The organism is Leisingera sp. SA215, from assembly GCF_055902035.1.
The window spans coordinates 111809-165450 of sequence record NZ_JBVVXU010000009.1 but is presented as its reverse complement, the minus strand read 5'-3'; the positions used below and the strand labels follow the sequence as shown (position 1 = coordinate 165450).

Here is a 53642-nt window from a genome sequence, read left to right as displayed (position 1 = left end):
GCCCTCCGGCAGCAGCTCGGTTGGAAACGCCAAATCCACCGCCCAGAAAAAGCGGTCGCACCAGTCCAGATAGCCCTCCCACTTGCTGTCGGACTGGAAATCAGCGCGGCTGGACTTGCACTCGATCACCCACAGCTCCCCCTTGGGGCCCAGCGCCATCACATCGACACGCAAGCCCCGGACCGGCACAAATTCTTCCAGCGGCGCATAGCCCAGCGAGCGCAGGTAGCGCGCGACCCCGCGGGCGAGTTTCTGTCCGGGCTGAAGATCCTCCATCATGCGGGAGAATGTGAACAATCAGGGAACAAATTGCAATCCTGCGGATTTACCCGGAATTCGCCTGCCGTCGCTGCGTTCCCCTTGTAACAGCAGTCCGGGAAGACTATTTACGGCCTTGGCGGGTTCTGCCCTTCTTGTGACAGGCAGCATTCCAGTGGCCTTAAGCAATTCCACGGGAGCTGGCTCTGTTCGGACCCTGGTCCGTTTACCTGGCGCCCACCTGTACATACAGGTCCCCGGGAATCAAAGCCGCACGGTTGTTTGGTGGTCCCGCCGCATTTTCCCTAATCCCACAACCAAAAACCGCGCCTTCCGGATGGAAAGCGCGGGCTGCAATAACAGCTTGCTCCAGGTTCAGCGGCCGCTGCGCAACTGGTGCTGGCGCTGAGAAGGCTGATCAGCCGGCACCCGCACCGGCTGGAATTCCTTTACCACCGGCGTGCCGCGGCCGGGGCCGCCATCCTTTTCGGCCATGGCCATCACCGCCCAGCCGAACTGCACGCCGGCAAAAACGATTCCATGCATGAACCACAACAGGAAAACCGCCAGCAGGCCCGCGTCAGACCCGGAGACCAGCGCCCAGAGGTTCATCACATCGAACCACAGCAGCAGCGCCACAAAGACAGCCGCGATTCCAAAGCCGATCACGACGTTGCGGATATACATCTTCACCAGTTCAGGCATCTCGGTCCTCCAGAATTGCAACAAGAGGTTATCAGTCTTTGCAACGCCGTCCAGCGCTTCCGGAGGAATGAGCGGAATTTGCCGCACCCCTTGCGGGCCGTTAGCCAGCAAACAAAAAGGGGCGCACTCTGCAGCGCGCCCTTTTTTTTAACCGATACCCGAAATTACCGCCTCAGAAGGCTTCCGGTTTGGCTTCGCGCGCCATGTGGTCCAGCACCGCGTTGACGAATTTCGGCTCCTTGCCTTCGGGAAAGAAGGCGCGGGCGATGTCGACAAACTCGTTGATCACCACTTTGGGCGGGGTGTCGGATTGCGTCAGCTCTGAACCCGCGGCGCGGAACAGCGCGCGCAAGGTGGGATCGATCCGGGCAATCGGCCATTTCGCCACCAGCGCCCGGTCAGTCATCTGGTCGATCTGCGCCTGATGGTTCACGGCTTCGCGTATCAGCTTGCGGAAGACTTTGTTGTCCCCCTCCGCCATTTCGTCCCCCTCATAGACAGCGCCAAAACGGTGGTCCTCAAACTCGACGATCACCTTGTCGAAGGTAAGGCCGCTATGCTCCATCTGGAACAGCGCCTGCACGGCATATAGCCGGGCTGCCGATCTCATCTGATTCTTGCCGTTGCCCTTGGGGCGGCTGTCCTGGGTGCTCATGCGCTGGTGGATCCGTTGTCTGTTCCGGCGACCTGGTACGCCCCGGTGGGCGCCTTGAAACCGATGCCTTTGGTCTGGGCGCCCCACTTACGCGTGAGTGCGATCAGATGCAAGGCCGCAGCTGCCGCGCCGCCGCCTTTGTTCTGATCCGCGGTATCGGCGCGCACTTCGGCCTGTTTGCGGTTTTCCACGGTTAGAATGCCATTGCCGATGCACAGGCCCTGCAGGCCCATCAGCTGGATCGCGCGGCTGCTGTCGTTGCAGACGGTTTCATAATGGGTGGTTTCGCCGCGGATCACGCAGCCCAGCGCCACGTAGCCGTCATAATTCGAGGTGCGGTCGGCGATTGCAATCGCGGTGGGCACTTCCAGCGCACCGGGCACTTCGACGATTTCAAAGGTTCCGCCCGCAGCCTCGATTTCAGCCACGGCACCGGTCACCAGATTGTCGGCAATATCCTTGTAGTAGGGCGCCACAACAATCAGAATTTTTACCGGCTTGTCAAACTCGGCGCGCGGCAGGGTGTAGTGGGTTTCATGTCCAGCCATTTCATGCGTCCTTCAGAATGGGGCGGCTGCCGGTGATGGACAGCCCATAAGCATCCAGCCCGACATATTTGGTCGAGGGCGAGTCGGTCAGCAGGACCAATTCGTTCAAGCCCAGGCTTGACAGGATCTGCGCACCGATGCCGGTCTGTTTGATGGTCACTGTCCGCGCGCCGTCTTCCTCATTGGCATAAAGCGCATTGCGCGGCTGCCGGAACAGGGTCACCACGCCGCGGCCTTCCTCGGCAATGATCTCCATCGCGCGGGGCAGCTGGCGGGCTGATTTCGGGCCAAGGCCCAGGATGTCCGTTGCCTCATGCAGTGCATGGGTGCGCACCAGAACCGGCTCCGGCGTGGTTATGTCGCCCTTGATCATCACCACATGCTCGATGCCGTGGGTCTGGTCGGTGAACAGGCGCATCTCCCAGTCGCCGCCGATTTCCGAGGTCACGGTCTCGCGCGAGGTTTCCGTCACCAGATTGTCGTTGCGGGCCCGGTAGGTGATCAAGTCGGAAATCGTGCCAATTTTCAGCCCGTGCGTCGCGGCGTATTCCACCAGATCGGGCAGCCGCGCCATGGTGCCGTCTTCCTTCATGATCTCGCAGATCACCGAAGACGGGTAATGGCCAGCCAGGCGGGCCACGTCGCAGCCGGCCTCGGTATGGCCGGCACGGACCAGAACCCCGCCCCTTCGAGCGCGAAGGGGAAACACATGGCCGGGAGTGGCGATGTCAGCGGCGGTGTTTTCCGGGTCGATGGCAGTGGCCACGGTCAGTGCGCGATCCGCGGCAGAGATGCCGGTGGACACGCCCTCACGCGCCTCGATCGAGACGGTAAAGGCGGTCTCGTGGCGCGACGAATTATGCAGTGCCATCATCGGCAGACCCAGCTCTTCGATCCGCTCGGCCGGCAGGGTCAGGCAGATCAGGCCGCGGCCATGGGTGGCCATGAAGTTGATCGCAGCGGCATCCGCAGCTTGCGCCGGGATCACCAGGTCGCCTTCGTTCTCGCGGTCCTCATGATCGACAAGAATGAACATGCGGCCCTGGCGGGCCTCTTCGATGATGTCTTCAATCGGGCTGATGGCATCGCGCAATTGCGCCTCAACCGGCCCCGGTGTTTCAAAGCTCATATGGCAGCCTTTCAATGCGCATGGGCAGCACGCCTGGCACTGCGGGTTCTTTCCCTGCCAGATAGCCCACAGACGGAGCAAATGCCAGTCCCGCAAGCGGCAACACGGGATCCGGACGCGGCCTGTGCGCGGATGCACAGCCCGCACTGGCAATGACCCGCCCCTTATCGGCAGCTCAGGCGGCTGACAGCAGGGGGGTTCGCACACCCGCGCCAGCGATGCGCCCGGCCCAACGCCTCCGGCGGCGTTTCAATGCAGCCCGAGGAAACGGGAGGATCCTGGATGCTGACAAGGGGCAGTGCCCCTCGGCCTGACCGTTTCACCCTGGAGTATTTCCCCCAGAAAGAAGCTGGTCAGCCGGCCTCGTTAAGCCGGGCAACATAGCGCGCCAGCGTGTCGATCTCCAGATTCACCAGATCACCCAGCTTCACATCGCCCCATGTGGTGACTTCTTTGGTGTGCGGGATAAAATTGATGCCGAAGTCGCAGCCGTCCACATCATTTACTGTCAGCGAGGTGCCGTTCAACGCGACCGAGCCCTTGGGGGCGATGAAGCGTGCGAGGTCCTTCGGAGCGCGCAGGGTGACGCGGGTGCTATCCCCCTCATCGTGCAACTCCACCACCTCGGCAACGCCATCCACATGGCCGGAGACGATATGACCTCCCAGCTCATCTCCCACCTTCAGCGCGCGTTCCAGATTGACCCGTTTCCCGACAAACCAGCCCTTGTGGTTGCCCGAGGTATCAATATTCGTCTTGGAGATCGTCTCTGCAGAAATCTGCACATCGTACCAATCAATGCCCAGCGCGACCACCGTGAGGCAGACCCCATCAGAGGCAATGGAAGCCCCCATATCGATGGTTCCCGTGTCATAGCTGGTCGTGATGCGGGCGCGCAGGTCGCCCTGCTGCTCCAGTTCGGCAATGATGCCTACATCAGTGATGATGCCAGTAAACATGGGTCCGCTCCCCGCAGGTGTATGTCATTCCTGCCGCAGAGGTAGCCAAGCTGCGCGCGCTCCACAAGCCCTGGCTTGCCCTACCGTCCCCGGCGGCCATAGTTTCGCCCCAGTCACTTGTTAATCAATTCTTGAGATCGCCACTGCCCATCTGACACTGAGGTGCCAAGCCCCCCGATGAATCACCGCAGCTTTCTGTTTCTGCAGGGCCCGCACGGTCCGTTTTTTGCCGCGCTCGGCCGGATGCTGCGGACGGCGGGCTGCGATGTGGCCCGGGTAGGGTTCAATGCGGGCGATCAGGCATTCTGGCGCGGCAAGGACAGCTATATTCCCTTCACCGGCAGCCTGCAGGACTGGCCGGATGTTCTGGCCGGACTGCTGGATAGCCGCGGCATCACTGATATTGTGCTGTATGGCGACACCCGCCCGCTTCACGCCAGCGCGGTCGAGGCCGCGCAACAGCGCGGCCTCACCGTGCATGTCTTTGAAGAAGGCTATCTGCGCCCCTACTGGGTGACTTACGAGCGCGGCGGCGCAAATGGCCATTCGCGGCTGATGGAGATGGGCGTTGCGGAAATGCAGCAAGCCCTGGCGCTGTCCGACATGGAGACGCCGCTGCCGCCGGCCCATTGGGGCGATATGCGCCAGCACGTGTTCTACGGTGCGCTGTACCACTGGTTCGTGATGTTCCGAAACCGCAAATACCGCAATTTCCGCCCCCACCGGTCGCTGACGGTAACCAAGGAATTCCGGCTTTACCTCAAGCGGTTGCTGCTGATGCCAGCCCAGGCGCTGGAGCGGCGGATGGCGGAACGGCGTATCCGCAACGGCGGGTTCCCCTATCATCTGGCGTTGCTGCAGCTTGAGCATGACAGCTCCTTTCAGATGCATTCGCCGTTCTCCAGCATCGGCGAATTTCTGCAGGAGGTGATCCGCGGCTTTGCCGAAGGCGCCCCGCGCCACCATCACCTGGTGATCAAGGCGCATCCGCTGGAGGACGGCCGCGCCCAGGTGCGCCGCACCCTGCGCCGTCTGGCGCGCGACCACGGCATCGAAGACCGGGTTCATTATGTGCGCGGCGGCAAGCTGGCGCGGCTGCTGAACGAAGCGCGCACTGCGGTGACCGTCAATTCCACCGCCGGCCAGCAGGTGCTGTGGCGCGGCATTCCTCTGCGGGTGTTCGGGCGCGCGGTTTACGGCAAGCCGGAGTTTGTCTCCGAGCAGCCCCTGGCGGACTTCTTTGCCGCCGCCAGCCGCCCGGACAGCCGCGCCTACAAGGATTACCGCCGTTTCCTGCTAGAAACCTCGCAAGTGCCCGGCGGCTACTACTCCCGCGAGGGGCGCCGCCAGCTGCTGCGCCAAGTCGCCGACATGATGCTGGCCGACGAGGACCCCTATGATGCGCTGCGCCTGGGCACAGCGGCACCGCGGCAACAGTTGCGTCTGGTGACCTGAACCAACCGGGCCCTGAGGCTGGCTTTTTCCCTGCCGGCAGGTTAGGTTGCCGCTAAAACTTGAGGCAAACAATAATTGGTCGAGGAGACCGAGCAGTGAAATCCGTTCCCCTTCGCTGGGCGCGTCCGGTGGCAATGCTTGCGGCATTTGCCCTTGCGGTCTCTTGCGGGTTGCCCAAGGTCGGCCCTAACAAGCGCCAGATCTTTGCCGGATCCGTGCAGCGGGAAGGCGATGCCTTCATCGTATCCGTCAACGACCGCGTCGCCCGTGCCACAGCCGTTGTTCCGGCCCTTGGCTTTTCTTCCGGCTTCACCTCTGCGGGCCGGCTCACCTCGGACACCATCCGTCCCGGAGACGTGCTAGGGCTGACGGTCTGGGAGAATGTGGATGACGGGCTGCTGGCGGCCGAGGCCACCAACTCCACCGTGCTGGAGGAGGTTCAAGTCGACAGCGCCGGCTATATCTTCGTGCCTTACGCAGGCCGCTTGCGCGCTTCCGGCAATACCCCCGACCAGCTGCGCGAGACCATCACCAGAAAGCTAGAAGACCAGACCCCCGACCCGCAGGTTCAGGTGCGCCGCCTGGCCGGTGACGGTGCCACGGTCAGTCTGACGGGCGCTGTCGGCGGCCAGGGCGTCTATCCGATCGAACGCCCGACCCGGACCCTGTCCTCCATGCTGGCCAAGGCAGGCGGCGTGACAATCTCGCCGGAAATCGCCCAGGTCACCGTGATCCGGGGTCAGGAAAAGGGCAAGATCTGGTTCCAGGATCTGTTCGACCATCCGGAGCTGGACGTGGCCCTGCGCGGCGGCGACCGTATCCTGGTGGAAGAAGACACCCGCTCCTTCACCGCCTTGGGCGCGACCTCAGCCCAAGCGCGGGTGCCGTTCGAAAGCCAGGACCTCTCGGCGCTGGAAGCCATCGCCCAGGTCGGCGGGCTGATTTCCACCGCCTCCGATCCGACCGGTGTGTTTGTGCTGCGCAATGAGCCGGCCGAGATCGCCAACCAGGTGCTGGGCCGCGACGACCTGATCGGCGCGCAGCGGTTGGTCTATGTGCTGAACCTGACCCAGCCGAACGGGCTGTTTGTCGCCCGCGATTTCGTGATCCGCGACAACGACACCCTTTATGTCACCGAAGCACCCTACGCCCAGTGGACCAAGACCATCTCGCTGCTTGTGACGCCGGTGGGGTCGCTGTCGAGCGTGTCGGCCGCCCTGGGCGATTAATCAGCCAATGCGCCTGATGCCAGGCCGGACAAAAGCCGGGAGCACGTCTTCCCGGCTTTTTGTTTTCAACGGCGGTTTTCTGACCCAGCGCCGGGTGCGGCGGATTCTGCAGCATTGCGGTTATGGCATCCGGCTGGGGCTGCCGCAGGCCGAGGATCTGGTTGGTATCTGGGGCGCCTCGCCCACTGCGCACCGGGGCATTGCAGTCGCCGAACAGCGCGGCTGCGGGCTGGTCAGGGTCGAGGATGCCTTTCTGCGTTCACTCTACCCCGGCCGTGCAGGCGAGCCGCCTTTGGGGCTGCTACTGGATCAGGCAGGGGTGCATTTCGACGCAGAACAGCCGTCGGAGCTGGAACAGATGCTGACCGGCCACCCGCTGGATGACGCGCATCTGATGCGCCGGGCACGCGATGCGATTGCCCGGCTCAAGCACGCCAATCTCAGCAAATACAACGCCTTTGATCCCGCGACCCCGGTGCCGGAACCGGGCTATGTTCTGGTTGCGGATCAGGCGCGCGACGACGCCTCGGTCACTGCATCACGCGCTGATCGGGCGCGGTTTCTGGAAATGCTTGCCTTTGCCCAGGAAGAGCACCCTGGCGCGCGGGTGCTGATCAAGACTCACCCTGAGACATTGCGCGGTTACCGGGCGGGTTATTACGATGCCAAGGACGCGCAGGGGCGGGTGGAACTGTTCACCGCCAGTGTATCGCCCTGGGCGCTGCTGGAGGGGGCCGTCGGAGTTTATACTGTCTCCTCGCAGCTGGGATTTGAAGCAATCCTGGCAGGCCACAAGCCGCGTGTCTTCGGACAGCCGTTCTACGCGGGTTGGGGGCTGAGCATTGACGACGCCCCGCCCCCCCGCAGGCAGCGGCGGCTGACGCGGGCTCAACTGTTTGCAGCCGCGATGATTCTCTATCCGAAGTGGTACAACCCTTTCCGGGATGAGTTGTGTGATCTGGAGACAGTTCTTGATAACTTGGAGGCACGGGTGCGGGCCTGGCGGGACGATCACCGCGGCTGGACCGCATCGGGCATGCGGATGTGGAAGCGCAAGCCCCTGCAGAGGTTCTTTGGCGCCGAGACGCGGGTGCTGTTCACAGAAGACCCGGCCAGGGCGCAGGCAAGCGGGCGCATGCGGATGGTCTGGGCCGGCAAGACGAACGCGGCGCATGACGGCGCTGTGCGGGTAGAGGACGGCTTTCTGCGGTCCCGCGGGCTGGGCGCGGAACTGGTGCCGCCTCTGTCGCTGGTGACTGACCGCCAGGGGATCTACTACGACCCGCGCCAGCCGTCGGATCTGGACACGCTGATTGCCCGCCGGGTTGAGATGACCCAGGCAGAGGAGCTGCGGGCCGAACATCTGGTGCGGTCTCTGGTCCAGGGCGGCGTGTCGAAATACAATCTCGGCGGAACCGCCCCGGCCCTGCCCGAGGGCCACCGGATCCTGGTGCCTGGCCAAGTGGAGGATGACGCCTCGATCCTTTGCGGCGCCGGTGCGGTGAGAACCAACCTGGATCTGTTGCGCGCGGTGCGTCAGGCCAACCCGGAGGCGGTGATTATATACAAGCCGCATCCGGATGTGGAGGCGGGCCTGCGCAAGGGCCAGGTTGCGGCAGAGGGGCTGGCCGATGCGGTTGCCTCCCGTGCGGACCCCATGGCCCTGCTGGGCGCGGTGCAGGAGGTCTGGACGATGACCTCTCTTCTGGGGTTTGAGGCGCTGCTGCGCGGGGTGCCGGTCACCACGCTGGGAGCACCGTTTTACGGAGGCTGGGGCCTGACTGCCGATCTGGCTCCAGTGCCGCCGTGGCGGCAAGCCCGCGTCACGCTCCTGGGCCTCGTCCATGCGGCGCTGATCGACTACCCGCGCTATTTCGACCCGGTGACCGCCCAGCCCTGCCCTGTGGAAGTGGCGGTGATGCGCCTGCGCGAAGGGCACTTGCCGCACCCGGGGGTTGGCAACCGTCTGCTCTCCAAACTTCAAGGACTATTCGCCACCTACGCCCATCTGTGGCGCTGACCACCCTGGCAAGCTTAAAACGGAAGGCTCCCGCGCCCGCAGCGCACCCTGACTGACGCCAGCCCGCCCTTGGCGGCCTTGGGCGTAGAGCATGACACATGCTCCGCCGACGGACGGGAAAGGCTGCCTTGTCGGAATAAGGGATGATCAGCGCAGTGCGCGGGTCCAGCGGTGCAGGATGTCTTTGCCGAGGGGGCGGGTTTCAACCAGCTCAAACCGCGGCGCTTCCTCCAGCCGGCCGATGCCGAGCGCACCGATCGATGGCAGCCCCTCGGCACCGATACCCAGTCCGGCGGTAAATCCGATCAGCTCATCGACCAGATCAAACGCCAGAAGCGACGCCGCCAGCGCACTGCCACCTTCGCAGAACACCCGCGTGAGCCCCGACTGACCCAACTGCTGCAGCACATCCGCAGCGTCCAATTGCACCCCGTGCGAGGCACAGGGGATCAGCTTTGCGCCCAGCCCTTCCCAGGCCTGGATCCGCTCATGATCAGCGCCGTGACCGTGGCACAGCCAGACCGGCACATCCCTAGCGGTACGGGCCAGTTGTCCCATCAGCGGCAAGTCCAGATGGCGTGAGATCACCACCCGCACCGGCTGGTGGTCCACACCCAAGTCCCGCACCGTCAGCGAAGGATCATCCGCCCGCGCAGTCCCGCCGCCGACCATCACCGCGTCATGGCGCGCGCGCATTGCGTGCACGGCACGGCGCGCCTCCGGTCCGGTGATCCATTTGCTTTGGCCCGATCCGGTGGCAATGCGCCCGTCAAAACTGCTTGCCAGCTTCAGCGTCACCAGCGGGCGGCCCTGTTCGGTCTTCAGAAAGAACCCGGCATGATCCCGCGCCGCCTGTGCCGCCCAAATCCCGGTGGCCACCGCGATGCCCGCATCGCGCAGCATCTGAAAACCGTGCCCGGACACCCGCGGATCGCTGTCCTCGATCGCCGCAACAACCCGCGCCAGCCCGGCATCGATCAGCGCCTGCGCGCACGGCGGAGTTTTGCCGTGATGGGCGCAAGGTTCGAGCGTCACATAAGCGGTGGCGCCGCGTGCGGCCTCACCGGCCTGCGCCAGCGCTTCGGTTTCGGCATGAGGGCGGCCGCCCGGCCGGGTCCAGCCGCGGCCCACAACGCGGCCGCCCTGCACGATCACACAGCCGACCGCCGGGTTCGGCCAGCAGTTGCCCTGCCCGCGCCGCCCCAGGGACAGCGCCAACGCCATGAAACGGTGATCGGAATCCATCAGTCTTCCGGCGCGGTGCCGGGGCGGAGTTCGTGCACAAAATCCTCGAAATCATCCGCCGCCTGAAAGTTTTTGTAAACGCTGGCAAAGCGCACGTAAGCCACGGTGTCGATCCGGGCCAGCGCCTCCATCACGATCTCTCCGATTTTCTTAGAGCCGATATCCGTCTCGCCCATGCTTTCCAGCCGCCGCACAATGCCCGAGATCATCTGGTCAATGCGCTCCGGCTCAATCGGGCGTTTCTGCATTGATATGCGGATTGAGCGTTCCAGCTTGTCGCGGTCGAAATCCTCGCGTTTGCCGCTGGTCTTAATCACTACCAAATCGCGCAGCTGAACCCGTTCATAGGTGGTGAAACGGCCGCCGCAAGCCGGGCAGAACCGCCGCCGCCGGATCGAAACATGATCTTCGGCGGGACGTGAATCCTTGACCTGAGTGTCGATATTTCCGCAAAATGGGCAGCGCATCCGCCTGCTCCCTCAATCCTGTCAGCCTATTCTTTGTGCCGGTGTTTGCCCGGTTATCCACAACTATAGGCTACCCTCCATAATTTGGGTAGAGGTGATTTATGGCCGCTAGATAAAGAGGTTCAGGCCAGATGCGCGGCCACACGCCGCTGTTGCGGTCTATCGCGGTGTTCAAACAGGTAGATCCCCTGCCAGGTGCCCAGCACCGGGGCGCCGCGGCTGACAGGGACAGACAGGCTCACCGGCAGCATCGCTGCCTTGATATGGGCAGGCATATCATCCGGGCCTTCATAAGTGTGCTGCAGATAGCCCATCGACGGATCGGAGGACGGCGGCACCAGCCGGGCAAAGAAGGCGCCAAGGTCGGTCTGCACCTCGGGGTCGGCATTTTCCTGGATCAGCAAGGAACAGGATGTATGGCGGACAAACAGGGTTAGCAGCCCCTCCTGCAGGCCGGACCCGAAGACCCAGGCCCGTATTTCGCGGGTAAACTCATAAAGGCCTTGCCCACGCGTCGGAATGGTAAACTCATGCTGCATAGTGCTTTTGTGGCGGAACCCGGCCCGGCTGGCAACCGCTATGCCCGGTGACAGCGCAAGCTAAGGCAGCCAGCGGTCCCGCCCCGGCAGCCGGTCGTAGCAATAAGTCTGCGCAGCTGTCACCCGGAGGTTGTCCCCTGCCTCGCGCACATTCAGCGACAGGCTGGAAGACCGGTCAGGAACACCAGGCGGCAGGCCGAAGGCAAATTGCACTGCCTTGCGCCCGGGGCGGTTCACGGAAGGCCCCTCGCCGCGCCAGACATAGATCCGCTGGTTCACCGGCGCCCGCAGCTGGCGGATGGCAAAATCGGCGATGCTGCACCAGTAATCCTGTGCGCCGGACCGGCTTCGGGCGATCACCTCCCAGACACCTTCGGAGACCGGCAACACCTCGTTCCGGTTAATCGCGCGCCAAGCGGATGCAGGCAATGGGACAGCCAGAGCAAACGCCAGCATCCCTGACAGCCACAATCTTTTACAGGTCATCTCACCCTCCCTTTCCACCGTCGCGCAACGGCAGCGGATCATTCTGATCTCACGGCCGCCCGAACGGAATAAAGCAATATCCCAATGCCGCCTGAACACTCATTGTATCACCAGATTGCAGGCTGTTGACAGAGCCGTATCCGCCAGCCGGCCCCGCTGCGGCCAAATCCGGATCCAGCGTGAACTGGACTGCTGAACGGCGCCCGGTTGTTTCGCTGCGGCCCAGCCCGCGGGTGATATGCAACTTGCTGTTCCGGGGAACCCGCAGACTGCGCTGCGCATAATCCGCTGCCCCGCACCAGAAGAGATACCCGTTGCCTGTGTTCGGGATGACCTCGAATACACCATCAGATACCGGGTTGACGCGAATGCTGTGGCGGCTGGCGCCGGCGGCTGAACTGTCTGGGAACGCCACCAGCAAAAACGAGGCACAGAGGGCGGCGGCAGCAAGTTTCATCTCATTTCCCTTTCGTTCAGCGGGGCCCATGCCTGTTCAGGCTGCACCTCTCCAAGGGTAGGGAAAATTCGAACACAGGCCAGTCACACTGCCGTGCAATGGCTGACAAGTATCAGCGGTTAACCCTGCCGGGCCGAAATCAGCGCCGCTCCCAGCAGAGCAGAACCGGATTTTACGGAACCTTGGCCTCAGTCCGGCAGGGGCGGCGGATGTGCCGGAAATCCTCCTGGCTCCCGCCGCCTTGCCTGCGGCCCGGACCATCAAAGGGCTGCGGCTTCGACGCAATATCCGTATCCCTGCTGTACCGACATGCTTTCACCCGGACGAAAGCCCAGCGACAGCCAGCCCGTTTTGGGTTCGACACCGCTCCGCTCCGGGTAAAGCGTGAATTGCACCGAGGACCGGCGCCCGGTGGTGACGCTGACATCCCGGCCGCGCACCACATAAAACCGGTCTGTCCAGCCAGCGTCCAGCTCGCGGCGGGCGTATTCGGCAGCGGCGCACCAGTAATCCCAGGTGCCGCCGGATCCGCGCGGCACCACTTCATAGACCGTGTCGTTGACAGGCAGCACCCGTACGCCGCGGTTGGTGGTAAAGGCATCCGCAGTTGCGGCAATGGAAGAAAGGCAAGCTAGGCCTGCTGCGCAAAGGAGGTTTTTCATTCGGCACTATCCCTATGTTCGCTTCAACATAGGGTTTGGCGGCAGCGGCTCCAACAGACAGATGCCGTCTTTGCCGCGGCCTCTCGCAGATGTGTGACAGCGGGTCTCAGGTGCGGGCCGGAAAAGGAATGATCTCTGCACTGTCCCGCTGATGGCTCAGCACGCCTTCGAGGATGGCCAGCGCTGCGGCGTTTGGGACCGTGCCTGTGCAAGGATGGAACTTTTCCCGTGCCTGGCTGCGCAGCATATCCTTGGTCTGCACCCCGTCCATTTGCTTTAGCGCGTCACCCTGATCCGCCAGCGCATCGACCATGAACCGGTTCGCGGTTGCCAGATCATTCAGCGATTGGAGCTTTTCGGTCAGCACCAGCAGCGCCGTGTTCAGATTGGAATGTGCAGACATTCTCTTCCTCCGGAAGGCCAATAAGCGACAGCGCCAATTTTAGAGCCTGCCACGGTGCCGGACAATGTCGAGGTTAGCAAATGGTTAACGCCTCAGATCCAACTCCGGCAGCACCAGATACCCGCTGTAACGCACCAGAAGGCCGATGCGCGGCAGGCTGGCAGAAATGTCAAAGCCCAGATGCCCCTCCGGCGTCTCAAATTCGGTTGAGACGCTATTCGGGCAAAGGGCTTGGGGCAGCGGCACCCCGAACAGCCGTGCCTTGTCCACCGCGACCACCAGTGCCCCCTGCTGCACCGAGACGGACAGCTCCAGCTCAACCACTCCGAAGCGTTCCACCGCCCGGCCTGATTGCGGGTCGTAGCGCAGGTGCGAACGGGTCAGGAATTTTCCGAAACCGCGCCGCCAGACATGGCCCGGGCCCTGCGGCGTGACATCCAGCCGGAACCGGGTTTCGGCCATTGGCGGCGGAAAGCCTGCAAGCCCTGCCAGCAGCCGCGCCCAGCGGGTGCCGCCCTCGACCTTGACCCTGCCGTGGCTGCATTCCGGCGGCTGCGCATGAAACCGCAACAGGGCCGGCGGCACCTCCAGGTTTTGCGCGGCGATGATGTCGCCGAATGCATCCCTCATTCGGCAAAGCCCCCTTTGGCAAAACGGGCGCGGATTTCCGGGCTGGGGATCATGCAGCTGTCAGACCGGCTGAACAGCCTGTACCAGTTGCGGGCGATGCTCAAGTAGAGCGCATCCTTCAGTCGCCCCGGCAGAAGCCGGCTGACCGACACTAGAAGCCAAGGCCAAGGCAGCATCCGCACCGCAGCGGCAAAGGCATCGAGCCGCTGATAAGTGCGGCCATCGACGATCACCAGATTGGTCTCGAAGTTGTCCACGGGCAGGCCATGCCGACGGTAGAGCTGCTGGTCCAGAGACGACTGCGCGGTGGCAAAGGAGAACCGCCCCAGTCACAGGCCGGCAAAAGCGGTTTCCCCCTCGTACCCATTGAGCATGATGCACTTCCTCTAACAAAAAAGGCGCCCCGCGAGGCGCCTTTTGAGTTTACTGGTCCAGGAAGCTGCGCAGTTTGCGGCTGCGGCTGGGGTGCTTCAGCTTGCGCAGCGCCTTGGCCTCGATCTGGCGGATCCGTTCGCGGGTCACGCTGAACTGCTGGCCAACCTCTTCCAGAGTGTGATCGGTGTTCATGCCGATGCCGAAGCGCATCCGCAGAACCCGCTCCTCACGCGGGGTAAGCGACGCCAGGACCCGGGTGGTGGTTTCCTTGAGGTTTTCCTGAATGGCGCTGTCCAAGGGCAGCACCGCGTTCTTGTCCTCGATGAAATCACCCAGCTGGCTGTCTTCTTCGTCCCCGATCGGAGTCTCGAGGCTGATCGGCTCCTTGGCGATCTTCATCACCTTGCGGACCTTCTCCAGCGGCATCTGCAGCTTTTCGGCCAGCTCTTCCGGCGTCGGTTCGCGGCCGATCTCATGCAGCATCTGACGGCCAGTGCGGACCAGCTTGTTGATCGTCTCGATCATATGCACCGGAATACGGATGGTGCGCGCCTGATCCGCGATCGAGCGGGTGATCGCCTGGCGGATCCACCAGGTCGCATAGGTCGAGAACTTGTAGCCGCGGCGGTATTCGAACTTGTCCACCGCCTTCATCAGGCCGATGTTGCCCTCCTGGATGAGATCCAGGAACTGCAACCCGCGGTTGGTGTATTTCTTGGCAATCGAGATCACCAGGCGCAGGTTGGCTTCCACCATTTCCTTCTTGGCCTGGCGGGCTTCTTTCTCCCCCTTTTGAACCTGCTGCACGATGCGGCGGAATTCGGAGATGTCGAGGCCGACATACTGGCCGACCTGGGCCATGTCGGCGCGCAGTTCCTCGACCTTGTCGGTAGAGCGTTCGATGAACATCTGCCAGCCGCGGCCGGGCTTTTCGCCCATGTCGGCAAGCCAGTTCGGGTCCAGCTCGCGGCCGCGGTAGGCGTCAATGAATTCGCGGCGGTTGATACGGGCCTGGTCGGCCAGCTTGACCATCGCGCTGTCAATTTGCATTACCCGGCGGTTGATGCCGTAGAGCTGGTCAATCAGCGCCTCGATCCGGTTGTTGTGCAGATGCAGCCCATTTACCAGTTCGACGATTTCCGAACGCAGCGCCTGATAGGTCGCCTCGTCCTGCGTGCTGAAGGAGCCGTCCTCGTTCAGGGTTGCCGAGATCCGGCTGTCCTGCATCTCGGACAGCTGGGCAAAGTCGGTCGAGATCCGCTCAAGCGTGACCAGTACCCGGTCCTTGAGCGCGGCCTCCATCGCGGCCAGAGACATGTTGGCCTGTTCATCTTCGTCATCATCGTCATCGCTGGCGATCGGATTGCCGTCGGCGTCCAGTTCCGGACCGTCATCCTTGGCCGGCTTGGCTGCTGCAACAGCCGCGGTATCGACAACCGGCGCCTCCTCCTCGCCGTCCTCGTCCAGCTGGTTGCCGAAGGTGGCCTCCAGGTCGATGACGTCGCGCAGGAGGATGTCCTCGGACAAAAGTTCGTCGTGCCAGATGGTGATCGCCTGGAAGGTCAGCGGGCTTTCGCACAGCCCTAGGATCATCGTATTGCGGCCGGCTTCGATCCGCTTGGCGATGGCAATCTCGCCTTCCCGGCTCAACAGTTCAACCGACCCCATCTCGCGCAGGTACATGCGCACCGGATCGTCGGTGCGGTCCAGCTTTTCAGCCTGGGCGCCGGCCAGCGCAACTTCGCGCGGGCCTTCGGTGGTCACAAGGTCGGTGGTGCCCTTGTTCTCTTCTTCCTCGGCTTCTTCGTCCTCGATGATGTTGATGCCCATTTCGCTGAGCATCGACATCACGTCTTCGATCTGTTCCGAGCTGACCTGATCCGGCGGCAGAACCTGATTGAGCTGATCGTAGGTGATGTAGCCTTTCTCGCGGGCCTCCGCGATCATCTTCTTGACCTGAGTCTGGCTCATGTCGAGTGAGATTTCGGCATCCTGATCGTCAGGTTTGCGATCGTCGGTGTCTTTGGCGGCCATTCAATGCTCCTACTCAGGGGCTGCGGGGCGATTCGGGTCGCGCGAATCATTAGCGCGATTCTCTGATTCGTCACCCCGTTTACCCAATTTTCCTGTGCTCTTCCTTAGCAAAACGCAGAATCATCCGATCTGCGTCATTTACCGGAAAAGCCGATCCGGTCCAAAAGGGCGCCGAATGCGTCGCGCTCATCGCGGTTGAGCCGCGCGCCGTTCTCGCCCACATCATACTGCGCCTGGTCCTCATTCTCGCTGCGCACCGCCTTGTTCTTGGCCTCGGCTGCCTGCCGCAACCGCCAGGTCAGCGCCTCGTCCGCAAGGCCGTCCAGATCCTCTTCGGCCTCCGCCAGCTCCGCGTCCAGCCCGCGCCGCGCTTCCAGCTTTGCAAGCTCCTCGGCCAGGGTCATGCTGGCCAGCTCGGTGTCGCCGGGTTTGCGCAGGCAGGGGGTAATTCCGACATGGCGAAGGCCAAAGAGGTTTTCAAGGGCATGGGGTCCCAAAGACCAGTCGATTTCCTCACGCAGACGCTCCGGAGCGCTGATACCGTGGCGCAGCACCATGTCGCGCAGCGCCGCCAGATCCGGATCGGCACACTGCAGGCGCTCCAGGCTGGTCTCAAATTCGGGGATCACAGCCGGGGTGGTGATCGCCGTGGCCAGGATCACCGCTTCGCGCATTGCAGCAAAATATTCGTCCTCGGCACCTGCCACCAGCGAGGCGCGGGTGGTTGCCCGCGGCTGCGGGATCGGGCCAAAGCCCTTGCCGGGTTTCCAAGGCGCGCGGGCGCCGTCACGGAAACCGCCGCCCTTCCCGCCCCGCTGCTGGTAGCCGCCGCTGTCACGGCTGCCGCGAAACAGCTGCCAGCGCATCTCCTTGACGTCTTCGCCGTAGTGTTTGCGGATCGAAGGGTCGCGGATCAGCTTGATCTTTTCCCGCAAAGCCTTGTCCAGCGCTGCCTTGCGCTCGGGGCTGTCAAACACTTTGCCCTCGGTCTCGCGCTGCCACAGCAGCTTGACCATCGGCATCGCCTGATCCAGCACCGCCTGCACCGCCTCCGGGCCTTCGCTGCGGATCATGTCGTCAGGGTCCTTGCCTTCGGGCATGATGGCAAAGCGAAGGGATTTGCCGGCCTCCAGCAAGGGCAGCGCCAGGTCGATCAGCCGCATTGCAGCCCGGATGCCCGCCTTGTCACCGTCCAGCGCGATGATCGGCTCATTCGACATCCGCCACAGCATCTGCAGCTGGTTTTCGGTGATCGCCGTGCCCAATGGCGAGACAGACGACTGAAAGCCGCCTTCGGCCAGCGCAATCACATCCATATAACCTTCGGCCACCACAAGCGTGGATCCCCTTCCCGAAGCTGCGCGCGCTGGCCCGTGATTGTAGAGGCTGCGCCCCTTGTCGAACAATTCGGTCTCGGGAGAGTTCAGGTATTTGGCGTTGTCGTTTGGATCCATCGCCCGGCCGCCAAAGGCAACGGCGCGGCCTCGGGCGTCACGGATCGGGAACATGATCCGGTTGCGGAAGGTGTCATAAGGTTTGCCGCCCTTGTTCGAAGGCTTGGCCAGCCCCGCGCCGATGATCAGGTCTTCGGGCACGTTCTTGCCGCGCAAGCCATCCCACAGGTTCTGCCAGCCATCGGGGGCAAAGCCGATCTCCCAGCGGTCCAGCGTTTGCGCCGTCAGCCCGCGGCGCTGCAAGTATGCGCGGGCGTCATGGGCAGCGCTGGTTTTCAGCTGCAGGCGGAAGAACTGCACCGCCTGCTCCATCACCTCAGCCAGCAGGGTCCGGCGGTCCTGCTTTTCCTGCGCGCGCGGATCGCGTTTGGGCATTTCCATGCCCGCTTCCTGCGCCAGGATCTCAACCGCCTCCATGAATCCGACGTTCTCGGTCTCCTGCACAAACTTCAGCGCGTCGCCCTTGGCGTGGCAGCCAAAGCAGTAATAGAACCCCTTGCGGTCCTCGACATGAAAAGATGCGGTCTTTTCGTGGTGGAAGGGGCACGGGCTCCAATAGTCGCCCTTGCCCGGCTGCGACTTGCGCTGGTCCCACATGACCTTGCGCCCGACAACATCAGAAATGCTGATGCGGGTGCGCAGTTCATCCAGAAAGCCGGGCGGCAGGGACATATCAGTTCGACTTCAGCTGTTTCTGCATCGCCTGGATCTGATCCCAGTTCTGCAGACACTGCTCTTCGAACAGCGCGCCGAGGTCGGCGTCCTTAAGGTCGCGCCGCTTCATTGCGTAGACATGGCTCGTCAGCTGCGGGATCGCATTGGAATAGGTCTCAGGCCATTCCGGTTCGCTGTCCAGAATCACCTGCTCCACCTCTTCCTGCTTCACCCGGTCCAGCCGCGCCTGCTGCACGGCAGCCATGACCTGCCCTTGGTACTTACAGCTTTGTTCTTTTGTTTCAGAAGCATAGGCCGGAGCCGCCAGCAAGGCGGCTGCAAGGGCAATGCGGATCATAGATGCGCTCCGGGAATCAGTTGGTGATCCCCAGAGATTACCCCCGTGCCGCGACAGCTTCCATCGCTGTTTTCAAATCATGCACAAGCGTTGTTGCCATCGATCGGAACACCATAATCTGAAACGACTGCGGACCGGTGCGCGTCACTGACGCCATCATGTGCTTCAGCTCGGTCCGCACGGTATGGCCGCGTTTGAACACCGCCCCGCGCAGATCGACCGGAACCAGGCGCGCCAGCACGTCCTCGGCACCCGCGCCCTCCAGCCGCACCACGGCCCAGGCGTCGCTTTGATCCGTCAGCGCGGCGTGCGCGGCCAGCTTATCCTCCGGCGCAGGCCCCATCAGCAGTGCTGCGTCCTGCCCGAACCAGACCGCGCGGTTGCCCGCCTTGCCGGTCGCACGGTTCGGGGCCGGAAAGGCCATGCCATGAGCGGTCTCCAGCGCCTTGCTCAGCGCCTCCTGCTGGCCTTTGAAGGGCGCCACGGACCAGATATTACCGGGATGTTCCTCGGTCAGGCTCATGCCGCTGATGGTTACCGGAAGCAGCCCGTCACAAGGGCTTTTCGCAATCAGTTCAGCCACGGGCTCGCTCTCCTTCGGGGTCAAAGAACACAGGCGAAACAACCTCGCACAGGGTATCAACGCCGCGCATATGGTCGACCAGGCGCACGGTCTCACCAATCCGTTCCGGCCCTTCTTTCAGAAAGGCAAGGCCGATCGGATGCCCCAAAGTCGGTGAATAGCCGGCCGAGGTCACATAGCCCTGATCATAGATCCGCTCCACCGGGTCACCCGGCGTGAACAGATGCGCACCGGCGGTGATCTCCTTGGCAGCCCCCACAGGCTTCAGGCCCACCAGGCGCATCCGGTCTTCAGCCATCAGGCCCTCGCGAGAGGACATCGGCTTCCCGAGAAAATCTTTCTTTTTGGACATCATCCCCTGCAGACCAAGGTCAAAGGCGGTCACGGTGCCGTTGATCTCGGCATGGGTGATCAGGCCCTTCTCAATCCGCAGCACGTTCAGCGCTTCCATGCCATATGCTCCGCCGCCCATCGCCTCGGCCCGCTTCAGCAGCTCGCGGAACAGGCTCTCGCCATAGCGTGCAGGCACCGCAACCTCATAAGCCTGCTCGCCCGAAAAGGAGATCCGGAACAGCCGCCCCTTGACGCCCAGCACGGTCGCCTCGCCGCATCCCATAAAGGGCCAGGTCCCGCCGTTCACATCCTCATCCAGGAGCCCGTTCAGAAGCGCCTGCGATTTCGGACCGGCCACGGCAAACTGCGCCCATTGCTCGGTCACCGAGGTAAAGCGCACATCCCATTCCGGGTAGAGCGCCTGGGAGACAAACTCCATATGCGCCATCACCTGGCCGGCGGCAGCAGTGGTCGTGGTCATCACATAGTGGTTTTCCCCCAGCCGCGCGGTGGTGCCGTCATCCATGACAAAACCATCCTCGCGCAGCATCAGCCCATAGCGGACCTTACCCACCTTCAACGTGCTGAAGGTGTTGGTGTAGAGGTGATCCAGGAACTTGCCCGCATCGGCCCCCTGAATGTCGATCTTGCCCAAAGTGGAGACATCGCAGATGCCCACAGCCTTGCGGACCAGTGTGACTTCCCGGTCGCAGGTCTGACGCCAGCTGGTTTCCCCCGGCTTCGGGTAGTAGGCCGCGCGATACCACAAGCCCACTTCCAGCTGATGTGCGCCGCGCGCGTCGCTTTCGTTGTGCGAGGTGAGGAAGCGCTGCGGCTTGAAGCCCTCACCCGTGGCCCCTGCCCCCATAGCACCTAGCGACACCGGTACAAACGGCGGGCGGAAGGTGGTGGTGCCGGTCTCGGGGATCGTCCGGCCCGTGGCGTCCGCCAGCACCGCCAATGCCGCAACGTTGGAGTTCTTGCCCTGATCGGTCGCCATGCCTTGGGTGGTGTAGCGCTTCATATGCTCGACCGAGCAGAAGTTCTCGACCGCTGCCTGTTTCACATCCTTGACTGTCACGTCGTTCTGAAAGTCGAGCCAGGCCCGGCCCTTGCCCGGCACCGCCCACAAGGCGGCGATGCGGTAGGGATCATCCTCCGCATCCGGCAGGTCGGAAACGGTGGCTTTAAGGCCCAGCGCCTCTACCACTTTGCCAGCAGCCTCAGCGCCTTCACGCAGCGCACCAGCGGTGGAGAAGGCGCCGTTGCAGGCGCCCGCGGTGACCATGCCCGGTACTGCACCCTCAGCGGGCACAAAGGCCAGCGCATCGCGTTTCCAAGCAGGGCGGCTGTTCAGATGGCAGGTCAGATGCACCGACGGATTCCAGCCGCCGGACATCGCCAGGCAATCGGTCTGGATCTTCTCCTCGCCCTTGACTGAGCGCACAGTGATGCTTTCCACCCGATGCCGGCCGGCAGAGCCGCAGACCTGCGCCCCCTTGATCACCTGATAGGGTCCGCCGTCCGGCGCCTCGTGACGGCTGTCGATCACCGACGCGATATGCACGCCAGCGTCATGCAGATCGCGCGCTGTGCGGTGGGCCTGGTCATTGTTGGCAAAGACTGTCACCCGCTGCCCCGGTGCCACGCCCCAGCGGTTCAGATAGGCGCGCACGGCGCCCGCCATCATAATGCCCGGCCGGTCGTTGTTGCGGAAGGCCACCGGGCGCTCAATCGCACCCGCCGCCAGTACCGCGTATTTGGCCGTAATCCGCCAGAAACATTCGCGCGGCAGATGGCTGCCCTTTAGCGAATGACGCCGCGGCAGGTGATGCGAGACGCGCTCCAGCGCGCCATAGGTGCCTTGGTCATAGGCTCCGGTGACAGCGGTGCGGGTCATCAGCCGCACATTGCCCATCGCCTCCAGCTCGGCCAGTACATCGGCGGTCCACTGATGCCCAGGCTTGCCGCCAATTTCCTCGCGCTCGGCCAGCAGGCGGCCGCCCATGCGGCTGTCTTCCTCAGCCAGGATCACATCGGCCCCGGCCCGGCCCGCGGTCAACGCCGCCATCAATCCCGCAGGACCGGAACCGATCACCAGCACGTCGCAAAAGGCAAAGGCTTTCTCATAGCGGTCCTGATCCGCCTCGCCTGACAACGCGCCCAGCCCCGCCGCATTGCGGATCAGCGGTTCATAGATCTTCTCCCAGAACGCTGCCGGCCACATAAACGTCTTGTAATAAAACCCCGCGGTAAAGAACGGTGCCGCCAGATCATTGAGCGCCATCACATCGCGTTCGACCGAGGGCCAGCAGTTCTGGCTGCGGGCCTCCAGCCCCTCGAAAATTTCCTGCTGGGTGGCGCGCACATTGGGATCCTGCTGGCCGCCGGTGCCGATGGTGACCAGCGCGTTCGGCTCCTCGCTGCCCGCAGTCAGCACCCCACGCGGGCGGTGGTATTTGAACGACCGCCCCATCAGATGCACATCATTTGCCAGCAAGGCAGCGGCCAGCGTGTCCCCTTCCAACCCCATCATGTGGCGGCCGTTGAAGGAGAAGGTGATTGGCTTTGCGCCCTGGTTCAGCCCTTTTCCGGGAAGTCTCATTTCTCACCTCCCAGCCCGGCCTCGGACGCCAGCTGCACGGCCAAAATCTCATGAGTCGCGGTATCGCGAGTCACCTTCAGCCAGGCATTGCAGCCCATCTCGTGATACCACAGCTCATCCAGCGGCCCCGCAGGGTTCTCCCGCAGATTCACATATCCATGCCAGGCATCCAGATCCGCGCCCTCGGCCGGGCGCACCAGCGCAGCCCCTTTATAATAGAATTCGCGGCGGCCCCTCTCACCGCAGAGCGGACAGGCTATCCTCATGACCAGCGCCCTTTCATCTTTGCAAAAATACTCCCGCCGGAGGCATGCCCGGCGCACTCCAAACGCTTAGTGCAAGTTATGCTGCGCACCGGTCCCCTCCTCATCCATCAGGCCCACGCCGCTGCGGAAGCGGTCCAGCTTCAGTTTCGCGGCCGCCCCGTGCGGCCGGTCCGTTGCAATCAGATGCGCATAGACATGGCCCGAGCCCGGCGTCGCCTTGAAGCCGCCGTAGCACCAGCCGCAGTTCAGGTAGAGGCCGCCGATCGGCGAATGGTCGATAATGGGCGAGCCGTCCGGGGTCATATCCATGATGCCGCCCCAGCTGCGCAGCAGCCGCGCCTTGCTGACCGCAGGCACCATCGCCACGAAACTCTCCATCGTGTGCTCCACCATCGGCAGGTTACCCCGCGCGGCGTAGGAGCTGTAAAAGTCCAGATAGCTGCCGAAGACCAAGCCACCCTTGTCCGACTGGCTTATGTACAGATGCCCTTCGGCAAAGGTGATCACGTGGTCGACGATCGGCTTCAGCCCTTCCGAGACAAAGGCCTGCAGCACGTGGCTTTCGATCGGCAGGGTGAGGCCGGCCATGGCCGCCACCTGGCCCGAACGGCCCGCCGCGGCCAGCGCCACCTTCTTGGCGCGGATCGGCCCGCGGGCGGTCTGCACCCCCACCACCTTGCCGCCTTCCACGTCGATGCCGGTGACTTCGCAGTTCTGGATCAGATCCACCCCGCGCATGTCGGCGCCGCGGGCATAGCCCCAGGCCACGGCGTCATGGCGAGCGGTTCCTGCACGGCGCTGCATCAGCCCGCCCATGATCGGGAAGCGGTTGTTGTCAAAATTCAGGAACGGTGCCAGCTCACGCACCTGATCGCGGCTCAGAAGCTCCGCGTCGTCCCCCTGGTTGATGATCGCATTGCCCCGGCGCACCGCCGCATCGCGCTGGCCGTCATTGTGGTACAGGTTAAGGATGCCGCGCTGGGACATCATCGCATTGTAGTTCAGGTCCTGCTCCATCCCTTCCCACAGTTTCAGCGAGTGGGAATAGAACTCGGAATTGCCCGGCAGGTAGTAGTTCGCCCGCACAATAGTGGTGTTGCGCCCCACATTGCCGCCGCCAAGATAGCCTTTCTCCAGCACCGCCACATTGGTAATGCCGTGCTCCTTGGCCAGGTAATACGCGGTTGCCAGACCATGGCCGCCGCCGCCGATGATCACCACGTCATACTCGGTCCTGGGCTCGGGGTCGCGCCAGTGCGGCGTCCAGCCCCTGTTTCCGGTGAGCCCCTCTTTGAGCACACGCCATCCCGAAAACCGCATGTCGTCCCTCCCCGTCAAATCACATCCGCTGCCCGGAAAAAAGGTGACCCGGACCCTGGCGGCATTGCTACCCGCTTTCGCTTGCTGCTCCTAGCCCCAAGGATCAATTTGCGGCAGCTCAGCACAGCTCTGCCGCAAATCACACGAACTAATCACTTGTGTCTAGTAATATCTGCGACAGACCGTGCCGTATTCCGGTTTACTCACAAAAAACGGGGCAGAAAGTTTCCCTTCCGCCCCGCTCATATATCAAAGTTCCTGCAGGCTGGTCAGAGCCCCTTGGCGTGATAGCTTTTGGCGACCTTGTCGATCGACACCAGATAGGCGGCAGTGCGCAGGTCGGTCACATCATCGCGGCTGTGCCAGACCTCGCGCATCGCCTGGTAAGCCACCCGCATGGTGTCATCGAGGCCCGAGCGCACCAGTTCCAGCTCGCCTGCGCCCTTCAGATACTTGTCCTTGAAGTTCGGCGACATCGACCAGGTGCCCCCCATCACATCATCCAGACGCTGCAGCTCATCAATCACTAGCTGGTGGCGCGCCTCTTCCTGGCGGCGCTGCATCCGGCCGAAACGGATGTGGGACAGGTTTTTGACCCATTCAAAGTAGGACACCGTCACACCGCCCGCGTTGGCATACATGTCGGGGATGATCACAATGCCCTTTTTGCGCAGAACATCATCCGCACCGGCGGTCACCGGGCCGTTTGCAGCCTCGATGATCAGCGGCGCCTTGATGTTTTCCGCATTGGACAGGTTGATCACGCCTTCCAGCGCCGCCGGGACCAGGATGTCGCATTCTTCCTCCAGCAGCACCGCGCCGTCCTCGACGTATTGCGCATCCGGGTAGCCGGTTACGCCGCCATGCTTGACGATCCAATTGCGCACCGCTTCAACGTCAAGACCGTCAGCGCCGAACAGCCCGCCGTCCCGCTCGATGATGCCGGTAATCCGCGCCCCATCCTCTTCGGACAGGAACTTCGCCGCGTGATAGCCCACGTTGCCAAGCCCCTGAACGATGATCCGCTTACCATCCAGTTTGCCGGACAGGCCCGCTGCCGCCTTGTCTTCCTCATGGCGGAAGAACTCCTGCAGCGCATATTGCACACCGCGTCCCGTGGCCTCGACCCGGCCCGAGATACCGCCGGCGTTCAACGGCTTGCCGGTGACGCAGGCCCTGGCGTTGATATCGGTGGTGTTCATCCGCGCGTACTGGTCGGCAATCCAGGCCATCTCGCGCTCGCCGGTGCCCATGTCGGGCGCAGGCACATTCTGCGAGGGGTGGATCAGGTCGCGTTTGGCCAGCTCATAGGCAAAGCGGCGGGTGATCAGTTCCAGCTCGTGTTCTTCATATTCGCGCGGGTCGATGCAAAGCCCGCCCTTGGAACCGCCGAAAGGCGCCTCGACCAGGGCGCATTTGTAGGTCATCAGCGCCGCCAGCGCCTCGACCTCATCCTGGTTCACCTCCGGCGAATAACGGATGCCGCCCTTCACGGGCTCCATATGCTCGGAATGCACTGAACGGTAACCGGTGAACGTGTGCATCGCACCGCGCAGGCGGACCCCGAAGCGCACCGTGTAGGTGGCGTTGCAGACCCGGATCTTCTCCTCCAGCCCCGGCGGCAGGTCCATCAGGGACACGGCCCGGTTAAACATCAGGTCCACGCTCTCGCGGAAGCTCGGCTCTGTGCGGCTGCTCATGAAAAAATTTCTCCGTACTCAAACATCGACTCGCTGCCGATGATGCCCACAGTCTATGCAGAGAAGATTAAGGAGTGCGACCTTTTTGACCATTCCCAGGCAAAAAGATTCGCAATTTCGCAAAAGCTTCACGATTCGCCGCTTGCCCCGGGCAATTGTCCCCCAGGTTGCAACAACCCCGCAAGATACACGGAAATTGAAAACCCAACTCATTGCAATCGTGTGTCTATCGGCGCAAACCCGCCCCAATTCCGCCACGTTCGGCAGTCATTAATTATGTGTAAATTCCGCGTCTAGAGCCAGGCTGTTCTGTTCAAGAGCCGGCGGAGGGGTGTTGTAATGCATAGACGTCACAAGGGTTCCACAGCGTTAACCAGTCCGCTCATGCTGCGCTGTCTGGCCAAGGCAAAAGCCTTCCTCAGAGAAGAGGACGGCGTGCTGGCCAAACCGATGATCGGCACCTTCCTGGCAATGCTTGCGATCGGCGGTATCGGGGTCGACCTGATGCGGATGGAACGTGACCGCACCATGCTGCAATACACGCTTGACCGCGCGACCTTGGCGGCTGCCGACCTCGATCAGCAGCAAACACCCGACGCTGTGGTTCGGGACTATCTCGCGAAATCGGGGCTGGAAGATTACTATCAGGCTCCCTGGTGGGAATCCGGGCTTGGCTTCAAAAAGGTGGAGGCTACGATCGACACCACCTTTCCGACCCACCTGCTGAAATTCGCCGGCGGCGACGACATGCCGCTCCATGCAGCCTCGCGCGCCGAGGAGAGCATCGACGGGGTGGAAATCTCGATGGTGCTGGATGTGTCCGGCTCGATGGACTCCAACAGCCGCCTGACCAACCTCAAGGTCGCGGCAAAGGATTTTGTTGACACCATGGTGGCCAACACCACCGACGGCAAGATGTCGATCTCAATCGTTCCCTATGCGACCCAAGTGTCCGTGCCGGAGAACCTGATCAACCAATACGGCCTGACCCGGGTTCACTCTTATTCGAACTGCGTGAATTTCTCCTCTTCGGACTTCAATTCAGCCAGCCTGTCAACAACTGCGTCTCTGGAACAGACGATGCATTTCTCTCCCTGGTCCAGCTGGGACCGGAGAGACAATGAATCTCAATTGGTTGACAGCCCGGTTTGCGAAGATGATCCAAGCCGCGAAATCCTGCCGTTTCAAAAAGATGCTGCGACGCTCAAAGCCTACATTGAAGACTTTGATGCGGGCGGCAACACCTCGATCGATATCGGCATGAAATGGGGCACAGCGCTGTTGGATCCGTCAGCACGCCCAGCCATCAGCGCACTAACCACAAGCGGTGATGTGCCAAATGACTTTTCTGCCCGCCCGTCTGCATACACCGACTCCGACACCGTCAAAGTTCTGGTGTTAATGACAGACGGCCAGAATACCTCACAATACTACGTCGAAAGCGATCACCGGAACGGTCCCACCGATGTTTGGTATCACGCCGGGCACGACGTTTATTCGAGCTACTACGCCCCCTACAACAAGTACCGCTGGCAAGGGTACAGCGGCTGGAAAAACGCCCCCTACAAGGGCAACGAGTCGGAGCAGCTCAGCTACGCCGACCTGTTTGCGGACACACCATTGAAATATATATACAAAAATATTTTCAACTGGCTAGGGTCCGCCAAATCCACCTGGTACTATGGCGTCTACGACTATTACGGCAACTCGACCAAAAATGCCCGCACCCGCAGCATCTGCCAGGCGGCCAAGGATCAGGGAATCATTGTCTACGCCATCGGCTTCGAGGCGCCCAGCAACGGCGTGTCGGTGCTGCAGGATTGCGCCAGCTCTGCCGCCCATTATTTTGACGTCGACGGGTTGGAAATCAGTGATGCCTTTGCCTCGATCGCAACTTCCATCCGTCAGCTGAGGCTCACCCAATGATCCGCCGTATCACCCACGCCCTGCGCCGTTTCAGGCAGCGCGAAGATGGCAACGCCACGGTCGAATTCGCCATCGTCATTCCCGCCTTCCTGATGATCCTGATGTCCACCGTCGAACTGGGCATGATCAACCTCCGCCACTCACAGCTTGAGCGGGCCCTGGACGAGACCGTCCGCACCATCCGGCTCGGCACTGGCGGCGACATGCAGCATGATGACCTGCGTGACGAGATCTGCGGCCGCTCCGGTTTCATTGACGAGTGCAGCACATCCCTGCGCCTCGAAATGCTGCAGATCGATCCCTACAGCTGGACAGCCATTGATCCGACCCCGGACTGCGTGAACCGCGTCGAAGATATTCAGCCGGTCCGGAGCTTTGAAAACGGCCAATCCAATGAACTGATGTTCATCCGCGCCTGCATGAAGTTCAATCCGATTTTCCCGACTTGGGGACTTGGCACAAATCTGAGCAAGGACGGCGACGGCCGGGTCAACCTGATTGCTTCCTCCGCATTCGTCCAGGAACCGAGGTAACGCTATGCTGACACTCCTCTCCCGCCGCCTGTCCGGCCGCCTGCCAGGATCCGCCTGCCGCTTTCTGGACGGAACCCAGGGCAGCGTCTCCATCGAATTCGCTTTTTACGCGCCGCTTCTGCTGGGTCTGTTTGCCTCCATCTACACCTTCTTTGACGCCTTCCGTCAGGAAAGCATCAATCTGAAGGCCGCCTATACCGTGTCTGACCTTATTTCACGAGAAACCAATTTTGTGAACGACTCCTATATCGACAGCATGCATGCGCTGGCTTCGGAGCTGGTGCGCAGCGACACCACGCTGTCAACCCGCATCTCGGTTGTCCGCTGGGATGAAGCCGATCAGCGCTACTATGTCGACTGGTCCAAGGTCCGCGGCAGCGCCTTTCAGGAATGGGCAGACGGCTCTATCAACACAGTCAAAGAGAAACTGCCCGACATGCCGGACCAAGAGCGTGTCATCCTGGTGGAAACCTGGAACGAGATTAGTCCAGCTTTCAATGTTGGCATTCCGCTCATGGATGTGCAGAATTTCATCTTCACCCGCCCGCGTTTCGCCCCGCTTGTCGCCTTCGAAGGCGGTGCCACCGGGTCCGGAAGCCACGACGACAACACCGGCGGCACCGATTAAACCGGCTAGTGCGGCCTCAGTGGCCGCGTTGCGCCATCATCGCGGCCAGGATTTCCGACATCGCCTTGCCTTGCGATCCGGGCGTCACCCCGCCGATACCGATCCGGCGGCCCAGCCGCCACCACAGCCCGGGCATCCAGATCCTGGAGCCTTGCGCCCCGGTCCGGATCAAGAACCCGTTGGACGGCTTAAAGGCAAAAAAACCGCGGTCGATGGCTTTGATATCCTCAACCCTTGCAATCAGCTGCCCGTTTGAACAGCGAAGCTCCTCTGCCGTCAGCTCGATCCGGTGAACGGTTGCCTGCCACATCCGGACTGCCAGCCACAGCGCAGCCGTGCCAACCGCCAGCAGAAACACCAGCCATGCTGGCGACGGCGGCGCCGCAAAGGCCACATAAAGCAGCAGGCAGCCGGTCAAACCCAGCATCACAGTACCCATGATCCGCCGCCCGCCGGTGGCTTCAATTGTGGCCAGGACCTCATTGCTCATCCGCTGCTCCCCTTGCTGCTGATCCGGGCATAAACCGGATCAGCCAAAGAAAACAGCCCCCTCCGGAGCGGCGGCCGGATGCGGCCGCACAGTCCGGGGAAACTTATTCCGCTGCAGCGCGGCGGACGACAACTTCATAGCCCGGCTCTTCCGCTTCATCATCCACCATTTCCGGCGGGAAGCCCGGCGCGCGGATATCCAGACCGGTAGCGTCTTCCAGGCGTCGGATGATGTTGGGCGACAGCTCGCGGTCGCCATAGCGGCTGATGCCGTCGTCAAAGATCTTCACGATCAGCGGGCTGACCTCCAGCGGCACATTTGCCCGATCAGCGACGTCCTGGAACAAGCCAACATCCTTCTTCACCAGATCCATAGTGAAGGAAATATCCCGGCTGCCGTTAAGGATCACCTGGCTTTCGGTGACATGCGAAAACGAATTCCCGGAGCTGATCCTGATCGCCTCATAAGCAATATTCAGATCCATGCCTGCCGCCTTGGCCGTGACCAGCGCCTCGGCGTTGGCCACCAGATGCACGGTGGCGAGATAATTGGTCACCACTTTCAGAACCGAGGCAGACCCCAGATCGCCGGTGTGCAGGATGCGGCGGCCCATGGTGGTGAGCAGCGGCAGGATGGTGTCAAAAGTGCCGCGATCGCAGCCCGCAAAGATTGAGATATTGCCGGTGCCCGCACGGTGGCAGCCGCCTGAAACCGGGCAATCCACCGCACGGCCGCCCTGTTCGATCACCATCGCGCCCAGACGCTTGGCCTCTGCCTTGTCGGTGGTGGACATTTCCATCCAGATCTTGCCTTCAGTGACCTCCGGCAGCATCTGCATCATCACCGCATCCGACGCCGCCGGCGACGGAAGGCAGGTTATCACCGCATCGCAGTCGCGCATCATCTGGGCCGGACTTTGCGCCTGTTTGGCGCCTTTCTCTACAAAGCTCTGCACCAGCTCCGGGTTCAGATCGTGCACGGTCAGGTCCACGCCGTTGCGCAACAGGCTGCCGGACAGTTTGCCGCCAACATTGCCAAGGCCGATAAAGCCGACTTTCAAAGTGGTCGCCATTTCCAGTTTCTCCTCCCGGGGCAAATCTTCTGCGATATGGCTAGCTTGACCACAGCCAAAACTAAAACGAATAATAACGCCATCTGACCTCAGGATTTTTTGCAACGGATATGTCCGACCTGCCCAACCTCGTCTGGCTGCGCGCCTTTGAAGCCGCCGCCCGCCTGAAAAGCTTCACCGCCGCGGCAGAAGAGCTGGGGCTGACCCAAGCCGCCGTCAGCCACCAGGTGCGCAGCCTGGAGAAAAGTTTTGGCATCACCTTGTTTATCCGCAGGTCCCGCCACTTGGAACTGACAGAACTGGGCCACGCCTACTACCCCTCGGTCGCCCAGGCACTGACTGACATCGCTTATTCGACCCGCGGGCTTTTGGGGCATGCGCAGACCCGGACTGTGACCCTGCGGGCACCGGTTTCAACCGCGGTTTTATGGGTTGCACCGCGGCTGGGGGCATTTCATGCCGCCAATCCGCACATCCGCATCCGGCTGATCTCTGCCGTCTGGGCCGACAGCACCCAGGACGAGGATGTGGATATCGACCTGCGGCTCGGGCCCTCCGGCTGGTTCGGCACCCGCGCGCATCTGCTCTCGGCGGAGACCGTGATCGCCGTGGCGCAGCCGCAACTGGCCGGGCGGCTGCACACGGTGGACCAGCTGTTCGACCAGACACTGATCCACATCCACGGCTACCAGGATCACTGGTTGCGGCTCTCTGAACAGAAGGGCGTGCCACTGAAAGACCGCAGCGCGCCGCTCTATGTGGACACCTCGCTGGCAGCGATCGAGATAACGGCCTCCGGCGCCGGTGTTGCCATGCTGATGCGCCGCTATGCAGAACTGCCGCTGTCACAAGGCCGGCTGGCACCGGTGCCGGGTGCGGAAATTCCCATGGGCCAGGGCCACTACCTGATGCCTGCCGCCGGGGAGGCTCCGAACAGCGCCGAAGTTTCCATGGTCCGCGATTGGATAGTATCACAGTTCGGCTGAAAAGCGGCGGCTCCCAGTCCGGTCGAGGCTTTTCCCTGCGGACCGCCCAACACAGTGGCCGCCAGTATTCCGGCCTTTAAAGGCGGATAGAAATGGATGCCTGATGCGGAGCGGCGCTGCTCCATACAGGCCAGGATAGTCTCGAAGTGCGGCATCCGCATGCGGGTCGCCAATTCAACCGTGCCACGTCCAAGCGGCGAAAACCGAAGAAGTGGTGCAGCAAGGTTTAAACCGTGCCGTCCGCGCCCGGTCACGCCTCAAGGATCTTCCGCCAAGGGCACAGCAAATACCTCTACCCGCGATTGCAGACCCTTCAGGCTCTGCTCTCCTAAAGGCCTGCCCTTCAGCCCCGCCTTTTGCCGGAACTCCGAAGACACCAGCAGCGGCTCATTCCTTGCACCGCACAACCCCGCCACCCGCGCCGCCAAATTCACGTCGCGCCCGATCACCGTGTAGTCAAGCCGCATTCCCGAGCCAACATTGCCAAACGCCACCTCGCCAAAGTGAAGCGCAATGCCAACATCGAATTGCGGCTGCTCCAAGCGGGCCGCAACCCGCGTCAGCCCGTCACGCGACGCCTTGAGCGCCTGGGAACACGCCTCTGCGCCGTCCTCCCCGGCCCGGAAAACCGCCAGGACGCCATCACCGATGAATTTCAGCACTTCGCCGCCCGCGCCCTCGATCGGCGGCACGATGCAGTCGTAATAGGCGTTCAAAAGGCTGGTGGCCTGTTCCGCACTCATGCCGGCCGTCAATTCGGTGAACCGGCGCATATCAGCAAACAGGATGGCAGACCGGATACGCATCACCTCGCCCCGGTGCACATCGCCCGAAATGATCCGCTGCTGCGGCTCTTCGCCCACGTAGATCCGCAGCACCTCCTGCATGGCGCGGGCAGTGGCAAGGATTTCCTGACAGGCCGACAGCGCCGGGAAGACCGCGCGCAGAAAAGCGATATCATCCTGCGAAAACCCTTCGGCTGCCTGGGTGGCAAAGCTGAAGGTGCCGGCCATGCCGCTGCGCATGAAGACTGGCGCCATAATGTAATGGGTGTAGCCCCCCGCCTTCAGCTCCGGCACGATGCCGTAGCGGTCGCCGGGTGTGCCGGGCAGCCAAAGGATCACCCATTCGCCGGTCCGGTGCACATCGGCGGCCGGTGAATGGGCATAGCCCTGACCGCTTTCCTCATTGAACGGAAACAGATAGCTGCGGGTGCCCTGGCCGCGCTCCCAGAAGCGGGCGCTGGCCACCGCCTCGGCATGCAGCAGCGGCACGATGGAGGTGGCCCGGTCCAATGGCACGCCGCCTGCCCGGATCAGCCCAGCCATTTGCGTCAGCACCTCATCCGCTTCAGTGGCGCCCCGGGCCTCCCCCAGCATGTAGGAGATCAGGCGCAACGCGCCCGGCAACCGGTCCGGCGGCAATTGCTGAAGAGGATCATGGGATTGCATCATATGTTCAGGCTAACCCGTCCGGCATGCCCCCTGCAATGGGCGGCGCCCGCCTGCCCTTGGCGCCTGCGGCGCCGCGTCCCGCTGGGCCAGACAGCCCTGCGGGCTGAGGGAGATCCGTTCCCTGGCGCACAGGGGCCGTGTTTCAGAGCTCGTTTTCCGACGGCACCGCACAACTTATCTTGCCATCAGTCAAGAAAATCAAGGAGACAGGCAGATGTCCCTCAGACCGATACTAGAAACCCGTCCGGCGCAGCCCCATACCGAGGGCGCCGGCGTGAAACTGCACCGCGCCTTCGGCTTTCAGGACCCGTCAGAGCTGGACCCGTTCCTGCTGTTCGACGATTTCCGCAACGACACCCCCGAAGACTACCTGCGCGGCTTCCCGTGGCATCCCCACCGGGGCATCGAGACTATAACGTATGTGCTGTCCGGCGCTGTTGAACATGGCGACTCGCTGGGCAATGCGGGCACCCTGGGCGCAGGCGACGTGCAATGGATGACCGCCGGCTCCGGCATCCTGCATCAGGAGATGCCGTCAGGAAATGCCCAAGGCCAGATGCATGGTTTCCAGCTCTGGGGCAACCTGCCTGCCAGCGAAAAGATGACCGCGCCGCGCTATCAGGATGTGAAAGGCACGGAAATCCCCGAAATCATCGACGATGACGGCACGAGGGTGAAAGTGATTGTCGGAGATTTCTGGGGCAAAAGCGGCCCGGTGGACGGGATAGCCGCTGATCCGCAGTATCTGGATGTGTTTATCCCTGCGGGCGTGAAAAAGACCCTGCCGGTCGACACTTACCGCCGCGCCTTTGCCTATGTTTTCGAAGGCCAGGCGGCTTTTGCCGATGCTTCTGCCCCGCAAGGGGTTCTGCTGGAAAAGGAGGTCGCCGGCGAAGAGGTCAACATTCGCGACCTGTCCGGCGACCGCACCCTGATCCGTTTTGGCACCGGCGAGGAGATCACCGTGCAGGCGGGCCCCGAAGGCGTGCGGTTCCTGCTGATCTCCGGCGCGCCGATCAATGAGCCGGTGGCCTGGCACGGGCCGATCGTTATGAACACCCAGGCAGAATTGCACCAGGCCTTCCGCGACCTGCGAAACGGCACGTTTATCAAACCCGCGCACTGACCAGCCACAGCCCGCCAATCGGGCCCGTGATGTGTTATACTTCCCCCGTCCAATGATCAGATGGGGGGAGAGATGATTATCCGGGTGTTCCGTGCCACTGTCCGCGAAGACAAGATCAAGGAGTTCAAGGACTTCCTAACCAACACAGCTATGCCGCATGTGCGCCGCCAGCCGGGACTGGTCTCGGTCACGGCCGGGCTGCCGCGGCCGGATTCGCCCTCCACCTTCTGCGTCGTCATGGTCTGGGAGAGCATCGAGGCGCTGCAGGCCTTTGCAGGCGAGGACTGGGAGCAGCCGCATGTGCTGCCGGAGGAAGACCCGATGGTGCTGAGCCGCCAGATCGACCATTATGACATGATCGGGCTACTGAGCTGACAGGCCGGAGCTTACCTGCGGGACTTAGCCACCCCCGCGCCAGCTGTAAACGGTTTCGCTGTCCGCTGGCGCCGGCGTGAAGCCCGCCTTTTCCAGAACCCGGGCCGAGGCGGCGTTCTGCTGCATGACACCACCGGACAGTGTGACGCCGCTGCCGCGGAAATGCGCCTGCAGGCCGCTGATCAGCTCGCTCGCCAGGCCCTGCCCCCAGGCGGCTTCGGCAAACAGATAGCCCAGATTGCGGGTTTTGCTGCCGTCCTCCGGATCAGACAGGATCATCAGCCCGATGCCCTGCCCCGTAGCACCGCGCAAGCCGATCACTTCAGCCTGCTGCGCCACAGCCGCCAGAAAATCCCGCCGGGCCTGATCGCTGTCCTGCGTCTGGAACCCTTCCGGCAGCCATTGCACCACCTTCGGGGCAAACAGACCCGCCAGCTCCGCCTCGGTCAGCTCCTGCCAGCGTGCAGCACTCAGGCGGCTGGTCTGCAGATCCAGCAGGCTCATGCGCTGACCGCCTTCTGCACCATGTCCCAATAGACCCGCTCCACCTCATCCAGCGACAGCCGCCCCTCGGAGCGGTACCAGGTGTTGACCCCGTTCAGCATGGCAATCACCGCCAGCGTTGCAATCTTGGTATCGGAAATGCGGAACACGCCCTGCTCCACCCCCTCCTTCAGGATCCCTTCCACGCCGTTCTCATAGTCCCGGCGCAACGTTTCGATGACGGCGAAATTCTCTGCGGTCAGGTTGCGCAGCTCCATATAGGCGATAAACACCGCATCCGGGCGCTCCTGGTGAAACCGGATGTGAAAGCCGGTGAAGGTCCGCAGCCGCTCCATCGCGCCCGCAGCCGGCGGCACCGCATCCCAGGCGGCCAGCAACTCCGCCATATGGCCTTTCATCAGGCTGAACAGCAGGCTTTGCTTGTCCGGCGTGTAGTTATACAGCGCCCCCGCCTGAACCCCCACATCCTTGGCGATCTGGCGCATGGAAACCGCAGCATAGCCTTGCTGCGCAAACAGCCGCAAAGCGGTCTCGCGGATCTTGGGGCCGGTAATACCAGAATGGGAACCTTGCGTACGTGCCATGCGCTGACCGTAACTGAACAAACGTTCAGATAAAAGAGTGAGAATGACCGAAGGCCAGCCAGCCCTTTACCCGCATGGCCGCGCCATGCCAATCCCCCGCCCCGCCTGCGGGAAATCAATTGTGCCGCCGCGCCGGACCTCCTAAAACCGGCGGGGTAATAGACAGGGGCTTCCTCGATGCAGGTTTGGGCACGGATCGCAATTCTTCTGGCTTTAGCGGCGGCCGCCGCCTGCACCCGCGTGCCCGAACTGGAGGACCGGTTGACCCCGGACTTGCGCGGCGCGGGCTATCCGGAACTGCTGCCGCTGGATGACGCATTGGAACCGCTCGGCCCGCCGCAGCAGGCCAGTGCAGATCTGCAAGATGAACTTGACGCCCGCAGTGCCGGGCTGAAACGCCGCGCCGAGGCGGTGAAAAACGCCGAATTCTAGGCTGTTCCCGGCTTTCCCATCCGCATGTGCCGCAGGCAGGCAGGAGCGGCGTTGCACGCCCGCGCCGAACCGGCTAAGGCGGGGCTGAGCATTTCGGAACAAAGGACCTCCAGCTATGACAGAACCGCTTCGTCTTGGGATTGCAGGTTTGGGCACGGTTGGCATCGGCGTGGTAAAAATCATCCGCCGCCACGCTGCGCTGCTGGAGGCGCGGACCGGGCGGCCGGTTGTGATCTCGGCGGTCTCCGCACGCGATGCCGGCAAGGACCGTGGTGTCTCGCTGACAGACTACGCTTGGGAAACCGATCCGGTGGCGCTGGCCGTGCGCGACGACGTGGATGTGTTTGTCGAACTGATGGGCGGCCATGAAGGCGCTGCCAAAGCCGCAACCGAAGCCGCGCTCGCTGCTGGCAAGGATGTGGTCACCGCCAACAAGGCGCTGCTGGCCATCCACGGCCAGGCACTGGCCGAACAGGCCGAGCGCTCAGGCCGGGTGATCCGGTTCGAGGCAGCTGTGGCCGGCGGCATCCCGGTAATCAAATCGCTGACCGAAGGCTTGGCCGGCAATGAAATTACCCGCGTCATGGGGGTGATGAACGGTACCTGCAACTTTATCCTCACTCAGATGCAGGCCACCGGCCAGGGATATAACGCCCTGTTCGAGGAATGCGGCCGCCTGGGCTATCTGGAAGCCGACCCGAACCTGGACGTGGGCGGCATTGACGCCGGCCACAAGCTGGCGCTGCTGGCCTCCATCGCCTTTGGCACCAGGCCGGCGTTTGAGGACGTGCAGCTGGAAGGCATCCAGCGGATCCAGCTGGCAGACATCAAAGCAGCCGCTGATATGGGCTACCGCATCAAGCTGCTGGGTGTGGCGCAACGCACCGCCCGCGGGCTCGAACAGCGCATGTCGCCTTGCCTGGTGCCTGTCAATTCTCCTTTGGGCCAGCTGGAAGGCGGCACCAACATGGTGGTGATCGAGGGCGATTCCATCGAACAGGTTGTGCTGCGCGGCCCCGGCGCCGGCGAAGGCCCGACTGCCAGCGCGGTGATGGGCGATGTCCTGGACCTGGCCCGCGGCCTGCGGATTGCCACCTTCGGCCAGCCCGCCGAAACGCTGCAGGAAGTACCGGCAGCCCAGACCGGCCTGCCCGCGCCGTTCTATCTGCGGATGGGGCTGCTGGACAAACCCGGCGCGCTGGCCAAAATTGCCGCAGTGCTGGGCGATGCCGGCGTTTCCATCGACCGGATGCGGCAGTACGGCCATTCCGAACCAACGGCCCCGGTGCTGATCGTCACCCATAAATGCACCCGCGCTGCGCTGGATGCGGCACTGGACCGCCTCGCTGCCACCGATGTGGTCGACGGCACGCCGGTTGCGCTGCGCATTGAAGAGGTCTGAACTGCCCAATACGCCGAGAATCGGCGGATTTGATCACTGCGGCCTGAATTTCCTGCCGCGGTGAACGCTATCGCCTCTTGCGAGCCTGCCCTGCCCCGCGCTATTCGGCTTTAAAACGCCCAATTCACATCTGACCCGTTGAGACAGGATTTCCGGTATGACATCGAACACCTCTGACGCGCCTTTTCATGACCGTATGCTGTCGCTGGGCCTGGCCCGCGTTGCCGAACAGGCCGCGCTGGCCTCTGCCTCGCTGATCGGCCGCGGCGACGAGAAAGCTGCCGACCAGGCCGCCGTGAATGCCATGCGCGAGCAACTGAACCTGCTGGACATCGCCGGCGTGGTGGTGATCGGAGAAGGCGAGCGAGACGAGGCGCCGATGCTGTACATCGGCGAAGAAGTCGGCACCGGTAACGGCCCCGGCGTCGACATCGCCCTGGACCCGCTGGAAGGCACCACGCTGACCGCCAAGGACATGCCGAATGCGCTGACCGTGATCGCCATGGGCCCTCGCGGCTCGATGCTGCACGCACCGGACACCTATATGGACAAGCTGGCAATCGGCCCGGGCTTCGCCGAGGGCGTGGTCTCGTTGGAAATGTCGCCGCGCGAACGCGTCGAAGCGCTGGCCAAGGCCAAAGGCTGTGACCCCGCCGACATCACCGTCTGCATCCTGGAACGCCCCCGCCACGAGGCGATGATCGCCGAGGTGCGCGAGACCGGCGCTTCGATCCGGCTGATCACCGATGGCGACGTCGCCGGCGTCATGCACTGCGCCGAGAGCGAGATTACTGGCATCGACATGTATATGGGCCAGGGCGGCGCACCTGAAGGCGTGCTGGCAGCCGCTGCATTGAAATGCATGGGCGGCCAGATCTTCGGCCGCCTCTTGTTCCGCAACGACGATGAAAAAGGCCGCGCTGCCAAGGCCGGCATCACTGACCTGGACCGCGTCTATACCCGCGACGAGATGGTCACCCAGGACGTGATCTTTGCCGCCACCGGTGTCACCGGCGGCTCGCTGCTGCCCAGCATCAAGCGCACCCCGGGATGGGTTGAGACCACCACCCTGCTTATGCGTTCCAAGACCGGTTCGGTGCGCCGCATGTCTTACCGCACGCCGCTGGCGCCGCATCAGGCTTGAAGGTTTCGCCGGGAAGCGGCTTGGGCCGCGGCCTCCGGCGGGAGTATTTGGAGAAAGATGAATGGGCCGGATCCGATTGGGTCCGGCCTTTGCATATGGGGGCAGATGATGAGCTTTTTGGGTGTTGAGCAGTCCTTGACCGGCCGCCGCTGGGTTGGCCCCGGCGTTGAGGTGGACCGCGCGTCCGAGATGATGGCGCAGCAGACCGGCCTGCCCCGCTCCGTCTGCCAGGTTCTGGCCCGGCGCGGCGTGCCGGCGATGGAAGCCAAGGGGTTTCTGGAACCAAGGCTGAAAGAGCTGTTGCCCGACCCGCGCGAGATGAAAGACATGGAAACGGCCGCTACAAGGTTTCTGGCGGCTGTGCGCAGCCGCCAGCGGATTGCGGTCTTTGCCGATTATGACGTCGACGGCGGCAGCTCTGCCGCGCTGCTGCTGGTATGGCTGCGGCAGATGGGTCTGGAAGCAACTCTGTACATCCCCGACCGCATCGACGAGGGCTATGGCCCGAACGTGCCTGCCATGCAGCAGCTGGCCGCCGCCCATGATCTGATCATCTGCGTGGACTGCGGCACCCTCAGCCATGAGCCGATTGCCGCTGCCAAGGGCGCCGATGTGATCGTGCTGGACCACCACCTGGGCGGCGAGACCTTGCCCGGCTGCGTTGCGGTGGTGAATCCCAACCGGCAGGACGAGAGCGGCGATCTGGGCTATTTCTGCGCGGCGGGCGTGGTGTTCCTGATGCTGGTAGAAGCAGGCCGGCAACTGCGCGAGGCCGGTGCCAAGGGACCGGACCTGATGGCGCTTCTGGACCTGGTGGCGCTGGCCACAGTGGCGGACGTGGCACCGCTGATCGGCGCCAACCGCGCCTTGGTGCGCCAGGGACTGAAGGTGATGGGCGCACGCCGCCGTCCCGGCCTGGTGGCGCTGTCCGATGTCAGCCGCATGGATTCGGCGCCCTCCACCTATCATCTTGGTTTTCTCCTGGGGCCGCGGGTCAATGCCGGTGGACGCATCGGCAAGGCGGACCTGGGAGCGCGGCTCTTGTCCACCGACAACCCGCATGAGGCCGCTGCCCTGGCCGAACGGCTGGATGAGCTGAACACCGAACGCCGCGACATTGAAAACGCCGTGCGTGCCGCTGCCCTGGAACAAGCGGAAGACCGCGGGCTGGACGCCCCGCTGGTCTGGGCCGCCGGCGAGGGCTGGCATCCCGGCGTGGTCGGCATCGTCGCATCCCGGCTGAAAGAAGCCGCCAACCGCCCCGCCGTTGTGATCGGTTTTGACGGGGATGAGGGCAAGGGGTCCGGCCGCTCTGTATCCGGCGTCGACCTGGGCGCATCGATCCAGCGGCTGGCGGCAGAAGGGCTGCTGGTCAAAGGCGGCGGCCACAAGATGGCGGCCGGCCTTACCGTGATGCGGGACAAGCTGGAGCCGGCGATGGCGCGGCTGTCGGACCTTCTCGAAAAACAAGGCGCAGGCCAGGGCGGACCGGCAGACATCAAGCTGGACGGCGCCTTGATGCCCGGTGCCGTGACGGTAGACCTGATCGAACAGATCGAGCACGCCGGCCCCTTTGGCGCCGGCGCCCCTGCCCCGCGCTATGCGCTGCCGGATCTTCAGGTGCGTTTTGCCAAGAAAGTGGGCGAGAGCCATCTGAAACTTTCGCTCAGTGACGGCATGGGCGGCGGCGTGGACGGGATCTGCTTTGGCGCCTTTGACACTGCGCTTGGCCCCCGGCTGTTAGAACACGGCGGCGCCCGCTTCCATTTCGCAGGACGGTTGGAAGTGAACAGCTGGGGCGGCCGCCAAAACCCGCAGTTGCGCCTGGAAGACGCGGCCGAAGCCTGATTTTTCAAAGGCTTGGAGGCTGTGGATAAGATTTTTCACTATTGTCCGCTTTTTCCCTTGCGGGATCTGGCTGTTGCCACTAAACACCCGCTCACGCACAGAGTGGCCCGTTCGTCTATCGGTTAGGACGCCAGGTTTTCAACCTGGAAAGAGGGGTTCGATTCCCCTACGGGCTGCCACTTTTCCCCTATACGACAAATACCTGAGAGCGCCCCACTGACGCGTGGTTTTTTCGTGCCTTTTCATTATCTTAACACCCGAATACCTGGCTGGGAAAAACTTGACGTTTGCGCAAAGAAACCTCTTGCGCCCGGCAATGGCAATCAGTAAACACCGCCTCACAGACAGCGTGGCCCGTTCGTCTATCGGTTAGGACGCCAGGTTTTCAACCTGGAAAGAGGGGTTCGATTCCCCTACGGGCTGCCACTTTCCCCGGCATGTGAATTTAGATCAAACACCCGCGGCCCCCGGCCACTCGCTGCTGGAATGCTTTGCTGTTTTACGGTTCAAACAGCCGCCCCAGGCGCGGAGATCCCCGCAGAACACGGTGCGCAGCGCCCTCCGGCTGACCACGCCATACCCTCTCGCCCGCCTGCTCAATTGGTGTATCTACGGCGCCACCTTCCGATCCTGCTCAGGAGATCCGCAGCGCCGAAAACCAGCGCAGGCCAATGCTTTCCCCAGAGGCAGTGGCATTGCAGTTCTCAGCGCACCACCAGCTATCGCGCGTGCCGATGGTGCAGATGGTGCGGTCGCGCTGCTGAAATCCAGGAAAACACGCGTAGCGCCGCCCCGGGGGCCAACGGCAGGTGCAAACAGCCGCGGCAGCGGCTGCTTCCGATCTCGCAAACCGGAATTCCTCAGGCGGCCGGACCTGGTGCCGCCGCTTGGGGCATTGCAGCCTCGCCGCTGCTGCCCAGGTCTTCTTTCTCCATGCCTTCGCGGTAGAAGAAGTGCTGCGCCCGTCCGGCGCGTTTGGCCGCATACAGCGCCAAATCCGCCTGGTTCAGCAATTGCTGAGCATCCGGAACTTTTTGCCAAGTAGACAGCGTTGTGCCGGCGCTGGCGGAAATCCGGCAGGTCAGGGCGCCAAACGGAACCGGCTCCTCCAACCGCTGGATCAGCCGTTTGGCAATGGCGGCCAGCCTGGCAGTGTCCAGAACACCCTCGAGGATCAAAACAAATTCATCACCGCCAATACGGGCAACGGTATCGGACTGGCGGGTGCAATCCACCATGATCCGGGCCGCCTGCTGCAGCACCGCATCGCCAGCCGCATGGCCCATCGTGTCATTGACCTGCTTGAAAAAGTCCAGGTCCAAATGCATCAGCGCAAATTCACGGCCGCTGTTGATCAGCCGGTCCAGCACATGATCCATCGCCCGGCGGTTTTTCAACCCGGTCAGCGTGTCGGTAAAGGCCTGTTCCTCAGCGGCGATCTTGGCTCCCTGCAACCGCGTGTTCAATTGGCGCGACGCTTCCATCGCGGCCGATTTTGCCTCCACCAGGTAGAGCATTTCGATGGTCAGATCGGTTGGCGAAAAATCAGCGCTGGTCAGATCGTAATCGCGCACCGCCTCCAGCACGGAGATTCCGAAAGACAGGTTGACGAAGACGCCCTGCCCACCAGGCAGCGGTGTGCATACGCCTTTCAGGCCGGTTTGCGGCCCGTCCCGGAACTGCAGATGCAGCTTGCTTCCGGAAGTCTTCACCAGATCCTCCATTGACCGCACCGAACGCGGCCGCGACAGGTCGAACACCCGGAAGAACCGCCGCCCCTCCCAGTTCAGCTGCGGCCGCAGCTTTTTCAGCGTCGGCCCGGCAGAAATGATCCGCCCCGCAGGATCGGCAACCAGGTACATCGGACAAATCACGCCTGCCATGTTTGCCAGCTGCTCGAGAGTCATCATAAGGAATGCGCCCCCAGATCAAATTCACGCCCGGCGGCGAATTTGGTTTCGACGAGCGTGATCGAAATCACCTCTGCCCCGTCCTGTGTGCCGCTGTGGTCCAGAAACACAAGATCGCCGTAGTCATCCGCCATCGCCCGCAGAACCCCGATCAGAACATAGGCATAGCCGGGCAATCCAGGCTGGCAAACCAACTCGAACTGTTCCGGCGCCTGTTCCAGAAGCTCAAGCCCCGGCAGGTGCAAATCCGACACCGCCAGCCGGGCCCGGTCCGGCAAGTCATCCAGCGAATGCAAAAATTCAACGTAATTCACCCCGCCAAAACGCAAAAGCCGCCGCAGCGCCTCCACTTGCGGATTGGACACCAGAAATGTGCCCATATCTTCCAGCATTTCCGGCAGCGGGCGTGCCAGAACTTTTTCCATCGCCGTCAGCATCTGGCTCGATTGCTCTTCAGAATAGAACAGCATCGCCTCGAACTCGGTAAAGCCGAGCCCCGCCTCTTCCATAACCTCTTCCCAGCGGTCCGCTCCGTAGGTACTGGTCACAAAAGCCTGAATCGCCCTATTGATCAGACCGTGCATACAATGGCCCCTCTTTGCCTTTGGCACAGTTTTGACGCATCGAGGTTAAGAAAGGACCAACAAAGCGAATTTGCGCGATGGCACGCGCGCGTTTCTTCTGTAACTTTCAACCCTTGCACGAACCCTGCACCCTCAACAGCAAAAACCGGCCATAGGCGCAGCGCGGCCATTGTCTGGCCGCCGGCCCTGCGGCGGACCGCATCTGATACCTAGTACATAATCACACACACCTGCGCTACGGCGCTGATCCGTTCAGCGCCGCTCCCTACTGGACCGGCTGACACCAGGACGCAAGGCTGCGGCTCTGTATCCGCGCCAAACCGGCTGCTTCCAACCTGCCACCCGCACAACGTGTTTGCCCCCTGCTGCCCACGCACAAAAAAAGCGGAGGGGCTGCCTCCGCTTATCCTGCTGGTGAAAGGTCCCGGAGGCTCAGAAGTCCGTCGGCGCCCCGCCCTCGGTCTTGCGCCGGGCAACGAAATCCGCCAGTTCGTCGCGAATCGCCGCATCCATCGGCGGCTCCTCGAAATCGGCAATGATCTCCTTGAACAGTTTGTGGGCGCGCTCGGCTGTCCAGGTCGCACCTGCCGCCTCCCAAGCCTCGTAGTTGCGCCAATCGCTCAGGAACGGCTGATAGAAGGCCGTGGCATAGCGGTCCTGGGTGTGCTGGATGCCAAAGAAGTGGCCGTCATTGCCGACTTCCCTGATTGCATCCAGGGCGATCTCATCGGGGCCGGTGGCCGAGATCTGCGGCTGCATGTAGCGCTCGATCTGCTGCAGGATCTCGCAATCCATGATGAACTTCTCGGGGCTGGCGATCAGCCCGCCTTCCAGCCAGCCGGCCGCGTGATAGACCATATTGGTGCCCGACTGCACCGCCGCCCAGAGCGAATTTGAGGTCTCCCAGACCGCCTGCCCGTCCGGCACATTGGCGGCACAGACGCCCGAGGACCGCATCGGCAAACCGTAGAATCGCGCCATCTGACCGGTCATCTGGGTCGAGCGCATGTATTCCGGCGTACCGAATGCAGGCGCACCCGATTTCATGTCCACGTTCGAGGTGAAAGTGCCGATCACGCAGGGCGTTCCCGGACGCACATATTGGAACAGTGCAATCGCACAAAGGCTCTCGGCAATCGACTGCGCCACCGCGCCTGCCATGGTCACCGGCGCCATTGCCCCAGCCAGGGTGAAGGGTGACACCACGATGGCCTGGCCGCGCCGCGCCAGCCGCAGGCAGCCGTCGATCATCGGAAAGTCGTGCTTCAGCGGCGAGGTGGAGTTGATGTTGGTATACATATGCGGCTTGGCATCGAACTCCTCATGGCTGAGCCCGCCGGCAATCCGCACCATCTCCATCACATCCTCGACCCGTTCCTTGCCCAAGGAGTAGGCATGCATCGCCTTGTCGGTGAGCGTGAGTTTGTCATAGAGCACATCCAGATGCCGGATTGAGGCATGGATGTCCACCGGCTCCACCGGATAGCCGCCGGCAAAGTGGATGCAGTTGAAATACTGGGTCAGCTTCAGCAGGTTGCGGCATTGCTCGCGATTGCCCGCCACTTTCCTGTTCAGCTCCATGTCCCAGTAATTCGGCGGCGAGGAGACATTGCCGAACAGGATGTGATTGCCGCCCAGCGGAATGGTCCGGTCGGGATTGCGCGGGGTAATGGAGAATTCGCGGGGCGCCTTGCCCACCATCTCCATCACAAAGTCCCGGTCCATCCTGACCAGTTCGCCCTCAACCTTGACACCGGCCTGCTTGAAGATCTCCAGCGCCTCCGGGTTCAGGAACACCACGCCGATCTCTTCCAGGATGCGCATGGCGCCCTCGTGGATTGCCTGTATTCCTTCCTCGCTCAATGGCTCGGTCGGCCGGTCGATGTTGACCGGGATCTGCCAGGGCATCTGCTCCAGCGCGGCACTGCCGCGCCGGGCCGCCGCGCCTGCCCTGCCTCCGCCCCGCCGCCTGCGCGCGCTTGTGTCTGCCATGCCGGTCTCCCCTAGATCCGAGTTTCCAAAACGCCGATAGCCACCAACTGTGCCAATCCAAGCCGCCTGAAACAGTCCAAACCCGACCATCGCTGTCGTTTTTGCAGTGCGATCCGGCGGTTCAGGATATTTCTGTACACTTATGCCTAGTGTGCCGCGGAAAAAACCGGCGTACAAAACTGCACGCCGGCCGAAACGGGCGCCGCCGTTTCAAGACGCGGGAATCAGCGGGCGGTCAGCTCAGCGGTCCATCCAGGCCGGGATATGGCCGATATCGGGCAGCACGATATCCGCATGCGGTGTCAGCTCATCGCGCAGGGCCATGCCGGTCAGCACGCCGATCCGCAGCATTCCCGCAGCTGCTCCCGCCTCCAGATCATGGCGGCTGTCGCCCACCATTGCCGCCCGGCCGGGAGCGACGCCCGCAGCCTTGCAAAAGGCCAGCAGCGGATCCGGCGCCGGTTTGGCCCCATAGCCGCTGTCGCACCCCGCGACAAAGGCAAAGCGGTCCAGCACCCCTGCCCGCTCCAGCTGGCTCCTGGCAGAGATTTCCGCGTCATTGGTCATCACCCCCAGTACCTTGCCGCGCGCCAGCAGGCTGTCGAGGAACGCCGCCAGCGGCACCGCCGGCGCCAGCTCCGCCTCCGCCGCGCTCAGCGCCAGGAACACCGCCAGTTCTTCGACGCCCATATCCGCCACAAATGGCGCCAGCACCTCCGCCACCTCATCGTTGGAGCCGGCAATCACCAGGCTGTCGGGGTTGAACGCCTGCCGCTCCAGATCATAGCTGATCACTTCAGCCATAGCCTCCAGCACCGCCCGGTCGCCCTTGGCCAGCGTTTCAAGCACCCGGGCCGCCCAGCCGTTCCAGGTGGCAGCAAAGTCAAACAAGGTTCCGTCCTTGTCGAACAGAAAAGCATCAACAGGCATGGCGGGTCCTTTTTCCGCTGCAGTCGGCCCGGACCCTAGGCACAGGGCCCGCCAATCTCAAGTCCAGTTCACCTGCGCACCGCCCGGAAGCGACATCCGCGCCTGCAGCGGCGCCTCATAGGCCAGCCCCTCGCCGTCGCAGAACTGCATCACCCAATTGTCGTCCATCGTTAAGAAATCGAGCACCGAGCCAAGAAACTCCGGCTCGGACGCCCGCGCCCGCAGATCTGCCTCGCTGGCCCCGGTTGCGCCCAGAAACACCGGCAGCAACTCATCATTTCCGGCCAGCCAGGCCAAAGCCTTCAGCGCCAGAGTCTCTGCTCCATCAGCGGAAATCCGCATGTTCACCACACTCCTGCCGCATTGCGGTCAATTTAGTAAAAATCCGAAAGGGTTTCTTAACCAGTCTCAGCAAAACTCCAAGGCATAGGATTTGCAAGGGGCGAAAGGATACCGCGTGCAAGGCACTATCCTGGTCATCGATGGCGTCTCCACCAACCGCATCATGCTGAAGGTGCAACTGGCGGCTGCCTATTACGATGTGGTCCAGGCCGGCAGCGTCGCTGAGGTGCTGCAGGCCGCTCGCCGGCACCGCCCCGACCTGGTGCTTTGTGCGATGTCGCTGCCCGATGGCTCCGCCGCGGATGTGAAACGCGAATTGGCCGGGGATGACGCCCTGGGCGATCTGCCGGTAATCGCCGTCTCCGACTGGGAGGGCTCCAAAGCCCGGCTGGCCGCGCTGGCCGCAGGCATCGACGATGTGCTGCAGCAGCCGGTGGATGACGTGATCCTGCAGGCCCGCATCCGCAGCCTGCTGCGCGCCCGCAGCGGCACCGAGGAACTCAACCTGCAGCGCGATGTCTCGCACGGCTTCATCCTGCCGCTCAGCGACCGCGCCTGCGCCGAGGATCTGCGCGGTGCCTCCGTCGCCTTGGTGGCGCAGGATCCCCGCACCGCCAGGGCCTGGCGTGACCGTCTTGCCGGCCGGCTGCCCTATGCACTGCGCACCCATTCCATCAGCGACATCCAGGGGCTGATGCAGGCTCCGGTGGCTGATGCCATCATCATCGAGCTGACCGAGGCTTCGGCCGGCCCCGGCCTGCGGCTGCTCGCCGATCTGCGCGCCCGCGCCGCCACCCGCCAATCGGTGGTGATCGCGGTGCCCAACCCGGCAGATCCCCATATCGCCGCCGAAGCGCTGGACCGCGGCGCCCATGACGTCTTGCAATCCGGATTCGATGTCGAGGAGCTGGAGCTGCGCCTGGCCGCCCAGCTGCAGCAGAAAGTCCGCAAAGTCCGGCTGCGCGACAGCGTCCGCAACGGGTTGCGCGCCGCCGTGCTGGACCCGATGACCGGGCTCTATAACCGCCGCTACGCCAAACCCTTTCTCGACCGGACTGCTCATTCCGCCGCCGCCAACGGCGAGAAATTCGCCGTCATGCTTGCCGACCTCGACCACTTCAAGCGGATCAACGACCTCTACGGCCACCCGGCAGGCGACGCCGTGCTGATCGAGGCCGCGCGCCGCATGCAAGCAGTGCTCCGCCCGGCCGACCTGCTGGCCCGCGTCGGCGGCGAGGAATTCATGGCGGTTCTGCCTGGCGCCACCGAGGCCGAAGCAGGCCTGGCTGCCATCGCCCTGTGCAACGCGATCAACAGCGCCCCGTTCGAAGTGCCCGGCGCCGCCGAACCGGTCAAAATCACCATCAGCATCGGTGCGGTCATGGGCGGCGGCGGCAACGCGGACAACACTGCGAGCCTGGTCGAAAAAGCGGACCAGGCGCTTTACAGTGCCAAGGACGCAGGCCGCAACCAGGTGACCCTGCCGCGAGAATGCACTCAGGCCGCGTGACCGGCGCCGGACAGCTCTCTGCCAACTGCTGAGCTGATGGTCTGCATCACCCCAAGTTCCTGCAGCCCGCAGGCACACGGAAATCAATAGCAGTGAAGTTTACTGCCCCCCAAGTGCTGTCTCCAGCAGGGAGGGGGCACCAATGCATGTCTCCAGCCGGAACTTGCCACAGCAAGGGTGCCCGGATATTCCCGAACTGCCAGCCTTGCTCAGCGCCCGCTACTCCGAATTGCGCCGCCGGTGCCAATTCTCACCCCGCCGCTCCATTCGCTGCTCCATCCGGTCCGCGAAAGAGGCGCGCTCTTCCGGTGTCATCGCCGCGACCTTGCGCACCCAGGCTTCCTGCACTTTGGTGTGGAAAGCATGGCGCGCCTCGGCCTGGCCGCGCAGCATTGCCAGCAGGGCGTCTGCATCGAAAGCGCCGCTGCGCAAGGCCGCGATCACTGCCGCGCCCTCGGCATGGCGGCGCTTGAAATAGCTGCCATGATCGCCGCCCGCCTCCTGCCGCAGGGCTTGGCGGGTGTCACGGTCCAGCCCGCGGAAGATCATCGCCCCGACCGTCGGCGGCCGCTGCCAATGCCTGTCCTTGCCGCTGACCCGCCAGGCTGCCCCAGCGGCAATACCGATCACCGCCAGGTTCAGCGCCAGCGACACCGCCAGCAGCAGTTTCAGCCACAGCTTCATTCCGGGTTTGCCGCCGGTGTTCAATGCAGCGCTCATTGCAGGTCCCCGCTTAGCATCACCGCCATGTCATAACTGTCATCGGGCAGCGCTGTGCTGCTGTCCTCATAGCCGGCCAGCGCCAGCGGATCCGGCACAAAAGACGGCGGCGCCATCCCGATCCACAATCCTGCTGCGCTGGCTGCCGCAAACCCGCCGATGGCCGGCCAGCCGCCGATCGCTTCGATCAGCTGCCGCCACAACGGCTGCCGTGCCGCCCGCGCCGGCGCCGCCGCTGGAAAGCCGGCCTGCGCCCGCACCGCATCCGCCAGGATGGCCGCATTCAGATGATGCGGCACCGCAGGCGGTTCGCGGCGCGCCGCAGCGAACAGATCGTCCAGCTCTTGCAATGCTTTATCCGTGTCAGCCATCACTATATCCCAACTCTTCGCGCCGCCCGGCCAAAGCCGCGGCCAGCGCCCGTTTGCCCCGGGCGGTCAGACTTTCCACCGCCTCGACGCTGATGTCCATGATCCCGGCGATCTCCGGGTTGGACAGTTCCTCCAGATGCCGCAGCACCACCGCCTGCCGCTGACGTTCCGGCAATTGCATCAGGGCCGCCTGCAGCGCATCCAGCCGCGCCCCCTCCTGCAGCGCCTCGGCCGCCGAGCGTGCCGGATCCGGCGGCTCGGGCACCGCATCCAGATCCACATGCCCGCCGCGGGCGCGCCGCTTGCGGTCGATGCACAGGTTCATCGCCACCCGGTACAGCCAGGTAGAGACCTGCGCCTCTCCCGGCCGCCACTCCGGCGCCATCTTCCACAACCGCAGCATCGCCTCCTGAGTCACATCCTCGGCCTCGGCGCGGATCCCCATCACCCGCATCGCAACCCCAAAGACACGCGGGCTCAGCCGCGCGGTCAGCTCCGCCGCCGCGCGGCCGTCGCCATTGGCATACAGCACCAGAAGCGCATCGTCGGAGACCTCCTCCGCCGTGGCACTCATGGCTGCCGGACCCGAATCAGGGGCCCGGCGCCGGGATATTTCCGCCTTGTGCAGCACCGGTTAGCGATCAGTTCTGCTCCGTGTTGTCCCCGTTGCTGTCCCCGTTGCCGTGACGGTGCTTGCCGCCGTGGCGCATCCGGGCCTCTTCAAACTCTTCCTTGGAGATGCTGCCGCTGCCGTCGGCATCCATCCGGTCGAACATCCTGCCTGCCCGGCGCGGCTGCGGCATCTCGTCCTTACTCAACGCGCCATCGCCGTCCTTGTCAAAGCGTTCCAGCATCCGGGCGGCCTGCTCATTGGCCTGTGCCTGCGCATGCGCCTGCATTTCCTCCAGCGTCAGCACGCCGTCGCCGTCGGTGTCCGCCTTGCCAAAGCGGGCTTCCTTCATGGCCTGGATTTCCGCCTTGGTGACCTCGCCATTGCCGTCGGCGTCGATTTCCTCAAAGGACATCTTCGGCCCATGGCGGCCATCGCCCTTGGCCAGGGCCGCGCCGCCTGCGGCCATTCCTGCGGCGGCAACAATCGCGGCGATGAACGTGACGTGTTTCATATCGTCTTTCCTTTGTCCTGCGGCAGCCTCTTGCTGCCCGATGCATAAGAAAAACGCAGCCGCCCGGCAGATCCGTCGCAAAATTCTCAAATTAATTCCCTGCCCCGCACGTTGCGGCAAACCGGCGCAAGACCGGGCCTTTCCCCTTTCGCCGCAGCCGCGAAACGCGCAAAGATATGCCCAGCACACAGGATAGTTTCATGACCGAGTCTTCAGCCGCGATGGCGTCCGACGCAGACACTGACCGCCCCGCAATGCCGGCCTTGGCCAAGGGCTGGCGCTGCAAATGCCCGGCGTGCGGCCAGGGCAAACTGCTGCATTCCTATCTCAAGGTGAACACCAGCTGCAGCCACTGCGGCCTGGACCTGGCACATGCGCGGGCCGACGACGGGCCCGCATACCTCACGATCCTGATCGTCGGCCACATCATGGCGCCCTTGATGCATGTGGTCTATTTCTCCTGGCGGCCTGAACCGCTGGTGATGTTCACGGTTTTCACGATTGGCTGCGTCGCCTCTTCCTTGTATCTGCTGCCGCGGATGAAGGGGATTGTCATTGCCTATCAATGGGCGCGGCGGGTGCATGGGTTCGACAATGAGTCTCTGGCGGGAAAAGGGCAGTAAAGGCATGAGCGACACATATCTCAGCGGTGAAACCACCATCGACAAAACCGCAATCCGCAATGCGGCGACCGTTATCGCCATGCGCGGCCGGATGGCGGAGGACCCGCAGGTTCTGATGGGCCAGCGCGGCGCCAAGGCCGCTTTCATGCCGAACAAATTTGTGTTTCCCGGCGGTGCCGTCGATCTGGCGGACGCAGAAATCCCGCTTGCCGCGCCGCTTTCCCCTCTCTGCCAGGAGCGTCTGCACGACAAGGCGCCCGCAGGGGTGCATCACGCCCTCAGCGTCGCCGCGGTGCGCGAGCTGTGGGAGGAAACCGGCCTGATCCTGGGGGAACCCGGTGCCTGGCACGGAGAGGTCCCGGAAGACTGGCAGGGATTTGCCGCCACCGGCCACGTCCCCTCTGCCCGCGGCATGCAGTTCGTGTTCCGCGCCCTGACCCCGCCGGGCCGTCCGCGCCGGTTTGATGCGCGTTTTTTCCTGATCGACGCCGACCAGATCACCGGCGACCTGGATGATTTCTCGCGCGCCGCGGATGAGCTGTCGCATCTGCAATGGATCCCGCTCAGCCAGGTGCGCAGCTTTGATCTGCCGTTCATCACCGAGGTGGTGCTGGCCGAAGTCACCGCCCGCGTCCGGGACGCCGAGCCGCCGCAAAGCGTGCCCTATTTCCATAACAATGACGAGGCCAGCCTGTTCCTGCGTCTGAAGGGTTATCCGATGCCCGCGAACGGGTAACCTTGCCCTGCGCCCAAGACGTCCCGGAAAGCACCTGATTTCCGGGACGGGATTATCGCATGAGACCGGCGCCCTTGCCGCAGGCGGACCCGCTTACAGCGCCAGCACCAGCGCCAGGATTGACAGAACCAGCAGCCCCATGCCCGTCAGTTCGCGGGCCGTTACCTGTTCCTTGAAGAACAGCACCGAGGCCAGCAGCGACAACAGCAGCTCCACCTGCCCCACCGCCTTGACATAGGCGGCGTTCTGCAGCGTGAAGGCCCAGAACCAGCAGAACGAGCCGCCCATGCTGGTCAGCCCCACCCAGACCGCGACCCGGCGCGCGGCCCAGACCCGGGCGATTTCGCCCCTGTCCCGCAGTCCCAGCCAGACAAGCATGAACAGCGTCTGCAAGCAGACCACCGCCGCCAGCGTCACCCCGGCGCGAAAGGCCGCCTCCAAATCCCCCAGCTGCAAGGCGGCCCCGCGATAGCTGACAGCGGAAAAGGCAAACAGAACCCCCGACCCCAGCCCCAGCTGCGACGCCCGGTTGGTCAGATGCCGCCACCAGCCCCCCTGCGCGTCCGGTGTCCTGGACAGCACCAGCACCGCCGACAGCCCGATCAGGATCGCCACCCAGCCGCCAAGGCTGACCGGGTCGCCCAGAACTGCCAGACCGACGATGGCGGTCTGAATGACTTCGGTTTTTTTGAAGGTGATGCCAACCGCAAAATTGCGCTGCTTGAACAGGGCCACCACGCAGACGGTGGCCAGGATCTGCGCGGTGCCGCCAATGGCGGCGAACATCCAGAACAGCGGCCCCAACGCTGGAAGCGGCCGGCCCGAGGCCGCCAGATAGGCCGCCAGCCCCGCCAGGATAAACGGTGCGGAATAGACAAACCGGGCGAAGGTGGCCCCGCCCGGCGACAACGTCACGCTGCTCAGCATTTTCTGCAGCATGAACCGCACGGTCTGAAAAGAGGCAGCGGCAATCGATACGGGAATCCAGGCGAACATGCTGCCGCTTATGCGCGGTTATTTCTCCTGTTGCCAGAGCGGATGCGGAACCGGATCCTTGGCGTGCAGCAGATAGTTGCGGAGAATCTGCAGGTAGTTGCGGTAGACATAGCCGCCGTTGGCCTGCAGGAACTCCGCCCGGCGCGTCTGATACAGCCTAGGCAGCGCATGCCAGGGAACGCCCGGATGCCTGTGATGCACCGCATGAAGGTTGTTGTTCAGGAATAGAAAAGCCAGCAGCCCGCTGTCCTCGATCACCACCGAGCGGCCCTGGGCGGTTTCATGCGCCCGGTGCTCCAGAAAGGTGCGGATCTTCAGCAGCCCAAGCCCCGCATAGGCGCCCAGCACCGCCGCCCACAGCGGCGCCGGCGACTGCAGCACCACCCATATCACCGGCACCAGGCCCAGAACATGCAGGATCCAGTCGCGCACAATCCCTGGTTCGCCCCTGCGCGCCAGCCGCCAGTCGCCCGCCATGAAGCAGACCTGCCCCATCAGCGGCCCCAGCACCACCCGGCCCAGCAGTGTGTTGTTCATTCTCAGCAGGCCCTTGCGCCAGCCTGGCAGCTTGGTCCAGATTGCCGGATCCTGAAAATTGCTCTCCGGATCATCATATGGATCTGTCAGCAGCTCATCCTCATGATGCGCCAGATGGGTGTCGCGGAACCGGCCATAGGGGATCGCCATACTCAAGGGAAAAAACAGCAGCGCCTCGTTCAGCCAGCGTCTGCGGAACGGGTGGCCATGCAGCGCCTCATGGGTCAGCGAGGAATGCAACGCCGCCATCAGGCCCAGCGCCGGCACGGTCAAGGCCAGACTGACCGGAGGCAGCAGCCACAGCGCCGCCAGCCAGCCGCCGTGGCAGGCCAGGATCAGCGCCAGCGTGCTCCACTCAACACCGTGCGGCATGTAGTCGTTGCGCCCTTCAGACATGGCTGCGCCCCCACTGGACTTTCGACCAGACGCGTTCGTAGATCAGGTAGATGGTGAAACCGATGCCAGTATTGACCAGTGCCATCATCCCGCCGGTCTTGGCAGACCCAGTGGCGATCAGCCCCACCAGCGTCATCATCGCCAGCCCAAGGATGTTCCAAATCACCGCCTTCACGATTGAACGCCTCCGCGTTTCCATTCTGCCTCCTGTCATTTTTTGATAAGTGCTTGTTTCCACACTATCCTGTTCTGCACCTGTGCAGAATTCCGAATGCAGTTAACAAAATTCAGCGGATGTGATAATTTCAAACACATGATGGAAAATATCGACAAACGGGTGCGCGCTGCACAGTTCCGGCAAAGGCTGAACCGGGCGCTGCGCGACAGCGGCCTCAGCCAAAGCGCCCTGGCCCGCGCCGTTGGCGTCGACCGCTCCACCATTTCGCAGCTCTTGACGGATGAAGGCGCGCGGCTGCCAAACGCCCATGTGGTCGGCGCCTGCGCCGGTGCCCTGGGGGTTTCCGCCGACTGGCTCCTCAGCCTCTCCGACCGGCCCGAAAGCGCGGCGGAACTGCTGGCCTCCAGCCTCACTCTCACCGAGGCACCACGGGCGCTGGTGGATGAGCGGATTTTTGAATGGCATCAGGAAGCGCTTGGCTACAAGATCCGCCACGTGCCCGCCGCCCTGCCCGACATGCTGAAGACCCGCGCCCTGCTGGAATGGGAATACTCCCCCCACCTGGGCCGCACCGCTGATCAGGCCATCGGCGCGTCCGAGGACCGGCTTACCTGGATGCGCCAGTCGCCTTCGGACTATGAAATCGCCATGCCGCTGTAT

At 63.1% G+C, this 53642-nt stretch carries 56 protein-coding genes and 2 tRNA genes (2 of these 58 running past the window's edge); 19 read left to right on the top strand and 39 right to left on the bottom strand.

Annotated features, from left to right (window positions below; translation table 11 throughout):
- From AC0KW6_RS12130 to AC0KW6_RS12105, 6 genes are all read right to left on the bottom strand, one after another.
- A protein-coding gene (locus tag AC0KW6_RS12130) for an MmcB family DNA repair protein (RefSeq protein WP_323776824.1) crosses the window boundary here: on the bottom strand, window positions 1–279 show its 5' portion. It extends 204 nt beyond the left edge of the window; 279 of the gene's 483 nt are visible here — the first part of the coding sequence; its start codon is at window positions 277–279; its stop codon lies off the left edge, out of view.
- Window positions 280–633: 354 nt separating this feature from the next.
- Entirely contained in the window at window positions 634–963 is a 330-nt protein-coding gene (locus AC0KW6_RS12125; RefSeq protein WP_323776822.1) for a hypothetical protein, read from the bottom strand.
- 172 nt (window positions 964–1135) lie between these two features.
- Window positions 1136–1618 carry a transcription antitermination factor NusB gene (nusB, locus tag AC0KW6_RS12120; protein WP_024090825.1) on the bottom strand — a complete coding sequence of 161 codons (483 nt, stop codon included), beginning with the start codon at window positions 1616–1618 and terminating at the stop codon, window positions 1136–1138.
- The gene (locus AC0KW6_RS12115; RefSeq protein ID WP_474034989.1) at window positions 1615–2166 is read right to left on the bottom strand and encodes a 6,7-dimethyl-8-ribityllumazine synthase; all 552 of its coding nucleotides are present in this window, start codon (window positions 2164–2166) and stop codon (window positions 1615–1617) included. The genes nusB and AC0KW6_RS12115 overlap by 4 nt, the downstream gene beginning before the upstream one ends.
- A 1-nt stretch (window position 2167) precedes the next feature.
- On the bottom strand, window positions 2168–3295 hold the full coding sequence (ribB, locus tag AC0KW6_RS12110) for a 3,4-dihydroxy-2-butanone-4-phosphate synthase (RefSeq protein WP_323776818.1): 1128 nt from the start codon (window positions 3293–3295) through the stop codon (window positions 2168–2170).
- 353 nt (window positions 3296–3648) lie between these two features.
- The gene (locus AC0KW6_RS12105) at window positions 3649–4254 is read right to left on the bottom strand and encodes a riboflavin synthase (RefSeq protein WP_323776816.1); all 606 of its coding nucleotides are present in this window, start codon (window positions 4252–4254) and stop codon (window positions 3649–3651) included.
- A 177-nt stretch (window positions 4255–4431) separates the two neighbouring features.
- Between AC0KW6_RS12105 and AC0KW6_RS12100 the strand changes: the two genes are divergently transcribed.
- The 3 genes from AC0KW6_RS12100 (at window position 4432) to AC0KW6_RS12090 (ending at window position 8958) form a co-directional block, all read left to right on the top strand.
- A complete protein-coding gene (locus tag AC0KW6_RS12100) occupies window positions 4432–5709 on the top strand; it encodes a capsule biosynthesis protein (RefSeq protein ID WP_474034988.1) in 1278 nt (425 codons plus the stop codon).
- A 95-nt stretch (window positions 5710–5804) separates the two neighbouring features.
- The gene (locus AC0KW6_RS12095) at window positions 5805–6938 is read left to right on the top strand and encodes a polysaccharide biosynthesis/export family protein (RefSeq protein WP_323776813.1); all 1134 of its coding nucleotides are present in this window, start codon (window positions 5805–5807) and stop codon (window positions 6936–6938) included.
- 7 nt (window positions 6939–6945) lie between these two features.
- Window positions 6946–8958 (top strand): capsular polysaccharide biosynthesis protein, encoded by a 2013-nt coding sequence (locus AC0KW6_RS12090; protein WP_474034987.1) that lies wholly within the window; start codon window positions 6946–6948, stop codon window positions 8956–8958.
- Window positions 8959–9105: 147 nt separating this feature from the next.
- Here AC0KW6_RS12090 and ribD read toward each other — a convergent pair whose 3' ends face one another.
- The 16 genes from ribD to AC0KW6_RS12010 form a co-directional block, all read right to left on the bottom strand.
- Window positions 9106–10203 (bottom strand): bifunctional diaminohydroxyphosphoribosylaminopyrimidine deaminase/5-amino-6-(5-phosphoribosylamino)uracil reductase RibD, encoded by a 1098-nt coding sequence (gene ribD / locus AC0KW6_RS12085; protein WP_474034986.1) that lies wholly within the window; start codon window positions 10201–10203, stop codon window positions 9106–9108.
- On the bottom strand, window positions 10203–10670 hold the full coding sequence (gene nrdR / locus AC0KW6_RS12080) for a transcriptional regulator NrdR (protein ID WP_024090833.1): 468 nt from the start codon (window positions 10668–10670) through the stop codon (window positions 10203–10205). The genes ribD and nrdR overlap by 1 nt, the downstream gene beginning before the upstream one ends.
- Window positions 10671–10792: 122 nt before the next feature.
- Window positions 10793–11209 carry a secondary thiamine-phosphate synthase enzyme YjbQ gene (locus AC0KW6_RS12075; protein WP_474034985.1) on the bottom strand — a complete coding sequence of 139 codons (417 nt, stop codon included), beginning with the start codon at window positions 11207–11209 and terminating at the stop codon, window positions 10793–10795.
- Window positions 11210–11269: 60 nt separating this feature from the next.
- Window positions 11270–11695 carry a hypothetical protein gene (locus tag AC0KW6_RS12070; RefSeq protein ID WP_044008660.1) on the bottom strand — a complete coding sequence of 142 codons (426 nt, stop codon included), beginning with the start codon at window positions 11693–11695 and terminating at the stop codon, window positions 11270–11272.
- Window positions 11696–12412: 717 nt separating this feature from the next.
- Window positions 12413–12814, bottom strand: coding sequence for a hypothetical protein (locus AC0KW6_RS12065; RefSeq protein WP_323784478.1), 402 nt, complete (start codon window positions 12812–12814; stop codon window positions 12413–12415).
- A 106-nt stretch (window positions 12815–12920) separates the two neighbouring features.
- Window positions 12921–13217 (bottom strand): hypothetical protein, encoded by a 297-nt coding sequence (locus AC0KW6_RS12060; RefSeq protein WP_474034984.1) that lies wholly within the window; start codon window positions 13215–13217, stop codon window positions 12921–12923.
- A gap of 84 nt (window positions 13218–13301) precedes the next feature.
- Window positions 13302–13847 (bottom strand): DUF4166 domain-containing protein, encoded by a 546-nt coding sequence (locus AC0KW6_RS12055; RefSeq protein ID WP_474034983.1) that lies wholly within the window; start codon window positions 13845–13847, stop codon window positions 13302–13304.
- On the bottom strand, window positions 13844–14176 hold the full coding sequence (locus AC0KW6_RS12050) for a thiol-disulfide oxidoreductase DCC family protein (protein WP_474035007.1): 333 nt from the start codon (window positions 14174–14176) through the stop codon (window positions 13844–13846). Before AC0KW6_RS12050 ends, AC0KW6_RS12055 begins: the two co-directional genes overlap by 4 nt.
- A gap of 94 nt (window positions 14177–14270) precedes the next feature.
- Window positions 14271–16256: an RNA polymerase sigma factor RpoD gene (gene rpoD / locus AC0KW6_RS12045; RefSeq protein WP_474034982.1), complete on the bottom strand. Its 1986-nt coding sequence runs from the start codon at window positions 16254–16256 to the stop codon at window positions 14271–14273.
- A 134-nt stretch (window positions 16257–16390) separates the two neighbouring features.
- The gene (dnaG, locus tag AC0KW6_RS12040; RefSeq protein ID WP_474034981.1) at window positions 16391–18382 is read right to left on the bottom strand and encodes a DNA primase; all 1992 of its coding nucleotides are present in this window, start codon (window positions 18380–18382) and stop codon (window positions 16391–16393) included.
- 1 nt (window position 18383) lies between these two features.
- On the bottom strand, window positions 18384–18722 hold the full coding sequence (locus tag AC0KW6_RS12035; RefSeq protein WP_323778753.1) for a hypothetical protein: 339 nt from the start codon (window positions 18720–18722) through the stop codon (window positions 18384–18386).
- A gap of 37 nt (window positions 18723–18759) precedes the next feature.
- On the bottom strand, window positions 18760–19305 hold the full coding sequence (locus AC0KW6_RS12030; protein ID WP_323778755.1) for a sarcosine oxidase subunit gamma: 546 nt from the start codon (window positions 19303–19305) through the stop codon (window positions 18760–18762).
- On the bottom strand, window positions 19298–22243 hold the full coding sequence (locus AC0KW6_RS12025; RefSeq protein ID WP_323778756.1) for a sarcosine oxidase subunit alpha family protein: 2946 nt from the start codon (window positions 22241–22243) through the stop codon (window positions 19298–19300). The genes AC0KW6_RS12030 and AC0KW6_RS12025 overlap by 8 nt, the downstream gene beginning before the upstream one ends.
- Window positions 22240–22509 (bottom strand): sarcosine oxidase subunit delta, encoded by a 270-nt coding sequence (locus AC0KW6_RS12020; protein ID WP_323778758.1) that lies wholly within the window; start codon window positions 22507–22509, stop codon window positions 22240–22242. Before AC0KW6_RS12020 ends, AC0KW6_RS12025 begins: the two co-directional genes overlap by 4 nt.
- A gap of 66 nt (window positions 22510–22575) precedes the next feature.
- On the bottom strand, window positions 22576–23829 hold the full coding sequence (locus tag AC0KW6_RS12015; protein ID WP_323778760.1) for a sarcosine oxidase subunit beta family protein: 1254 nt from the start codon (window positions 23827–23829) through the stop codon (window positions 22576–22578).
- Window positions 23830–24098: 269 nt separating this feature from the next.
- Window positions 24099–25529, bottom strand: a complete 1431-nt coding sequence (locus AC0KW6_RS12010) for a Glu/Leu/Phe/Val family dehydrogenase (RefSeq protein WP_474034980.1) — start codon at window positions 25527–25529, stop codon at window positions 24099–24101.
- A gap of 384 nt (window positions 25530–25913) precedes the next feature.
- On the opposite strand from AC0KW6_RS12010, the gene AC0KW6_RS12005 reads away from it, so the two are divergent.
- The 3 genes from AC0KW6_RS12005 to AC0KW6_RS11995 are packed head-to-tail and all read left to right on the top strand — an operon-like array spanning window position 25914 to window position 28616.
- On the top strand, window positions 25914–27455 hold the full coding sequence (locus AC0KW6_RS12005; protein WP_323778765.1) for a TadE/TadG family type IV pilus assembly protein: 1542 nt from the start codon (window positions 25914–25916) through the stop codon (window positions 27453–27455).
- Window positions 27452–27988, top strand: coding sequence for a TadE/TadG family type IV pilus assembly protein (locus AC0KW6_RS12000; RefSeq protein WP_323778767.1), 537 nt, complete (start codon window positions 27452–27454; stop codon window positions 27986–27988). The genes AC0KW6_RS12005 and AC0KW6_RS12000 overlap by 4 nt, the downstream gene beginning before the upstream one ends.
- Window positions 27989–27992: 4 nt before the next feature.
- Entirely contained in the window at window positions 27993–28616 is a 624-nt protein-coding gene (locus tag AC0KW6_RS11995; RefSeq protein ID WP_474034979.1) for a TadE/TadG family type IV pilus assembly protein, read from the top strand.
- Between the two features lie 16 nt (window positions 28617–28632).
- Here the strand turns inward: AC0KW6_RS11995 and AC0KW6_RS11990 are convergent, their stop codons facing one another.
- Window positions 28633–29106 (bottom strand): hypothetical protein, encoded by a 474-nt coding sequence (locus tag AC0KW6_RS11990; protein WP_323778771.1) that lies wholly within the window; start codon window positions 29104–29106, stop codon window positions 28633–28635.
- A gap of 103 nt (window positions 29107–29209) precedes the next feature.
- Window positions 29210–30166, bottom strand: a complete 957-nt coding sequence (locus AC0KW6_RS11985) for an NAD(P)-dependent oxidoreductase (protein ID WP_474035006.1) — start codon at window positions 30164–30166, stop codon at window positions 29210–29212.
- A gap of 122 nt (window positions 30167–30288) precedes the next feature.
- On the opposite strand from AC0KW6_RS11985, the gene AC0KW6_RS11980 reads away from it, so the two are divergent.
- Window positions 30289–31164, top strand: coding sequence for a LysR substrate-binding domain-containing protein (locus AC0KW6_RS11980; RefSeq protein WP_323778772.1), 876 nt, complete (start codon window positions 30289–30291; stop codon window positions 31162–31164).
- A gap of 257 nt (window positions 31165–31421) precedes the next feature.
- On the opposite strand, the gene AC0KW6_RS11975 is transcribed toward AC0KW6_RS11980, so the two are convergent.
- Window positions 31422–32618 carry an adenylate/guanylate cyclase domain-containing protein gene (locus AC0KW6_RS11975; RefSeq protein ID WP_474034978.1) on the bottom strand — a complete coding sequence of 399 codons (1197 nt, stop codon included), beginning with the start codon at window positions 32616–32618 and terminating at the stop codon, window positions 31422–31424.
- A 214-nt stretch (window positions 32619–32832) separates the two neighbouring features.
- On the opposite strand from AC0KW6_RS11975, the gene AC0KW6_RS11970 reads away from it, so the two are divergent.
- The gene (locus AC0KW6_RS11970; protein WP_323778776.1) at window positions 32833–33744 is read left to right on the top strand and encodes a pirin family protein; all 912 of its coding nucleotides are present in this window, start codon (window positions 32833–32835) and stop codon (window positions 33742–33744) included.
- Between the two features lie 72 nt (window positions 33745–33816).
- Window positions 33817–34119, top strand: a complete 303-nt coding sequence (locus AC0KW6_RS11965; protein WP_323778778.1) for an antibiotic biosynthesis monooxygenase family protein — start codon at window positions 33817–33819, stop codon at window positions 34117–34119.
- 24 nt (window positions 34120–34143) lie between these two features.
- On the opposite strand, the gene AC0KW6_RS11960 is transcribed toward AC0KW6_RS11965, so the two are convergent.
- Window positions 34144–34623 (bottom strand): GNAT family N-acetyltransferase, encoded by a 480-nt coding sequence (locus tag AC0KW6_RS11960; RefSeq protein ID WP_474034977.1) that lies wholly within the window; start codon window positions 34621–34623, stop codon window positions 34144–34146.
- Window positions 34620–35207 carry a TetR/AcrR family transcriptional regulator gene (locus AC0KW6_RS11955; protein WP_323784182.1) on the bottom strand — a complete coding sequence of 196 codons (588 nt, stop codon included), beginning with the start codon at window positions 35205–35207 and terminating at the stop codon, window positions 34620–34622. The genes AC0KW6_RS11960 and AC0KW6_RS11955 overlap by 4 nt, the downstream gene beginning before the upstream one ends.
- A 177-nt stretch (window positions 35208–35384) precedes the next feature.
- Here AC0KW6_RS11955 and AC0KW6_RS11950 point away from each other — a divergent pair, with 177 nt between their 5' ends.
- The 6 genes from AC0KW6_RS11950 to AC0KW6_RS11925 all read left to right on the top strand — a co-directional run bounded on the left by AC0KW6_RS11950 (window position 35385) and on the right by AC0KW6_RS11925 (window position 40459).
- Entirely contained in the window at window positions 35385–35639 is a 255-nt protein-coding gene (locus AC0KW6_RS11950; RefSeq protein WP_323784180.1) for a hypothetical protein, read from the top strand.
- A gap of 115 nt (window positions 35640–35754) precedes the next feature.
- A complete protein-coding gene (locus tag AC0KW6_RS11945; protein WP_323784178.1) occupies window positions 35755–37041 on the top strand; it encodes a homoserine dehydrogenase in 1287 nt (428 codons plus the stop codon).
- A gap of 157 nt (window positions 37042–37198) precedes the next feature.
- Window positions 37199–38185 carry a class II fructose-bisphosphatase gene (gene glpX, locus AC0KW6_RS11940; protein WP_474034976.1) on the top strand — a complete coding sequence of 329 codons (987 nt, stop codon included), beginning with the start codon at window positions 37199–37201 and terminating at the stop codon, window positions 38183–38185.
- Between the two features lie 108 nt (window positions 38186–38293).
- Complete coding sequence (gene recJ, locus AC0KW6_RS11935) at window positions 38294–40033, top strand: single-stranded-DNA-specific exonuclease RecJ (RefSeq protein ID WP_474034975.1); 1740 nt, start codon at window positions 38294–38296, stop codon at window positions 40031–40033.
- 104 nt (window positions 40034–40137) lie between these two features.
- A tRNA-Glu gene (locus AC0KW6_RS11930) sits at window positions 40138–40212 on the top strand.
- A 172-nt stretch (window positions 40213–40384) separates the two neighbouring features.
- A tRNA-Glu gene (locus AC0KW6_RS11925) sits at window positions 40385–40459 on the top strand.
- A gap of 434 nt (window positions 40460–40893) precedes the next feature.
- Here the strand turns inward: AC0KW6_RS11925 and AC0KW6_RS11920 are convergent.
- The 5 genes from AC0KW6_RS11920 to AC0KW6_RS11900 form a co-directional block, all read right to left on the bottom strand.
- Window positions 40894–41943 carry a GGDEF domain-containing protein gene (locus tag AC0KW6_RS11920; RefSeq protein WP_323775565.1) on the bottom strand — a complete coding sequence of 350 codons (1050 nt, stop codon included), beginning with the start codon at window positions 41941–41943 and terminating at the stop codon, window positions 40894–40896.
- A complete protein-coding gene (locus tag AC0KW6_RS11915) occupies window positions 41940–42527 on the bottom strand; it encodes a heme NO-binding domain-containing protein (RefSeq protein ID WP_024090866.1) in 588 nt (195 codons plus the stop codon). The genes AC0KW6_RS11920 and AC0KW6_RS11915 overlap by 4 nt, the downstream gene beginning before the upstream one ends.
- 432 nt (window positions 42528–42959) lie before the next feature.
- A complete protein-coding gene (locus AC0KW6_RS11910; protein WP_323775566.1) occupies window positions 42960–44519 on the bottom strand; it encodes a trimethylamine methyltransferase family protein in 1560 nt (519 codons plus the stop codon).
- 240 nt (window positions 44520–44759) lie between these two features.
- Window positions 44760–45449, bottom strand: coding sequence for an HAD family hydrolase (locus AC0KW6_RS11905; protein WP_323775567.1), 690 nt, complete (start codon window positions 45447–45449; stop codon window positions 44760–44762).
- A 57-nt stretch (window positions 45450–45506) separates the two neighbouring features.
- A complete protein-coding gene (locus tag AC0KW6_RS11900; RefSeq protein WP_323775568.1) occupies window positions 45507–45791 on the bottom strand; it encodes a DUF3572 domain-containing protein in 285 nt (94 codons plus the stop codon).
- 115 nt (window positions 45792–45906) lie between these two features.
- Here AC0KW6_RS11900 and AC0KW6_RS11895 point away from each other — a divergent pair, with 115 nt between their 5' ends.
- Window positions 45907–47301, top strand: a complete 1395-nt coding sequence (locus AC0KW6_RS11895; protein WP_474034974.1) for a diguanylate cyclase — start codon at window positions 45907–45909, stop codon at window positions 47299–47301.
- Window positions 47302–47520: 219 nt separating this feature from the next.
- Here the strand turns inward: AC0KW6_RS11895 and AC0KW6_RS11890 are convergent, their stop codons facing one another.
- The 4 genes from AC0KW6_RS11890 to AC0KW6_RS11875 all read right to left on the bottom strand — a co-directional run bounded on the left by AC0KW6_RS11890 (window position 47521) and on the right by AC0KW6_RS11875 (window position 49516).
- Window positions 47521–48021, bottom strand: coding sequence for a periplasmic heavy metal sensor (locus tag AC0KW6_RS11890; protein WP_474034973.1), 501 nt, complete (start codon window positions 48019–48021; stop codon window positions 47521–47523).
- Window positions 48018–48392 (bottom strand): hypothetical protein, encoded by a 375-nt coding sequence (locus AC0KW6_RS11885; RefSeq protein ID WP_474034972.1) that lies wholly within the window; start codon window positions 48390–48392, stop codon window positions 48018–48020. The genes AC0KW6_RS11890 and AC0KW6_RS11885 overlap by 4 nt, the downstream gene beginning before the upstream one ends.
- Window positions 48385–48966 (bottom strand): RNA polymerase sigma factor, encoded by a 582-nt coding sequence (locus AC0KW6_RS11880; protein ID WP_474034971.1) that lies wholly within the window; start codon window positions 48964–48966, stop codon window positions 48385–48387. Before AC0KW6_RS11880 ends, AC0KW6_RS11885 begins: the two co-directional genes overlap by 8 nt.
- Before the next feature lie 67 nt (window positions 48967–49033).
- Window positions 49034–49516 (bottom strand): EF-hand domain-containing protein, encoded by a 483-nt coding sequence (locus tag AC0KW6_RS11875; RefSeq protein ID WP_474034970.1) that lies wholly within the window; start codon window positions 49514–49516, stop codon window positions 49034–49036.
- 200 nt (window positions 49517–49716) lie between these two features.
- Between AC0KW6_RS11875 and AC0KW6_RS11870 the strand changes: the two genes are divergently transcribed.
- Complete coding sequence (locus tag AC0KW6_RS11870; RefSeq protein ID WP_474034969.1) at window positions 49717–50139, top strand: DUF983 domain-containing protein; 423 nt, start codon at window positions 49717–49719, stop codon at window positions 50137–50139.
- 4 nt (window positions 50140–50143) lie between these two features.
- Window positions 50144–50875 carry an NUDIX hydrolase gene (locus tag AC0KW6_RS11865; RefSeq protein ID WP_024090876.1) on the top strand — a complete coding sequence of 244 codons (732 nt, stop codon included), beginning with the start codon at window positions 50144–50146 and terminating at the stop codon, window positions 50873–50875.
- 93 nt (window positions 50876–50968) lie between these two features.
- Here AC0KW6_RS11865 and AC0KW6_RS11860 read toward each other — a convergent pair whose 3' ends face one another.
- From AC0KW6_RS11860 to AC0KW6_RS11850, 3 genes are read right to left on the bottom strand one after another with little or no spacing between them, the layout of a single operon-like run.
- Window positions 50969–51871 carry an EamA family transporter gene (locus tag AC0KW6_RS11860; RefSeq protein ID WP_474034968.1) on the bottom strand — a complete coding sequence of 301 codons (903 nt, stop codon included), beginning with the start codon at window positions 51869–51871 and terminating at the stop codon, window positions 50969–50971.
- An 18-nt stretch (window positions 51872–51889) separates the two neighbouring features.
- A complete protein-coding gene (locus AC0KW6_RS11855; RefSeq protein WP_474034967.1) occupies window positions 51890–52804 on the bottom strand; it encodes a fatty acid desaturase in 915 nt (304 codons plus the stop codon).
- Window positions 52797–53003 (bottom strand): DUF2061 domain-containing protein, encoded by a 207-nt coding sequence (locus AC0KW6_RS11850; RefSeq protein WP_323775577.1) that lies wholly within the window; start codon window positions 53001–53003, stop codon window positions 52797–52799. The genes AC0KW6_RS11855 and AC0KW6_RS11850 overlap by 8 nt, the downstream gene beginning before the upstream one ends.
- A gap of 114 nt (window positions 53004–53117) precedes the next feature.
- On the opposite strand from AC0KW6_RS11850, the gene AC0KW6_RS11845 reads away from it, so the two are divergent.
- Window positions 53118–53642: the 5' portion of a helix-turn-helix domain-containing protein gene (locus AC0KW6_RS11845; RefSeq protein WP_323775578.1), read on the top strand. The gene runs 336 nt beyond the window's last position; only the first 525 of its 861 coding nucleotides appear in the window; the start codon lies at window positions 53118–53120; its stop codon lies beyond the right edge, outside the window.

What these genes read in the sequence shown, in the direction of transcription:
- AC0KW6_RS12125 (WP_323776822.1), bottom strand. Translation starts at nt 963, where the DNA reads ATGCCTGAACTGGTGAAGATGTATATCCGCAACGTCGTGATCGGCTTT.
- nusB (WP_024090825.1), bottom strand. Translation starts at nt 1,618, where the DNA reads ATGAGCACCCAGGACAGCCGCCCCAAGGGCAACGGCAAGAATCAGATG.
- AC0KW6_RS12115 (WP_474034989.1), bottom strand. Translation starts at nt 2,166, where the DNA reads ATGGCTGGACATGAAACCCACTACACCCTGCCGCGCGCCGAGTTTGAC.
- ribB (WP_323776818.1), bottom strand. Translation starts at nt 3,295, where the DNA reads ATGAGCTTTGAAACACCGGGGCCGGTTGAGGCGCAATTGCGCGATGCC.
- AC0KW6_RS12105 (WP_323776816.1), bottom strand. Translation starts at nt 4,254, where the DNA reads ATGTTTACTGGCATCATCACTGATGTAGGCATCATTGCCGAACTGGAG.
- AC0KW6_RS12100 (WP_474034988.1), top strand. Translation starts at nt 4,432, where the DNA reads ATGAATCACCGCAGCTTTCTGTTTCTGCAGGGCCCGCACGGTCCGTTT.
- AC0KW6_RS12090 (WP_474034987.1), top strand. Translation starts at nt 6,946, where the DNA reads ATGCGCCTGATGCCAGGCCGGACAAAAGCCGGGAGCACGTCTTCCCGG.
- ribD (WP_474034986.1), bottom strand. Translation starts at nt 10,203, where the DNA reads ATGGATTCCGATCACCGTTTCATGGCGTTGGCGCTGTCCCTGGGGCGG.
- nrdR (WP_024090833.1), bottom strand. Translation starts at nt 10,670, where the DNA reads ATGCGCTGCCCATTTTGCGGAAATATCGACACTCAGGTCAAGGATTCA.
- AC0KW6_RS12075 (WP_474034985.1), bottom strand. Translation starts at nt 11,209, where the DNA reads ATGCAGCATGAGTTTACCATTCCGACGCGTGGGCAAGGCCTTTATGAG.
- AC0KW6_RS12070 (WP_044008660.1), bottom strand. Translation starts at nt 11,695, where the DNA reads ATGACCTGTAAAAGATTGTGGCTGTCAGGGATGCTGGCGTTTGCTCTG.
- AC0KW6_RS12065 (WP_323784478.1), bottom strand. Translation starts at nt 12,814, where the DNA reads ATGAAAAACCTCCTTTGCGCAGCAGGCCTAGCTTGCCTTTCTTCCATT.
- AC0KW6_RS12060 (WP_474034984.1), bottom strand. Translation starts at nt 13,217, where the DNA reads ATGTCTGCACATTCCAATCTGAACACGGCGCTGCTGGTGCTGACCGAA.
- AC0KW6_RS12055 (WP_474034983.1), bottom strand. Translation starts at nt 13,847, where the DNA reads ATGAGGGATGCATTCGGCGACATCATCGCCGCGCAAAACCTGGAGGTG.
- rpoD (WP_474034982.1), bottom strand. Translation starts at nt 16,256, where the DNA reads ATGGCCGCCAAAGACACCGACGATCGCAAACCTGACGATCAGGATGCC.
- dnaG (WP_474034981.1), bottom strand. Translation starts at nt 18,382, where the DNA reads ATGTCCCTGCCGCCCGGCTTTCTGGATGAACTGCGCACCCGCATCAGC.
- AC0KW6_RS12035 (WP_323778753.1), bottom strand. Translation starts at nt 18,722, where the DNA reads ATGATCCGCATTGCCCTTGCAGCCGCCTTGCTGGCGGCTCCGGCCTAT.
- AC0KW6_RS12025 (WP_323778756.1), bottom strand. Translation starts at nt 22,243, where the DNA reads ATGAGACTTCCCGGAAAAGGGCTGAACCAGGGCGCAAAGCCAATCACC.
- AC0KW6_RS12020 (WP_323778758.1), bottom strand. Translation starts at nt 22,509, where the DNA reads ATGAGGATAGCCTGTCCGCTCTGCGGTGAGAGGGGCCGCCGCGAATTC.
- AC0KW6_RS12015 (WP_323778760.1), bottom strand. Translation starts at nt 23,829, where the DNA reads ATGCGGTTTTCGGGATGGCGTGTGCTCAAAGAGGGGCTCACCGGAAAC.
- AC0KW6_RS12010 (WP_474034980.1), bottom strand. Translation starts at nt 25,529, where the DNA reads ATGAGCAGCCGCACAGAGCCGAGCTTCCGCGAGAGCGTGGACCTGATG.
- AC0KW6_RS12005 (WP_323778765.1), top strand. Translation starts at nt 25,914, where the DNA reads ATGCTGCGCTGTCTGGCCAAGGCAAAAGCCTTCCTCAGAGAAGAGGAC.
- AC0KW6_RS12000 (WP_323778767.1), top strand. Translation starts at nt 27,452, where the DNA reads ATGATCCGCCGTATCACCCACGCCCTGCGCCGTTTCAGGCAGCGCGAA.
- AC0KW6_RS11995 (WP_474034979.1), top strand. Translation starts at nt 27,993, where the DNA reads ATGCTGACACTCCTCTCCCGCCGCCTGTCCGGCCGCCTGCCAGGATCC.
- AC0KW6_RS11990 (WP_323778771.1), bottom strand. Translation starts at nt 29,106, where the DNA reads ATGAGCAATGAGGTCCTGGCCACAATTGAAGCCACCGGCGGGCGGCGG.
- AC0KW6_RS11980 (WP_323778772.1), top strand. Translation starts at nt 30,289, where the DNA reads ATGTCCGACCTGCCCAACCTCGTCTGGCTGCGCGCCTTTGAAGCCGCC.
- AC0KW6_RS11975 (WP_474034978.1), bottom strand. Translation starts at nt 32,618, where the DNA reads ATGATGCAATCCCATGATCCTCTTCAGCAATTGCCGCCGGACCGGTTG.
- AC0KW6_RS11970 (WP_323778776.1), top strand. Translation starts at nt 32,833, where the DNA reads ATGTCCCTCAGACCGATACTAGAAACCCGTCCGGCGCAGCCCCATACC.
- AC0KW6_RS11965 (WP_323778778.1), top strand. Translation starts at nt 33,817, where the DNA reads ATGATTATCCGGGTGTTCCGTGCCACTGTCCGCGAAGACAAGATCAAG.
- AC0KW6_RS11960 (WP_474034977.1), bottom strand. Translation starts at nt 34,623, where the DNA reads ATGAGCCTGCTGGATCTGCAGACCAGCCGCCTGAGTGCTGCACGCTGG.
- AC0KW6_RS11955 (WP_323784182.1), bottom strand. Translation starts at nt 35,207, where the DNA reads ATGGCACGTACGCAAGGTTCCCATTCTGGTATTACCGGCCCCAAGATC.
- AC0KW6_RS11950 (WP_323784180.1), top strand. Translation starts at nt 35,385, where the DNA reads ATGCAGGTTTGGGCACGGATCGCAATTCTTCTGGCTTTAGCGGCGGCC.
- AC0KW6_RS11945 (WP_323784178.1), top strand. Translation starts at nt 35,755, where the DNA reads ATGACAGAACCGCTTCGTCTTGGGATTGCAGGTTTGGGCACGGTTGGC.
- glpX (WP_474034976.1), top strand. Translation starts at nt 37,199, where the DNA reads ATGACATCGAACACCTCTGACGCGCCTTTTCATGACCGTATGCTGTCG.
- recJ (WP_474034975.1), top strand. Translation starts at nt 38,294, where the DNA reads ATGAGCTTTTTGGGTGTTGAGCAGTCCTTGACCGGCCGCCGCTGGGTT.
- AC0KW6_RS11920 (WP_323775565.1), bottom strand. Translation starts at nt 41,943, where the DNA reads ATGATGACTCTCGAGCAGCTGGCAAACATGGCAGGCGTGATTTGTCCG.
- AC0KW6_RS11915 (WP_024090866.1), bottom strand. Translation starts at nt 42,527, where the DNA reads ATGCACGGTCTGATCAATAGGGCGATTCAGGCTTTTGTGACCAGTACC.
- AC0KW6_RS11910 (WP_323775566.1), bottom strand. Translation starts at nt 44,519, where the DNA reads ATGGCAGACACAAGCGCGCGCAGGCGGCGGGGCGGAGGCAGGGCAGGC.
- AC0KW6_RS11905 (WP_323775567.1), bottom strand. Translation starts at nt 45,449, where the DNA reads ATGCCTGTTGATGCTTTTCTGTTCGACAAGGACGGAACCTTGTTTGAC.
- AC0KW6_RS11900 (WP_323775568.1), bottom strand. Translation starts at nt 45,791, where the DNA reads ATGCGGATTTCCGCTGATGGAGCAGAGACTCTGGCGCTGAAGGCTTTG.
- AC0KW6_RS11890 (WP_474034973.1), bottom strand. Translation starts at nt 48,021, where the DNA reads ATGAGCGCTGCATTGAACACCGGCGGCAAACCCGGAATGAAGCTGTGG.
- AC0KW6_RS11885 (WP_474034972.1), bottom strand. Translation starts at nt 48,392, where the DNA reads ATGGCTGACACGGATAAAGCATTGCAAGAGCTGGACGATCTGTTCGCT.
- AC0KW6_RS11880 (WP_474034971.1), bottom strand. Translation starts at nt 48,966, where the DNA reads ATGAGTGCCACGGCGGAGGAGGTCTCCGACGATGCGCTTCTGGTGCTG.
- AC0KW6_RS11875 (WP_474034970.1), bottom strand. Translation starts at nt 49,516, where the DNA reads ATGAAACACGTCACGTTCATCGCCGCGATTGTTGCCGCCGCAGGAATG.
- AC0KW6_RS11870 (WP_474034969.1), top strand. Translation starts at nt 49,717, where the DNA reads ATGACCGAGTCTTCAGCCGCGATGGCGTCCGACGCAGACACTGACCGC.
- AC0KW6_RS11865 (WP_024090876.1), top strand. Translation starts at nt 50,144, where the DNA reads ATGAGCGACACATATCTCAGCGGTGAAACCACCATCGACAAAACCGCA.
- AC0KW6_RS11860 (WP_474034968.1), bottom strand. Translation starts at nt 51,871, where the DNA reads ATGTTCGCCTGGATTCCCGTATCGATTGCCGCTGCCTCTTTTCAGACC.
- AC0KW6_RS11855 (WP_474034967.1), bottom strand. Translation starts at nt 52,804, where the DNA reads ATGTCTGAAGGGCGCAACGACTACATGCCGCACGGTGTTGAGTGGAGC.
- AC0KW6_RS11850 (WP_323775577.1), bottom strand. Translation starts at nt 53,003, where the DNA reads ATGGAAACGCGGAGGCGTTCAATCGTGAAGGCGGTGATTTGGAACATC.